General features: G+C 64.2%; 46 protein-coding genes, 1 tRNA gene and 1 pseudogene (1 of these 48 only partly in view). 24 read left to right on the top strand and 24 right to left on the bottom strand.

The genetic code is table 11. The features are described 5' to 3' along the window. The 3 genes from G7044_RS02520 to G7044_RS02510 form a co-directional block, all read left to right on the top strand. Positions 1-711 carry the 3' portion of a LysR substrate-binding domain-containing protein gene (locus G7044_RS02520; protein ID WP_166325465.1) on the top strand. The gene continues 228 nt to the left of window position 1, outside the view, so the window shows 711 of its 939 coding nt (coding positions 229-939); the start codon falls outside the window, past its left edge; it ends in the stop codon at positions 709-711. A gap of 52 nt (positions 712-763) precedes the next feature. Continuing rightward, positions 764-1,675, top strand: a complete 912-nt coding sequence (locus G7044_RS02515; protein WP_166325462.1) for a LysR family transcriptional regulator — start codon at positions 764-766, stop codon at positions 1,673-1,675. Between the two features lie 88 nt (positions 1,676-1,763). Beyond that, entirely contained in the window at positions 1,764-2,927 is a 1,164-nt protein-coding gene (locus tag G7044_RS02510) for a mandelate racemase/muconate lactonizing enzyme family protein (RefSeq protein ID WP_166325459.1), read from the top strand. 36 nt (positions 2,928-2,963) lie between these two features. Here the strand turns inward: G7044_RS02510 and G7044_RS02505 are convergent, their stop codons facing one another. Then, positions 2,964-3,500, bottom strand: a complete 537-nt coding sequence (locus G7044_RS02505) for a cytochrome b (protein ID WP_328803820.1) — start codon at positions 3,498-3,500, stop codon at positions 2,964-2,966. A gap of 106 nt (positions 3,501-3,606) precedes the next feature. On the opposite strand from G7044_RS02505, the gene G7044_RS02500 reads away from it, so the two are divergent. From G7044_RS02500 to G7044_RS02475, 6 genes and pseudogenes are all read left to right on the top strand, one after another. After that, positions 3,607-4,359 (top strand): CDP-alcohol phosphatidyltransferase family protein, encoded by a 753-nt coding sequence (locus G7044_RS02500; protein WP_166325453.1) that lies wholly within the window; start codon positions 3,607-3,609, stop codon positions 4,357-4,359. Further along, the gene (locus G7044_RS02495; RefSeq protein WP_166325450.1) at positions 4,356-5,960 is read left to right on the top strand and encodes a sulfatase-like hydrolase/transferase; all 1,605 of its coding nucleotides are present in this window, start codon (positions 4,356-4,358) and stop codon (positions 5,958-5,960) included. The genes G7044_RS02500 and G7044_RS02495 overlap by 4 nt, the downstream gene beginning before the upstream one ends. 106 nt (positions 5,961-6,066) lie before the next feature. Continuing rightward, positions 6,067-7,065 (top strand): ABC transporter substrate-binding protein, encoded by a 999-nt coding sequence (locus G7044_RS02490; protein ID WP_166325447.1) that lies wholly within the window; start codon positions 6,067-6,069, stop codon positions 7,063-7,065. A gap of 100 nt (positions 7,066-7,165) precedes the next feature. Beyond that, positions 7,166-7,858: pseudogene (locus tag G7044_RS02485) on the top strand (ABC transporter ATP-binding protein); the annotation flags it as partial. Continuing rightward, positions 7,855-9,435, top strand: a complete 1,581-nt coding sequence (locus G7044_RS02480; RefSeq protein ID WP_166325444.1) for an ABC transporter permease — start codon at positions 7,855-7,857, stop codon at positions 9,433-9,435. The pseudogene G7044_RS02485 and the gene G7044_RS02480, both read left to right, overlap by 4 nt. Continuing rightward, positions 9,432-10,487 (top strand): glycosyltransferase family 4 protein, encoded by a 1,056-nt coding sequence (locus tag G7044_RS02475; RefSeq protein WP_166325441.1) that lies wholly within the window; start codon positions 9,432-9,434, stop codon positions 10,485-10,487. Before G7044_RS02480 ends, G7044_RS02475 begins: the two co-directional genes overlap by 4 nt. A 66-nt stretch (positions 10,488-10,553) precedes the next feature. Here the strand turns inward: G7044_RS02475 and G7044_RS02470 are convergent, their stop codons facing one another. Next, positions 10,554-13,379 carry a trypsin-like peptidase domain-containing protein gene (locus tag G7044_RS02470; protein WP_166325438.1) on the bottom strand — a complete coding sequence of 942 codons (2,826 nt, stop codon included), beginning with the start codon at positions 13,377-13,379 and terminating at the stop codon, positions 10,554-10,556. 106 nt (positions 13,380-13,485) lie between these two features. After that, positions 13,486-13,896, bottom strand: a complete 411-nt coding sequence (locus tag G7044_RS02465; protein WP_166325435.1) for a hypothetical protein — start codon at positions 13,894-13,896, stop codon at positions 13,486-13,488. Between the two features lie 33 nt (positions 13,897-13,929). Between G7044_RS02465 and G7044_RS02460 the strand changes: the two genes are divergently transcribed. The 4 genes from G7044_RS02460 to G7044_RS02445 are packed head-to-tail and all read left to right on the top strand — an operon-like array spanning position 13,930 to position 24,474. Continuing rightward, positions 13,930-21,072 (top strand): cupredoxin domain-containing protein, encoded by a 7,143-nt coding sequence (locus G7044_RS02460; protein ID WP_166325432.1) that lies wholly within the window; start codon positions 13,930-13,932, stop codon positions 21,070-21,072. Beyond that, positions 21,054-22,856, top strand: a complete 1,803-nt coding sequence (locus G7044_RS02455; protein WP_166325429.1) for a hypothetical protein — start codon at positions 21,054-21,056, stop codon at positions 22,854-22,856. Before G7044_RS02460 ends, G7044_RS02455 begins: the two co-directional genes overlap by 19 nt. After that, a complete protein-coding gene (locus G7044_RS02450; RefSeq protein ID WP_166325426.1) occupies positions 22,853-23,467 on the top strand; it encodes an SCO family protein in 615 nt (204 codons plus the stop codon). The genes G7044_RS02455 and G7044_RS02450 overlap by 4 nt, the downstream gene beginning before the upstream one ends. Further along, entirely contained in the window at positions 23,452-24,474 is a 1,023-nt protein-coding gene (locus G7044_RS02445) for a cytochrome c (protein WP_166325423.1), read from the top strand. The genes G7044_RS02450 and G7044_RS02445 overlap by 16 nt, the downstream gene beginning before the upstream one ends. Before the next feature lie 51 nt (positions 24,475-24,525). Here the strand turns inward: G7044_RS02445 and G7044_RS02440 are convergent, their stop codons facing one another. From G7044_RS02440 to G7044_RS02420, 5 genes are read right to left on the bottom strand one after another with little or no spacing between them, the layout of a single operon-like run. Continuing rightward, complete coding sequence (locus tag G7044_RS02440) at positions 24,526-26,121, bottom strand: FGGY-family carbohydrate kinase (protein ID WP_166325420.1); 1,596 nt, start codon at positions 26,119-26,121, stop codon at positions 24,526-24,528. Between the two features lie 21 nt (positions 26,122-26,142). Next, complete coding sequence (locus G7044_RS02435) at positions 26,143-26,871, bottom strand: SDR family oxidoreductase (protein WP_166325417.1); 729 nt, start codon at positions 26,869-26,871, stop codon at positions 26,143-26,145. Between the two features lie 18 nt (positions 26,872-26,889). Beyond that, positions 26,890-28,134: a sugar ABC transporter permease gene (locus G7044_RS02430; RefSeq protein WP_166325414.1), complete on the bottom strand. Its 1,245-nt coding sequence runs from the start codon at positions 28,132-28,134 to the stop codon at positions 26,890-26,892. Beyond that, positions 28,131-28,928 (bottom strand): ATP-binding cassette domain-containing protein, encoded by a 798-nt coding sequence (locus tag G7044_RS02425; protein WP_166325411.1) that lies wholly within the window; start codon positions 28,926-28,928, stop codon positions 28,131-28,133. Before G7044_RS02425 ends, G7044_RS02430 begins: the two co-directional genes overlap by 4 nt. Before the next feature lie 57 nt (positions 28,929-28,985). After that, positions 28,986-30,035 (bottom strand): ABC transporter substrate-binding protein, encoded by a 1,050-nt coding sequence (locus tag G7044_RS02420; RefSeq protein WP_166325408.1) that lies wholly within the window; start codon positions 30,033-30,035, stop codon positions 28,986-28,988. Between the two features lie 257 nt (positions 30,036-30,292). Here G7044_RS02420 and G7044_RS02415 point away from each other — a divergent pair, with 257 nt between their 5' ends. Together G7044_RS02415 and G7044_RS02410 are read left to right on the top strand one after the other, a co-directional pair. Continuing rightward, positions 30,293-31,306, top strand: a complete 1,014-nt coding sequence (locus G7044_RS02415) for a LacI family DNA-binding transcriptional regulator (protein ID WP_166325405.1) — start codon at positions 30,293-30,295, stop codon at positions 31,304-31,306. Positions 31,307-31,475: 169 nt separating this feature from the next. After that, positions 31,476-31,964, top strand: coding sequence for an ureidoglycolate lyase (locus G7044_RS02410; RefSeq protein WP_166325402.1), 489 nt, complete (start codon positions 31,476-31,478; stop codon positions 31,962-31,964). 4 nt (positions 31,965-31,968) lie between these two features. Here G7044_RS02410 and bhcR read toward each other — a convergent pair whose 3' ends face one another. After that, on the bottom strand, positions 31,969-32,805 hold the full coding sequence (gene bhcR / locus G7044_RS02405) for an HTH-type transcriptional regulator BhcR (protein WP_166325399.1): 837 nt from the start codon (positions 32,803-32,805) through the stop codon (positions 31,969-31,971). A 168-nt stretch (positions 32,806-32,973) separates the two neighbouring features. Here bhcR and bhcA point away from each other — a divergent pair, with 168 nt between their 5' ends. The 4 genes from bhcA (at position 32,974) to bhcD (ending at position 37,373) form a co-directional block, all read left to right on the top strand. Then, entirely contained in the window at positions 32,974-34,164 is a 1,191-nt protein-coding gene (gene bhcA, locus G7044_RS02400; protein WP_166325396.1) for an L-aspartate--glyoxylate aminotransferase BhcA, read from the top strand. Next, the gene (gene bhcB / locus G7044_RS02395; RefSeq protein WP_166325393.1) at positions 34,164-35,129 is read left to right on the top strand and encodes a beta-hydroxyaspartate dehydratase BhcB; all 966 of its coding nucleotides are present in this window, start codon (positions 34,164-34,166) and stop codon (positions 35,127-35,129) included. Before bhcA ends, bhcB begins: the two co-directional genes overlap by 1 nt. Positions 35,130-35,139: 10 nt before the next feature. Next, positions 35,140-36,303, top strand: coding sequence for a 3-hydroxy-D-aspartate aldolase BhcC (gene bhcC, locus G7044_RS02390; RefSeq protein WP_166325390.1), 1,164 nt, complete (start codon positions 35,140-35,142; stop codon positions 36,301-36,303). Between the two features lie 104 nt (positions 36,304-36,407). Continuing rightward, the gene (bhcD, locus tag G7044_RS02385; protein ID WP_166325387.1) at positions 36,408-37,373 is read left to right on the top strand and encodes an iminosuccinate reductase BhcD; all 966 of its coding nucleotides are present in this window, start codon (positions 36,408-36,410) and stop codon (positions 37,371-37,373) included. A gap of 73 nt (positions 37,374-37,446) precedes the next feature. Here bhcD and guaD read toward each other — a convergent pair whose 3' ends face one another. The 5 genes from guaD to xdhA all read right to left on the bottom strand — a co-directional run bounded on the left by guaD (position 37,447) and on the right by xdhA (position 45,074). Next, positions 37,447-38,748, bottom strand: a complete 1,302-nt coding sequence (gene guaD, locus G7044_RS02380) for a guanine deaminase (protein ID WP_166325384.1) — start codon at positions 38,746-38,748, stop codon at positions 37,447-37,449. Between the two features lie 101 nt (positions 38,749-38,849). Continuing rightward, positions 38,850-40,148 (bottom strand): NCS2 family permease, encoded by a 1,299-nt coding sequence (locus tag G7044_RS02375; RefSeq protein ID WP_166325381.1) that lies wholly within the window; start codon positions 40,146-40,148, stop codon positions 38,850-38,852. Between the two features lie 276 nt (positions 40,149-40,424). Further along, entirely contained in the window at positions 40,425-41,276 is an 852-nt protein-coding gene (xdhC, locus tag G7044_RS02370; RefSeq protein WP_166325378.1) for a xanthine dehydrogenase accessory protein XdhC, read from the bottom strand. Between the two features lie 4 nt (positions 41,277-41,280). Next, entirely contained in the window at positions 41,281-43,599 is a 2,319-nt protein-coding gene (xdhB, locus tag G7044_RS02365) for a xanthine dehydrogenase molybdopterin binding subunit (RefSeq protein ID WP_166325375.1), read from the bottom strand. A gap of 11 nt (positions 43,600-43,610) precedes the next feature. Next, positions 43,611-45,074, bottom strand: a complete 1,464-nt coding sequence (gene xdhA, locus G7044_RS02360) for a xanthine dehydrogenase small subunit (protein ID WP_166325372.1) — start codon at positions 45,072-45,074, stop codon at positions 43,611-43,613. A gap of 172 nt (positions 45,075-45,246) precedes the next feature. Here xdhA and G7044_RS02355 point away from each other — a divergent pair, with 172 nt between their 5' ends. Further along, complete coding sequence (locus tag G7044_RS02355) at positions 45,247-46,155, top strand: LysR family transcriptional regulator (protein WP_166325369.1); 909 nt, start codon at positions 45,247-45,249, stop codon at positions 46,153-46,155. A gap of 39 nt (positions 46,156-46,194) precedes the next feature. On the opposite strand, the gene dctP is transcribed toward G7044_RS02355, so the two are convergent. From dctP to G7044_RS02340, 3 genes are all read right to left on the bottom strand, one after another. Beyond that, positions 46,195-47,289 carry a TRAP transporter substrate-binding protein DctP gene (dctP, locus tag G7044_RS02350; protein WP_166325366.1) on the bottom strand — a complete coding sequence of 365 codons (1,095 nt, stop codon included), beginning with the start codon at positions 47,287-47,289 and terminating at the stop codon, positions 46,195-46,197. 26 nt (positions 47,290-47,315) lie between these two features. Further along, on the bottom strand, positions 47,316-48,614 hold the full coding sequence (locus tag G7044_RS02345) for a TRAP transporter large permease (protein ID WP_166327260.1): 1,299 nt from the start codon (positions 48,612-48,614) through the stop codon (positions 47,316-47,318). Between the two features lie 88 nt (positions 48,615-48,702). Continuing rightward, a complete protein-coding gene (locus tag G7044_RS02340; RefSeq protein WP_166325363.1) occupies positions 48,703-49,218 on the bottom strand; it encodes a TRAP transporter small permease subunit in 516 nt (171 codons plus the stop codon). Between the two features lie 177 nt (positions 49,219-49,395). Here G7044_RS02340 and G7044_RS02335 point away from each other — a divergent pair, with 177 nt between their 5' ends. After that, on the top strand, positions 49,396-51,078 hold the full coding sequence (locus G7044_RS02335) for an acyl-CoA synthetase (protein WP_166325360.1): 1,683 nt from the start codon (positions 49,396-49,398) through the stop codon (positions 51,076-51,078). Further along, positions 51,079-51,861 carry a crotonase/enoyl-CoA hydratase family protein gene (locus tag G7044_RS02330; RefSeq protein ID WP_166325357.1) on the top strand — a complete coding sequence of 261 codons (783 nt, stop codon included), beginning with the start codon at positions 51,079-51,081 and terminating at the stop codon, positions 51,859-51,861. A 114-nt stretch (positions 51,862-51,975) separates the two neighbouring features. Here G7044_RS02330 and G7044_RS02325 read toward each other — a convergent pair. The 3 genes from G7044_RS02325 to G7044_RS02315 all read right to left on the bottom strand — a co-directional run bounded on the left by G7044_RS02325 (position 51,976) and on the right by G7044_RS02315 (position 53,076). Continuing rightward, a tRNA-Arg gene (locus G7044_RS02325) sits at positions 51,976-52,052 on the bottom strand. Positions 52,053-52,284: 232 nt separating this feature from the next. Continuing rightward, a complete protein-coding gene (locus G7044_RS02320; protein ID WP_166325354.1) occupies positions 52,285-52,749 on the bottom strand; it encodes a GNAT family N-acetyltransferase in 465 nt (154 codons plus the stop codon). Positions 52,750-52,764: 15 nt separating this feature from the next. Then, positions 52,765-53,076, bottom strand: a complete 312-nt coding sequence (locus tag G7044_RS02315; RefSeq protein ID WP_166325351.1) for an ETC complex I subunit — start codon at positions 53,074-53,076, stop codon at positions 52,765-52,767. Between the two features lie 179 nt (positions 53,077-53,255). Here G7044_RS02315 and uvrB point away from each other — a divergent pair, with 179 nt between their 5' ends. Continuing rightward, positions 53,256-55,442, top strand: coding sequence for an excinuclease ABC subunit UvrB (uvrB, locus tag G7044_RS02310; protein WP_166325348.1), 2,187 nt, complete (start codon positions 53,256-53,258; stop codon positions 55,440-55,442). Between the two features lie 25 nt (positions 55,443-55,467). On the opposite strand, the gene G7044_RS02305 is transcribed toward uvrB, so the two are convergent. Continuing rightward, entirely contained in the window at positions 55,468-55,734 is a 267-nt protein-coding gene (locus tag G7044_RS02305) for an I78 family peptidase inhibitor (RefSeq protein WP_166325345.1), read from the bottom strand. A gap of 121 nt (positions 55,735-55,855) precedes the next feature. Between G7044_RS02305 and G7044_RS02300 the strand changes: the two genes are divergently transcribed. Next, complete coding sequence (locus G7044_RS02300) at positions 55,856-56,173, top strand: hypothetical protein (protein ID WP_166325342.1); 318 nt, start codon at positions 55,856-55,858, stop codon at positions 56,171-56,173. A 31-nt stretch (positions 56,174-56,204) separates the two neighbouring features. On the opposite strand, the gene G7044_RS02295 is transcribed toward G7044_RS02300, so the two are convergent. The 3 genes from G7044_RS02295 to G7044_RS02285 form a co-directional block, all read right to left on the bottom strand. After that, on the bottom strand, positions 56,205-56,510 hold the full coding sequence (locus G7044_RS02295) for an I78 family peptidase inhibitor (RefSeq protein ID WP_166325339.1): 306 nt from the start codon (positions 56,508-56,510) through the stop codon (positions 56,205-56,207). Between the two features lie 111 nt (positions 56,511-56,621). After that, on the bottom strand, positions 56,622-57,257 hold the full coding sequence (gene parA / locus G7044_RS02290; RefSeq protein ID WP_166325336.1) for a ParA family partition ATPase: 636 nt from the start codon (positions 57,255-57,257) through the stop codon (positions 56,622-56,624). 80 nt (positions 57,258-57,337) lie between these two features. After that, on the bottom strand, positions 57,338-57,661 hold the full coding sequence (locus G7044_RS02285) for an antibiotic biosynthesis monooxygenase family protein (protein WP_166325333.1): 324 nt from the start codon (positions 57,659-57,661) through the stop codon (positions 57,338-57,340). Positions 57,662-57,671 lie beyond the last annotated feature (10 nt).

Genomic DNA, 57,671 nt, shown 5'->3' with positions numbered 1-57,671 from the left:
GAGCTGGAAGGCAGCCTGCGCGCCGGGCGCGACACGCCCACCGGGCTTCTGCGCGTCAACGCCACCTTCGGCTTCAGCCGCCTGCACATCGCGCCCGCCATTTCGGAATTCTGCACCCGCTACCCCGGTATCGACGTGCAGATGGTGGTCACCGATGCGCCGATGAACATTGTTGAACAGGGCTTCGATCTGAACATCCGCTTCGGCGATCCGCCCTCCAGCAACATGGTCCAGCGGCTTTTGCAGCGGAACCGCCGCTTCATGTGCGCGGCACCGGCCTATCTGGACCGCTGCGGCGCGCCCACCAGTCTGCAGGAACTGGGCCGGCACGACTGCATCGTCCTGCGTCAGGAACACGACCTGTATGATGTCTGGCGCTTTGACGTTCCGGGCAAGGACAGCCCCTCGGCTCGCGTCGGCGGGCGGCTCAGCACCAATGACGGCGACATCGCGCGCGAATGGATGCTGGGCGGGCATGGCATCATGCTGCGGTCGGAATGGGACATCGCGCGCCATGTCCGCGAGGGGCGGTTGCGTGTCGTGCTGCCGGATCATTTTCAGACCGCGAATATCGCCGCGATCTATCCGGAACGAAATCATCTGGCGGCCAAGGTGCGCGTCTTCGTCGACCTGCTGGCCGAACGGATCCGCGCCACCAATGCCCGCGATCCGATGCAACTGACCGAGGCCCAGCGATACAGCCAGACCTAGGGCGATTGCGCCGCGCTTCCATGCCAATTAAGCATGGATAAAGGAGGCGGCGATGGAACTGGCCCTGCTGGAAGATTTCCTTGAACTGGCGCGAGAGCTGAACTTCTCGCGCGCGGCGGCGAACCGCAACATGACCCAGCCCGCCTTCAGCCGCCGGATCCGCACGCTGGAGGACGCGGTCCAGACCCCGCTTGTCACCCGCACCACGCGGCAGGTCGCGCTGACCCCGGCCGGCATCGCCTTTCAGCCCCGCGCCGCCACCATGGTCCGGCTGCTGGCCGACGCACGGGCCGAGATACTGGAAATCGCCGGCCGGGCCGAACGCAGCCTCAACCTCGCCGCCACGCATGCGCTGTCCTATACGTTCATTCCGCGCTGGCTGATGGGGATCGCCGATCCGGCAGAGTTCGGCGCGCTGAACATGGTGTCCGACACCCAGCGCCAATGCCTGCACCTGATTCAGCGGGCCGAGGCGAATTTCTTCATCTGCCATCGCGGCCAGTCCAGCCTGCCAGTGCTGCCCGAACGCCAGTTCCGCTCGCAGGTGATCGGGCGCGACCTGCTGGCGCCGCTTTGCGCGCCCGACCAGAAGGGCCAGCCGCGCTGGCGCATCGGAGATGCCGCCGCGCCGGTGATCGCCTATGGCCCTGCCTCGGGTCTTCACGCCATTATCGAGGCGCATTGGTCCACGCATGGCCGCCCTGACATGGCCCCGGCGATGAGCTCGGTTCTGGCGGCGACGAACATGGAAATGGCAAAGGCTGGTCAGGGCATCGCCTTCCTGCCGCTGTCGCTGGCCGAGGCCGATCTGCAAGCCGGCAGGCTGATCCGCGCCGGGGCGCCCGTGGACGACATCCCGGTCGAAATCGCCATCTATCGCCCCCGGTCGCGCCTGTCGCCCCATTGCGAGGCGTTCTGGCGGAAGATCACCCAGCGCGCGGATATTGATGCCAAACCAGCATGAATTAACGCGGGAACGGCATTGGCTATGCCGGGGGTGATTGCACTATTGTCTGGGCAAATCCGGCTTTCAGCAACAGAAAGGGCCGCCCATGCGTATCGTTGATATTGTCGAGGTCACCAAGCCGATCTCCTCGCCCATCCGCAACGCCTATATCGACTTCAGCAAGATGACCGCGAGCCTTGTCGCCGTGGTCACGGATGTTGTCCGCGACGGGCGTCGCGTGGTCGGTTACGGCTTCAATTCGAACGGCCGCTACGGTCAGGGCGGGCTGATCCGCGAACGCTTCCGCGACCGTATTCTGGAGGCAGACCCGGCCTCGTTGCTGAACGACGAAGGCACCAATCTGGACGGTCACAAGATCTGGGCCGCGATGATGCAGAACGAAAAACCGGGCGGGCATGGCGAACGCTCGGTCGCGGTCGGCACCATCGACATGGCGGTCTGGGATGCCATCGCCAAGATCGAGGAAAAGCCCCTGTTCCGCCTGCTGGCCGAACGCAAAGGGGTCGAGGCGAACCCCCGCGTCTTCGTTTATGCCGCCGGGGGCTATTACTATCCGGGCAAGGATGACAGCGCCCTGCGCAAAGAGATGCGCGGCTATCTGGATCGCGGATATAACGTGGTCAAGATGAAGATCGGCGGCGCATCGCTGGCCGAAGATCAGCGCCGGATCGAGGCGGTTCTGACCGAAATCGGCGATCAGGCGCAACTGGCCGTCGACGCCAATGGCCGGTTCGATCTGGAAACCGCCATCGCCTATGCCAAGATGCTGCGCCAATATCCGCTGTTCTGGTACGAAGAAATCGGCGATCCGCTGGATTATCAGCTGCAGGCCGCGATGGCAGAGTTCTATCCCGGCCCGATGGCCACGGGCGAGAACCTGTTCTCGCATCAGGACGCGCGGAACCTGCTGCGTTATGGCGGCATGCGCCCCGACCGCGACTGGCTGCAATTCGACTGTGCGCTGTCTTACGGGTTGGTCGAATATCTGCGTACGCTGGACGTGCTGGAACAGCTGGGCTGGTCGCCGTCGCGCTGCATCCCCCATGGCGGCCATCAGATGTCGCTGAACATCGCGGCGGGTCTGGGTCTGGGGGGCAATGAAAGCTATCCCGACCTGTTCCAGCCCTATGGCGGCTTCCCCGATGGGGTCCGGGTCGAGGACGGGCATATCACCATGCCCGAACTGCCCGGCATCGGTTTTGAGGGCAAATCGGACCTGATCAAGGTGATGCGCGATCTGGCCGAATAGCAGTCCGTGTTGCGCCTGCCGGTGCGTCGTTCAGGATCACGGCGGCCATATGCGCGACCAAATACCGTCGCGGCGGATCAGTGCGTGCTGCAGCGCCGCCGCGACATGCAGACCGATCAGCGCCATCAGCAGAAAGGCGCAGGTGATGTGAACGGATTGGGCAGCTGTCGCCAGCGCCTCGGATTTCGGCAGCAGCGTGCCGATGCCCAGGGCGTCGAGCCCCTCGATCGGGAAGCCGCCCGCCCGGACCCGGACATAGCCGCTGATGGGCATCACGATCAGCAGCACATACAGCCCGATATGGGTGACATGCGCCGCCAGCCTTTGCCAGCCGGGCACGCTGCCGGGCAAGGGCGGCGGCGGATAACGCCAGCGATAGGCCAGCCGCAGCACCATCAGCAGAAACAGGATCACGCCGGTATTCTTGTGAAAGATGAACAGCGTGTCCTGAACCGGACGCGGCAAGCCCTTCTGCACCATGATCAGCCCGGCAGGGATCATCAGCAGGACCAGCACCGCGATAAGCCAGTGCATCCATCTTGCGGGCCGTCGGTAACCTTCGGTGCCTGGCATCATCCGGTCAGGCCTCCCTCGCCCTCAGGTTAGCCGGATCGGCCCCGCTTTCAAACATCTATCGAGGATGCTTGACGCCTGCCGCCATATTCCGCACGCTGCGGGGATGAGCGATCTGGACGGGCATGCACGGACAGGCGCGAACGGTTCAATCCGGCGCCCCCGTGCCGATGACTTGCAGGCTGGTTTGAACCTTGCCGGGCTGGCCGGGCTGGGTGTCTTTCTTTGCGCAGGCGCGGTGCTGCCGTCTGGCTGGCTCTGGGGCAAAATCCTTGCACTGGTGGCGTTCCTGCTGCTTTGGCTGGTGGTCCGGGTCCGGCTGCGGCCTTACCATCCCCATGATCGCTTCGGCCCCGCCAACACGGTGACGCTGATCCGCGGCGCGCTGGTTTGCGCCCTGCTGGCGCCGCTGCTGTCGGGGGCGCCCGGCGGGTGGACCGTCGCAGTGGTTGCAGGCGCGGCACTGTGCCTTGACGGGGTCGACGGCTGGCTTGCCCGGCGCAGCGCTCTGGCGTCGGATTTTGGCGCCAGGTTCGATATCGAGATCGACGCGCTTACGGCGCTGATCCTGTCAATCCACGCCTATTCCGGCACCGCCGCAGGGGCCGAGGTGCTGGCGCTGGGGCTTGTCCGCTATGTCTTTGTCGCGGCCTCGGTGCTTTGGCCATGGCTGGCAGGGCCGCTGCCGCCACGTTGGCGGCGCAAGGCGATCTGCGTGGTGCAGCTGGCAACGCTGACCTTGCTGCAAATCCCGGACCTGCCTGCGGATTCGGCGATCATCGCCGCGCGGCTCGCGCTGGCACTGCTCCTGTGGTCCTTCGCTACCGACATCCTGTGGCTGCGGTCACATCGAAGATGAGCCCCGCCTACACGCGCGTCCGGCCGGCTCAGGTGGTCCTGGCAGCGCTGGTGATCTGGCTTGTGCTGGTTTTGCCCAACCATCCCGGCAAGATGACACCGGCGACCCTACTGACTTTCCCGCTTGAGCTGCCGGCTTTGCTGCTGGTGATGATCGCATTGGGACAGCGCCCTGCCGCCCGGCTGATCCTCACGCTGCTTCTGGTGCTGCTGACGGCGCTGAAGCTGGCCGATCTGGTCACATATCAGGTTCTCGATCGCCCCTTCAATCCGGTGGCCGACCTGCCGCTGCTGGATGCGGCGCTTCGGATCGTCGCGGGGACATTCGGGGTCGCGGCAGCGGCGTTTTCGGTGCTAGCGGCTGGGGCGCTGCTGCTGGGGCTGGCGGCGGCGATCTGGTGGGCGTTGGGCATCTGGTCCCACCTTGATCGGCCCGGTCCTCTGCCAGCCCTTGCCGCGCTGGCGTCCATGGCGATCCTGGCTGCGTATGCAAACGCGCCGACAGGGGCGTGGGGTCTGCCCATCGCGACGGATTCCATCCGCCTCGCGGCCCAGCGGACGGCACTGGCGCAGCGGACCTATGCCGATTTGCGGCAGTTCCGGCGGATGGCGCGCGGCGACCCCTTCGCCGACAGGCCAGAGCTGCTGAACGCGATTGACAGCGACGTGCTGGTTATCTTTCTGGAAAGCTATGGCCGGACCAGTTTCGACACTCCTTTCTACGCCGAAACCCACCTGCCGATCCTGCGCAGGGCCGAGGCCGATCTGGCCCGCGCGGGCCTTGCCATGCGGTCGGGATTTCTGACCTCGCCCACGCAGGGCGGGCAAAGCTGGCTGGCCCATGCCAGCTTTGCCAACGGGTTGGCCGTCAGCGACCAGTCGCGCTATCTTGCCGCGCTGGCAAGCGGGCGGCAGACGCTGTTTCACCACGCGCAGCGGGCTGGGTTTCGGACGGCAGCGGTGATGCCCGCAATAACCCGACCGTGGCCAGAGGCGCGGCGCATGGGCTTTGACCGCGTGCTGGCGGCGGACGATCTGGGCTATCGCGGCAAGCCCTTCAACTGGGTCACCATGCCCGATCAGTTCACGCTTGCGGCCAGCGACAGGCTGCTTGGCGGCGACCATGACCGCCGCCTGTTTGCGCAGATCGCGCTGATCTCTTCTCATGCGCCTTGGGTTCCGGTGCCTGAAATGGTCGATTGGGACGCCGTCGGCGACGGCCGCGTCTTTGACGCCATGGCCGAGGCAGGCGATCCGCCGCGCGTGGTCTGGCGCGACCCCGAGCGGGTGCGCCAGCAATACCGCAAGGCAATCAGCTATACCCTGCAAGCCGTCGCGGAATATGCGCTGCGCCATGCTGATGACCCGCCGCTGCTGATCGTGCTGGGCGATCATCAGGCCGCCGCCAGCATTGCGCAGGACGCGCGCCGCGATGTGCCCATCCATATCATCGGCCCGAAGGCTCTGGTCGAACGCAGCACCGATTGGGGGTTCACGCCGGGACTGGTTCCGCCCGCGGGGACAGCCGCCATCCCGATGGAGGCGATGCGCGATCTGATCCTTCACGGCTTTTCCGGTTCCCTGCAGACACCCCCCGCCTGAATATCGCCTGCCCGCCGCCAACAGGCCGTCATTGCGCACCTGACATTTGTCTGCTTGCCCCAAGGGCCTCAGCCGCTAGTCTGGCCAAAATGACAGGAGGTTTGTGATGCCCTCGATCCGTTGGACCCGGCGCCGGATGCTGGCCATGGGCGGCGCCGGATTGGCCGCGCTGCCGCTTGGCCTTGCCACGAGACGCGCGCGCGCGCAGACGCCGGTCAGCCTGCAACTGTCATGGCTGCATTCGACCCAATTCGCCGGCAGCTATATCGCGCAGGATCGCGGCTTCTGGCGTGATGCGGGGCTGGAGGTCGCGCTGCTGCAAGGCGGTCCCAACGCCCCGGTCGAGCCGCCGGTCGTGTCGGGCACAGCCCTGATCGGCATTTCCGCCGCCGATTACACCGCCGCCGCCGTGGCCGAAGGCGCGCCCTTTCGGATCATCGGCGTGGCCATGCAGAAAAACCCCTTCGCCATCGCCTCTCTGCCGCAAAACCCGGTCGCGACACCCGCCGATCTGGCGGGCAAGCGCATCGGCATGGCGGTCGCCAATACCCCGGTTCTGCAGGCGCTCTGCACGCTGAACAACCTCGATATCGGCACGATCGAGATTGTACCGACGCAATATTCGGCGCAGCCGCTGGTCGCGGGCGAGGTCGATTGCCTGCTGTGCTGGGAAACCGACCTGCCGGTCGCCATGGCGATTCAGGGTGTTGAATCCCAGACCATGCTATTGGCCGATCACGGCTATGCGCTTCATTCGCAGACCTATATCGCCACCGAAGACAGCCTGACCAATCGCCGGGCCGAGCTGGTCGCGCTGATGGCGGGCGAGGTGCGCGGCTGGGATGCCTGCCGCGCCGATCCGGGCGCCGCGGCGGAACTGACGCTGGCCATGTTCCCCGATGCCGGGCTGGACCTGCCGACGCAGGAACTGCAACTGCAACGCCAGTTACCGCTGATGTTTTCCGACCTGACCGACCGAAACGGCTTCGGTTCATGGAGCGATGAGGCGGTCGCCGCCAATATCGAGACGCTCGGCCTGCTAGGGCGCGAGGTGACAGCGGATCTCTGGGATCGGTCGATCCTGGACGAGGTTCATGCAGGCTGACACAGCTTCTGCCATGCCGCCAGAGATCGTCTGCGCCGGGCTGTCGAAATCCTTCCCCGGGGGTTTGCGGGTTTTGCCACCACTGGACCTGACCCTGACCGGCGGCCAGACGACGGCGCTGGTTGGCCCGTCGGGATGCGGCAAATCTACATTGCTGCGCCTGATTGCGGGGTTGGAGGCCCCCGATACCGGCCGCGTCACCATCGGCGGCGAAAGCCCCGCCACCATGCAAAAGCGCGGTGCAATCTCGATGGCGTTTCAGGATCCGTCCCTGCTGCCGTGGCGGACGGTCCGGGGCAATCTGGCGCTGGCGCTGAAGCTGGCGCACCAACCAGCAGATCCGGGCGCGGTGGACCGGATGATCGCGCTTGTCGGTCTTGCGGGTTTTGAAGATGCCCGCCCCGCCGCATTGTCGGGCGGGATGCGTCAGCGCGCCGCTGTCGCCCGCGCAATGGTCACCCGCCCGCGTCTGTTGTTGCTGGACGAACCATTTGGCGCGGTCGATGAACTGACCCGCCGGCAGCTGGCCTTCGATCTTCCCCGTCTGTGGGAGACGCGCGGCACCACCACTCTGCTGGTCACCCATTCCGTCGCGGAGGCTGTCCTGCTTGCCGACCGGGTGCTGGTCCTGTCGCCGCGCCCGGCGCGGGTCGTGGCCGATATTCCGGTGACGCTGCCACATCCGCGCCGTCCCGCCATCACGCAGGAAGCAGCATTTCACGATCTGGCCGACGGCATCTTTTCGGCGCTGATGGCGGGCGCCGGTCAAGTGCCCGCGCAGACCGCGCCATGACGCGCGCGGACAGGCTTGGCGGCGGGCGTTTCCGTGCCGGGATTACCGCCGGGGTCGGCCTGCTGATCCTGCTGCTTCTGTGGGAGGTCTTGGCCCGCGCGCTGTCCGGGCAGTTCCTTCTGGCCGCGCCGGCAGAGGTGCTGTCATGGCTGAACGCGCAACGCGGCCTGATGACCCGCGCCCTGATCCAGACGCTTGCCAATGCTGCGGCGGGCTTTCTGGCGGGAAACCTGGTGGCCATCGCTCTGGCCGGCATCGCATTCGTCTGGCCCCGCACGGAAAGGCCCGTCACCGGGCTGGCGCTGCTGATCTTCTGCCTGCCGCTGGTCGCGACCGGGCCGATCCTTCGGGTGCTGTTGGGGCCGGGTAACGGGCCGCAGATCTGGCTGGCGGCGCTGGCGGTCTATTACACCACGCTGATCCCGCTGCTGGTCGGGCTGCGCGCGGCACCGGCAAGCTGGCTGGATCTGGTCCGCAGCCATGGGCGGGGTCGCTGGGCCGAGTTGATCCATATCCGCGCCCGCGCCGCCCTGCCCTATCTGTTCGCCGGTTTGCAGATCGCCGCGCCAGCCGCATTTCTGGGCGCCATGGTCGGTGAGTTTACCGGCGCAGAACGCGGCATGGGGGTGCTGACCATTCGCTTTATCCGCGCCATGGATGTGCCTGCCATCTGGGCGCTGGCAAGCGTCGCGGCCGCCGTTTCCATCCTTGCCTATGCTTCGATCGGCTGGCTGGCCCGTGCCGTCCTGACAGAGCCGCCACCGGTAATCCTCGCCCCGCCCCGCGCAGCCCGAGCGCGCCGCTGGTCCGGGCTGCGGCAAATGCTGATGACGGGCGGGCTGGCGCTTCTGCTGTGGTGGGCGGCCATGCAGGCGCTCGACCTCAACCGGTTCTTTGCCAAGCGTCCGGGCGATGTGTTCGACGCGCTGTTCCTTGCCCCCGATGCCGGGGCGATGCGGGCCACATTGGGCAGCGCGCTGTTGGAAACGGCGGTTTACCTGCTGCCCGGCTATCTGGCCGGGCTGGCGCTTGGGGCGGGGCTTGCTGCGCTGATCGTGCTGGTCCCGCCGCTGGCCGCGCTGGCAATGCCGCTGGCCGTGGCATTGCGATCGGTCCCCATCGTCACCACCGCGCCGCTGATCGTGCTGGCCCTTGGCCGAGGTGCCGCCGGCACCACCGCCCTGGTCGCCGTCATGGTGTTCTTTCCGACCTTCGTCGCCTGCCTGCACGGGCTGCGACAGGCCCCGGGGCAGATCATGGATGTGTTCGACAGCCACGCCGCTGGCCGCCTTTCCCGCCTGATCCATGTCCGCATCCCCGCCATGCTGCCGGCCTTTTTCGCCGCTGCGAGGGTCAGCGTGCCCGCCGCCATTCTGGCCGTCACCGTGGTCGAGTGGCTGGCGACAGGGCGCGGCATCGGCAGCCTGATGGCACTGTCGGCCTCGATTTCGGATTATGACATGCTGTGGGCATCGGTGGTGGTGGTGGCCGTGCTGTCAGTGCTGTGCCACGCCGGGGTCGCGGCGCTGGAACGGCGCGTCCTGCGGCGCTATGCGCCCGAACAGGAGGAACCATGACCGCACCGCGCCCCGCCACCTTCGCCATCCCCGGCGATATAGAGACGCTGACCGGCGGCTATATCTATGAACGCCGCCTGTTGCAGGGGCTGCGCGAACAGGGCCGCGACGTTCAGCACATGGAGCTGCCCGCCAGCTTCCCCGCGCCCTCGCCCGCCGAGATGGCGCAGGCCGTCCGGCGGTTGCAATCGGTGCCCGCCGACCGCGTCCTGATCCTTGACGGGCTGGTTTTCGGCGCAATCGCCTCGGCCGGGCTGGCAACGGTCCGCGCACCGATTTTGGCAATGGTGCATCACCCGCTGGCCATGGAAACCGGCCTCGACCCCGATCAGCGCGCATATCTGTACCGAACAGAGCGCGACAACCTTCGCCTGGCCCGCCATGTGCTTGTCCCCAGTCCCCATACCCGCGCCGTTCTGATCGACCGTTACGGCCTCAGCCCGGAGCGGATCAGCATCGCCCGACCGGGCGTCGAGCGTCCCGCCGCCAAAGCCGTGCCCACCCAACCGCCCCTGATTCTGTCGGTCGGCATCCTGCACCCGCGCAAGGGCCATGACGTCCTGATCGACAGCCTGACGCGGATCGCCGATCTGGACTGGCAGGCGGTGATCGTCGGGAATGCCTGGCACAAGCAGCACGCGGCCGATTTGGCCAACATGGCGGCGGGCAGCGGGCTGGGCCCCCGGCTGCGACTTGCGGGGCAGGTCCCGGCAGAAACCTTGCAGCGGCTGTACAGCCAGGCCTCGATCTTTGCGCTGGCGACACGGTTCGAAGGTTACGGCATCGTCTTTGACGAAGCGCTGAGCCACGGCCTGCCCATCGTCAGCTGCGCGACCGGCGCCGTCCCCGACACCGTACCGGCCGGCGCAGGGATTCTGGTCCCCCCCGACGACAGCGCCAGCTTTGCCGCCGCCCTGCGCGATCTGCTGGAGAACCCGGACAAGCGCGCGCGGCTTGCGGCTGCTGCGTCGGCTGTGTCCGGCCAGCTTCCCAGCTGGTCAGATACCGCCCAGGCGGCCGGATTGGTGCTGGATGGCCCGGAGTTCGCCTGACGCCTTTTTCGCGGCAAGATTGCCCACCATTGCGTTGTCCCTTACCGCGCCGAAGACACCCTGCCCCTACACTGTTCGAAAGCAGCTTTGCGCCGATGGCGCCCGGCCCTTTACCGCCTTTATCACCGCATTCAGCAGCACCGGATCGACACAACAGGCGGCAATCGTGCCGGGCAGTTCGGAAACCGCCGTGGCATCGACGCGCGGGCGGCTCTCTCCGCCTTGGACGGCCTGCACAAGGTCGTTCCAGTCGCCGGCATAGGCGGGGACGGCACCGATTTCCACGGCAGAGGGCAATTGCCATTCGTGAACGCGTGTCGGCCCAAGCTCTGCCTCTGTCGGACGGGCCCCGATACCGCCCACCAGCAGCAGCCTGTTCAGCGCGGGATTGCGCGCCGCCCGCGACAGACGGGCCTGGGTCAGCGCCGCGATGCTGCCAGCGCCGAATGACAGGGCTGACACCTGCAGATCCTTCGCGGTCTCCAGGCACAGCGCCGCGCGTGCCTGCCAAAGCGGCCCGCCAGGGGCAGAGGCCTGCGCCACGCCGTCGCCGTAATCCCGCACCAACCGGCCACACAGACGTCCCGCGCGCCGCTCCAGATAGCCGCTGGCCTCGGAAAGCGAGGCCCCAAAGCGGTCCTGCACGATTCCGGCCTCGTACAGCATCCGGGAACTGATCGTCGCCACCTCGTCCACGCCATATGCGATATGCAGGGGAAAGATGCCGTTCTGAAGAAATGTCTCGGTCTGGAAGGCGGCAATGCGCGTGATCGCGTCCGCGCCAAGGAAAGGATCGTGATAGATCAGCAGGATGTGGCGAATATCGCCCAGCTCTTTGGCCCGCAACAGCTCTGCTGCCTCGCGCAGTGGCGCCAACCCAAGGCCAAGCCGGCCGCGCACCACCACCTCGTCGCGTTCAACATGCACGATATGGCCCAGCAGCGCGAAACGATGCGGCCTTGGAAGGCGGCGCAAGGGTTTGGGCATGCTGAGATCTTCGCCCTGTGACAGGACCGGCTGCAGGCCAAAGGTCTTTGGCGTCGACGGTGCCAGCCGCAGCACCCATGCGTCGATCACATTCTGGGCCCAGTCGTCATAGGTCCAGCGCGCAAAGCCCGCGCGCTTGCCCCAATTGCCCCAGTTCTTGCCCCAGGAATTCTGGATGATGAACCCGGTTTCGTCATAGCCGACGGCAATGAAGGCATGGGCCGCGCGATCTGCCAGACTGCTCTGCCGCAGCTGGATCGTGCGGATGCGGTTTTCGCCCGAAGCAAACCAGCCATCGTGAATATAGGCAGAGATGATGATCCCACCGGCTTCCTGAATGGCGGCCTGAAAATCGACCAGATTGTGGCGCAGCCGGTAATAGGTGCCGGGCATCACCTTCTTGGCATCCTCGGCGATTGTCCGGTTCAGGCGCCAATCGGTTTGCGGCGCGAAATAGGGCGCTTCATCATCGCTGCAGACGCCACTGTACACGAACCCCTTGATCGCGGCGCGCAGGCTGGTGCCGCCCACCGCCTCATCAAGCCATTCGTCGTGATTGAGCGCCATCTCGTACAGCATCCGGGGGCTGACCAGCAAAGCCTTCTGATCGGCCAGACGACGCTGCAAATTGATCAGCGCAGCCAGTGCGAACCCGACACAGGCCGGATCGGCACCCTGATTGAGGATCTTCGCCCTGTCGAAGACCGTCATGTCCCGGTCACGGGGGATCTTATCGCGGGGCGCGCTAAGCGGCGGGGTATAGAAGTAATCACGGTTGTCCGGCCGGTCCGGAGCGACCGCGCGTAACAGATCCGCGGGCAGCTCCTTCGGGGCGTTGGTCACGAATATCGATTCGGATTCGTCCAGCTTATTCAGGTTGCTGGCTTTCCACAGACCCTTGAAATTTTCCTTGACCGCCATGCCCGCCGGCATCGGACCGCCTTGCATTTCGATCGCCAACAGCGGCTCGGCCATCATCGCCCGCATCAGGGGAACCGTCAGGTTGGCATAGCGGGCGGGCGTCGGAACGCCCGGGTTGTCATCATTGTAATAGCCGCCACCGCGAAAATGCAGACCGACAATATTGCCGCTTTGCAGGCAGAAGACGGGCGAGCCGGAACTGCCGGCAAGCGTCGATGCGTCATGGCACAAGCTTACTGCCGCCGCCGCTACGTCGCTGTCGACATTGATCCCCGACGTCTCGGTATCGACGAACAGGCCAGGCGACAGGCGCCTGGTCTTCAGATCGCCCTCGAATATCTGGGCAAAGCCGCTGTCATCAAGGGCCGGGTCAATCGTCCCTTGGGTCATTGGATAGCCAAAGACGGCCATTTCGGTGCTTGGCTTATCTTGCGCACCGGCCAATGGCGGCACTGCCAGCCCCGGCAACTCGGCGTCGAGTTCGCAAATCACCAGATCCCAGTACCAATGCGCCCAGATGACCGCCGTCACGCGCAGATCGCCGGGATTGTCTTCGGGGTTATCGGCAAGAGTGACCCGCGTTTCTCGCATCGGCGCAGCGTCGAAGGCTGTCCGCACGCGCCCGCGGGCAAAGCTGTTGCCGGGCTTCGTCATCGCACATAGCAGATGCCCGGCGGTGATGATGCGGGCATTGGCGCCGTTGCCGCCGGCGCTGGTGACCCAGCAGCTTCCAACCGGCAACCAGCTACCATCCTTTTGCATGACATCAATGCGGCCGATGGCCCCGGACCATTGCCGCACAATATCGACCGCCTTCTGTCGTGCGGCACAGCCAAGCCATGGCAATTTGGTATCCGCATCGACAACCGAGCCGTCCAGATCGACCAGATCGCCATCCAGCGTCAAGATGCCGGGGCGGATCCGGCGGATGACGCGGCCAACCCGGGACGGGTGTCTGGCATCGACCCCGCGGTCCTCTGCCACCAAAGGTCGCAGATGAATAGCTGAATCAATGTTAATCAACGAAATATAACCTCACTTTCGATGACTTCTTTGAACGAATCGAAAATTATGATACATTAATTGGCAACTATCTTATTAAAAAATCGATGCCTAAATCCGTTGAATCACTAACCAAGTGGTTGAGGGTGGAGTCATGCCCAGAGTCAGTTTCCTGTTTCCCGCAGTTGTCGCGGGCGTTTTCCTCGCGTTGGTTCCCTTGGGACTTTACGCGCAAGCCGCGAAACCGGCAGATCCCCCGACAATACGCAAGGAAATGGCCGATATCTGCCGAGAGGCAAAAGATACCGGCAGGGTAATCTGTGCCGATATAGGGGCGCTGGATCAGACATTGGTTTATAACCGTTTTGGATCGTTCAATCCATTCGGCATGATTTTCGCGCTTGATCGCGACCTGTCGCCCATAAACCAAAAAACCGCTGACGCATTGCCGCTGACGGCATCCGATTGCACCACTCAGACCGGCGCGGAACATGGCCATCCGGGGCAAACCTTATCGCCCGGTCAGGTCAGGTTGCGCGATTGTAAGCGGCCGCGGCCGCTGGTTCTGCGCGCTAATGTCGATGATACGCTGATCATTCGTGTCACGAATTGGCTGGCGCAGCCGGAATCGCCCGATTTTTCACGCGATTTCTGCCCGCCGCAATCGACGCAGGACAGCAATGCCGAAGCCGTCAGGCCGGATCTGTCCGTGGGTTCCGCAAGCCTTGAACGCCATGGCGAGGTTCTTTGCACCACTGACGGCTCCCCCGGCAACGCAAGCGCGGCAAGCACGCTGACCGATGCCCCCAACTGGCCCAATACGCGCGGTGTCAACCTGCTGATCCAGGGGCTGACCCCGCTGCCGATTGATGGAGCGATCAACGATGCCTGCATCGGCGCCGGCTATGCCGCACCGGGCGCGGAGAACAGCTTTCTGTGCAAATACCGCCTGGAACGCGAGGGCACCTATTTCTTCGCCTCTCAGGCCGCGCCCGCCGGTGGCGAAGGCGAAGGCGGCTCTATCGTGCATGGGCTTTTTGGCGCACTGATGGTCGAACGCGAAGGCGCGCGCGCCTATCGCAGCCAGACCTCGGCCAAGACATTCGACGCCGTCTGGCCGCGCGCGGAAAACGGGCGCCGCCATGCCCGGACCCAGATCATCGACTATGAAAAAACCCAGTTCGAATATCTGCAGGATCAGGGCGATGATGCCCCCCAACCGGCCGATGCGAATGATCCGCTGCAACGCACCCCGCTGCTGAACATGGCCATGGTACTGGACCAGCCGGATGGTGGCGGGATGCCGGTACAGGATGAGTTTGCCGGCGCAAAGCGTCTGGAGATTGTCCATTCCGACCTGAACGCGATCATCTATTGCGATCCCGCGATCGAGGGCGACGATTGCCGGCAGGATCAGGCACCGGCGCCAGCAACAACCTCAGAGCCGATCTATAGCGCTTTCCGCGAGTTCTCGGTCTTCTTCCATGACGAATTGAAAACCTTCTACACCAAGAACTTCGAAGAACTCGGAAAACTTGGCCAGCTTGCCGGGGTCAAGGACGGCTTCGCGATCAATTACGGCGCCTCGGGGATGGGCTCGCTGCTATTGGCGAACCGCAAGGGGATGGGCCCGGCATCCGAATGCAAGGAATGCCTTTACGAGGAGTTTTTCCTGACCTCATGGGCCAATGGCGATCCGGCCTTGCTGGAATGGTATGCCGATGATCCGTCGAACGTCCACCATTCCTATCTGAACGATCCGGTGGTCTTCCGCAATTTCCACGCCGGACCGAAGGAAACCCATGTGTTCCACCTGCATGCGCATCAGTGGTTTGCCGGCAATGACCCCAGCCGAGGCTCTTATCTGGACAGTCAGACCGTCGCGCCACAGCAGGGCTTTACCTATAACATCTATCACGGCGGCATGAACAACCTGAACGGTGCGCCAAAGGGCTGGTGGGATACGCAAGGGTCGGGCAACCGGAACCGCACCATCGGGGATTCCATCTTTCACTGTCACCTTTACCCGCATTTCGCGCAGGGCATGTGGGCCTTGTGGCGCGTCCATGATGTGCTGGAAGACGGCACCCGCAAGATGCCCGACGGACAGGTCGATCCCGGGCTTTCGACCGAGTTTCCCGAAGCCGCAGATCGCGGCCACAGCCGGCCGGGCACGGTCGAGCGGCTGACCGGGCGCTGGATCGGGCCGACGAATGGCGCTGACCCGGATGAAAGCTATGGCACACCGATCCCGGCGCTGATCCCGCTGCCGGGCGAACCGCTGCCGCTGCTGCCGACCTATGCCAGCGAGGATGATGTGGACACCAGCGGGCCCGTCCCGCGGTTGGCCGACGAGGCGAAGACGCCTATGCCCGGCTTTCCCTTCTATATCGCCGGCCAGCCGGGCCACCGCCCGCCGCAGGCACCGCTGGATATAGCCCGTAAGCTGGCCCCGACCGATCCGAGTGACGAGGACGGCATCGTCGATCTGGATGCCGGTCAGACCATCCTGACCGAGGTCGACACCCGCAGCATCGCCGATGGCTGGCTGGATGGCGGGCTGGGGCGGCATGTCGTGACCGACGGATCGGATCGCGAGCTGGGCTTTTACCTGCCCGACGCGGTCGCCAACATGCTGGAGCCAGATGAATTCGATACGTTGGATCAGGCCGAGCGCGGCATGCTGACGTCGCAGGTGGTGGCCAAGGCTTTTGCGCTTGGCGATCTCAGCGGGCACCTGACGCGGGCGAATATCGAAACGCTGCCCAATGACGGCACCCGGCTGGAACGCGGGGCGATGGGGTTCCATTACAATGGACTGCTTTATCGGGCGGACGGACTGAATGACCAGCTGGCCCTGTCGAATGCGAACGGCACCGATCTGACTGTCCCGGCAAGCGGCGCCGGGTTCGGCGGGAATTATCCCACCTCGCACGCGGAATTGCCGAATGGAGATGATCCCCAAGACACCAGCCGCGGGATCTATGTGAACGGCTCACCCCCGAAACCCGGCGCGCCCTTCGCCGATCCCTGCGGCACCTCGCCCGCCGGACGCGAAAGCGCAAATGCAGGCATCGACCCGCTGTATCTGGCGGATCAGAACTTCTGGCGCGATCCGCTGCTGATCGGCTATCGGCGTTACGAGGTATCGGCGGTGCAGCTGGACATGGTGGTCAATCGCGCTGGCTGGCACGATCCGCAGGCCCGCATCAATGTCCGCACCTCGGAATCGGAACGCTTCAAGGATCGGGTTCTGACGACCGGGCCGAAACCCATTTCGCCCACGGTCAGCGATACCGAGGAACCCTTCTTCTTCCGGGCGCTGTCCGGCGAATGCATCGAATTCCGCCACACCAACGAATTGCCCAAGGAGCTGGAGCTTGACGATTTCCAGGTCAAGACCCCGACCGACACGATTGGCCAGCATATCCATCTGGTGAAATTCGACGTTACCTCTTCGGACGGGTCGGGCAATGGCTGGAACTACGAAGACGGCACCTTCGCCGCCGATGAGCTGTCGGCCCGCCGCTGCGCATCCACGGCGGGCACGGTCACCCAGGTCGAAGACGCGGCCGGCATCACCCAGATTGCCGGTGAATGTACCGGCAACAGCGTCAGCGAGGCCGCCAAGGAGATCTGGCGACGTCCGCTTGGCGAAAACCGTGACCGGTTCCAGACGACCGTGCAACGCTGGTTTGCCGATCCGATCCTGACCTTTAACGGCAACGATGCTGCGCCGACACTGCGCGACAGAACGATGCGCACTGTCTTTACGCATGACCATTTCGGCCCCTCCTCGATCCAGCAGCATGGCTTCTACTCGGCGCTGGTGATCGAGCCGGGGGTGAATGCGAGCGAGGTCGACTTTGCCGATCTGGCCGATCTTCCCGCCGGTCAGCCGAAGCCTGAACTGGACCGGATCTGCACCGAGGACGGGGCGAGTTGCGTGACTCCGCTGTCAGAGGATCGGCGCGAAGGCAGCGTCGCATGGGGCGGCGAGGTCTGGGACGGCACCAAACGCAAGGTCAGCCTGAAGGGCAAGAACCCCGCCCATCCGGATTATCGCGAATTTGCGATCTCGATTGCAGATTTCGCACTTCTCTACGACCCGCGCGACCGCACCAGCGAGGCGGAACTGCGCCGTACCTCGCGCCTTGGCCCGAATAACGCACTGGACCCCAGCGATCCGCCCTATGCCGAACAGTTCGGGATGGGTCAGATCTATTGCGAGGCGAAATGGCGCCAAAGCCCGCTGATCCTGAAACAGCTTTGCGGGGTGAATGTCGAACCGGATAACGCGGTTAGCCCGCGCAGCTGGTACATGGCCGGCGAAACCATCCCGCCGGCATGGATTGCGGGCGGGGCATATCGCGACGATGTCCACAAGGCCCGCTATGTCGGCGGCGACCTGTTCACCAATCCGGCCGCACCCGGTCGCGAGGTGCGCGACCTGTTCGCGCATATGGTTTCCTATCGCGCCCGCGCGGCTGGCCATCTGGTGCCGCCCGCGAATACCTCGATCGCGGCTTTGGCCAAGCCGGTTGCCCCGCCCGCGCGGCCGGAATCGATCTCGGTCGACCACCATGACCCCTATCTGGTCAGCTACCGCAACGCGCCGCTGCCGCTGCGCATCGGTAACAAGGAACAAACCAATCCCGACGGGCCGGGTCACAGCAATGATTGCCGGCTTTTGGGCATGGGCGTTCAGGGCGTGCATTTCACTGATGCCAAGGGCAATCCGCTGCTGAACCCGGATGGAAGCCATACAAACCCCGAAAGCCCGGTCGTCAGGGCACTGAAAGCCGCTGCCTTCGGCGAATGTTCGATCGACTGGCAGATGGCGGGCGAATATGGGGACATGGGCGGCGCGCTGATGTCAGGACTGCATGGCGATCCCGAAACCCCGGTGCTGGAAGCCTATCAGAACGAACGGCTGGTCATCCGCCTGATACAGGGCGCGCAAGAGGTGCAGCACACCTTCAACGTCGCCGGGCTGGCCTTCAAGCGCAATATCGACCAGACCTATCCCGCCGGCCGGCAATTGCTGGGCATGTCGGATGACCGCAACAACAACCCTTCACTGCGCGAGCGCTGCATGCGTGCCGGCATCGGCCTGCGGGGCCGACCGGACGACTATGTGCAATGGCGCGACGATGAGCCGGATCACGCCGGCCACGGCTCCGATTGGGAGGAATATGAGACCGCGCTGGCGGGTTGCGACAACCTGGAAGGGCTGACCTTCGCGCAGGAGATCGGCATTTCGGAACATTTCGAAATGACCGGGTCGCTGCGCGCGGACCTTCCGCACAGCGCGGAATGGGCGCAACCCGAAGCTGATGCGGCGACGACCAATTCTGATGAAGATATCAGCATCGCGCAGGATTCTTCGGATTACCTGTACAATTTCGGCTCGGTCGATGCGCTGTGGAACGGGGCATGGGGGTTGCTGCGTATCTATGGCAATCAGGACACGCCAGATCCGGCCACGCTGGCATCGCTAAACACCCGCAATACAAGCGCCGACCCCGCCAAGCTGTCACCGGCAGGCACGCAGATATTCGACCGCCTCGGCTCCATGCCGTTCGGTGCGGCGCGCGAAACATCCGTTGAGGGTGAGGAGCAGGTTCTGCCCATGGGGACGGGCGGGCTGTCCTGCCCCTATCTGCCTGAGGGCCAAACATCCGAAAATGGCCCGAAACAGCGAGTCATCGAAGCCGTTCTGGCCGCCGTGGAAACGGACGACATCTGGCCCATAGGTGACGGTCGCCCCGGCGGAACCGATTACGGGCGCGGGCGCTATGACCCGGACGGGCTGATGCTGGCGCTGCTGTCGCCCACAGTGCTTGTAGAAGATGGACTGGATGGCGGGAATTGGGACACGCTGACGCGTACCACGCTGAATAAAGCGATCAGTGATGCCTATCCGCACGGCCCGCGTCCGATGACTCTGCGTGTTCAGGCCGGCGATTGTGTGCGGCTGCGCTTTGTCAACGCGCTGAAGGACAGCAATGACGGGCTGCGTGATGAGCTGGGCGATGCCCGCTTGCCGCCGATCACACCGCTGAACACCGATCCGGTTCCCACAAAGCCGGAATCTGGCAAGCGCATCGGCGCGCTGGAACCCGCCAGCGGCCCCTTGGGCGGGCTGCGCCCCTCGGCACAGCTGGGGCTGAGCGTCGCCCTGCCGGGCATGGACATGAACCGCGACCTGCCGCTGGCCTATGGCTACGGCGCACCCGCCCTGCCCGCCGCTGAGGGTGATGCGGTCGGTGTCAGCAATCCGTTCATGTTCTATGCCGGGCGGATGCGCGTGAATCTGGGGGCGGGTGTCACGACCCCCAATCTGAACGAGCAGGATCTGCTGAACTTGCTGATTGCGGATATCGTAAAGTCGATCGCCGATGAACTCGCGGCCGGTCCGCAGCCCTGGCTGACCGATGGCACCAGCAACGTTCCCGCACCGGGCGAAACCGGGTTCCTGACGCATCAGGCGCTCGACCGCGACGATGGTCCGGGCGTGTTCAGCCTGCTGGGCGTGGAATATGGGATCGCGGTTCAGCCGCAGGACCTGACTGGCGCGCTTGCGCAAAGCCTGTCTGTCATGAACCCGCCCATCATCGACGCCTCGGCCGAAAGCATGGCCGGGCTGACCAGTTTGGCCTGCACGGGTCAGGCCAATTGCGCGTTTAATGCCGCTGCCGCGCATCAGCGCCTGATGGAAGTGGCGGGTCCGATCGCACGCGCGAAACTGAACGAGAAGGTGCACTGGATTCCCTATGCCTTCGGTGCGGTGCCGATCCGCTCGACCTCGGACGTGATCGGTCATGCGCCGCATGGGTTGTTCGGTGCCATCGACGTGGTGCCCAGCAGCTGGGGCGGCGGTGCAGACGACGTCCCGATCTCGGCCCCGCAAGCCGCCGAATGCGAGGAGCGCGGCCCCTACAACTATTGCCAGGTCACACATGCCGAAAATGCACCCGATGGCGCAGGCGATGGCAGCCCGGCACTGTATACGGCGGAACCGCTGGACGACGCACCGGAAGGGACAGAGGCCGAGCAGGTGCGCGAATTTGTCCTGTACTATCAGGATGGTCTGAACCTGTGGGACAACAACAGCAACATCACCTGGAAATGGGACACGAACGACGACGGGGTCGGCGACGGCAGCGAGGTCGAGGGCATCCGCGGCCTGCCGCTGAAAATGGTGCCCGAGTGTATCCATTGCGATGACAGCTATGACCTTGGCGACCTCGGCGTCAGCTATCGCTCTCCGGCTTTCGTGCAGGGCTTGTCATTTGGCGGCCAGTCCGTGGAAAACAGCGACGATCTGAACGCCCTGAAATTCCCGGCGCGTTTCTGGGTCGATCATCCCAATGCGATCAGGCTGAAGGCCTGCGCGGGCGAACAGGTGGTCATTCGCGTCATCCATCCCGGCGGCCGCGCCCGTCAACGCGCCTTCGTGATGAACGGCGCCGATTATGACGACCTGTTCCCGGGCTTCGGCTTCCCGCGTTCGGCCTTGGTGGCGCCGGGCAAGACCATCTCGGCCTGGCTGTCGCCCCGGATCAAGGCGGGCACCTATCTGTGGCATGACGGCCCGACCACCACCCGCGCGGGCGGAACCTGGGGGCTGCTGGAAGTGGCAGCGAAGGATCAATGCGCCTATCCGTTCTGATCGCCGCATCGACCGTGGCGCTTGCCCCCGCCGCGCATGGCCAGCAATCGCGAGAGCTGCGCCCGGCGCTGCATGCCTCGGTCGCATTTACGGGTGCTGATGGTCAAAGCCTGGGCCGGATAGATCCGGGCGTCCCCTTCGACATCACCGTCACGGTGACAAACAGCCTTGGCCGCGATCCCCCGGCCGGGCTGACGCTTGCCGGCTGGCTGCGGCCGGTTTCGGACAGCAACCTGGACTGCACAGAGGCCGCGCGCAGCTTTCTGGCGACGGCGCGGCTGCCCACCGGCGCGATCAAGCTGAACGGGCCGGTGATCGGGGTTGCCAGCCGCGACGGCGCTTTCGTCATCGCCGACCCGGAACTGAACCTTGCCACGGCCAATCTGATGGGGGCGGCACGTTTCGACAGCCCACCGGCCAGTCTGGTGGCAGATATCGATAACCGCCGCTTCCTTGCGGCCTTCCCTGACCGGGGCGAGGTGCAGGCCATCGACGTACCCACCGCCGCCAGCAGGGCGGTCGTCGGGGAGCTTTCGCAGCCCGTCGCGGCGTTTCCGGGCCCCGGTGGCGCGGTCTGGGTGCTGGACCGGGCCGAGGGCAAGGGCGAGGGCGCAGTCCTGCATGTGCAGCCACCCCTGCCCCCTGAAACCATTGTTCAAGATGCGCTGACCCTGACCCCCGGCATCCGCGGCGACACGCTTGCGGTGGCCGGCACCTCCAGCAGCATCCTGCTGGATGCCGCCAGTGCCGAAGTTCTGCTGCGCATCGATCAGGGGGCCGTCGATGCGCTGCCGCTGGACGACGATACCGGCAGCTTCGCCCTTGCCCGACTGCGCGGACAAGAGGTGCTGATCCATTACCTCGATACGCCGGACCACCCGGTGCGCGTCGCCCTGCCCGATCCGGCAACGCGGATCGTGTCCAGCATCTACGGCCGGTGGATCCTGGCTTTTGACCCGACCAGCCTGCAGCCCGCCGCGCTGATCGACGTGGCCAGCGGTACCGCCGTTCAGCGCATCACCACCGGCGTTCCTGTGTCCGAGATCGCCTTTACCGACCGCGCGGCTTACCTGATGTTGGCCGATCAGTCGCGCGTCGGCGTACTGGACCTGACGACGGTGTCCCCCGACAAGCCATCACTGCTGCGCGACGTGATGCTGGGCCAGCCGCAAAGCCCGCTGCGTCAGGGTCCGGGAATGCTGGCGGCCCTTTGGCCGCAACCGGGCATGCTGGCGGTTCACGCGCAGAACTATACCGGCTTCCTGATCCACGATTCCAGCGTGATGGGAGATTCCCCGCCGATGAGCGCGCTGCGCCTGCGCGGCGGCGTCCCGGCCGTGGTGGCAACCTTTGATCGCAGCTTCCGCGAGGTCTCTCGCGGGCAGTTCCACACAACCGCCGTGCTGCCAGCACCCGGCCTGTACGAACTGGTCACCACGACCGGCATCGGTGCGCTATCCTTCTGCGCAGCCCTGCCCGAAACATCGGGCGAGGCACCGCCCGAAGAACAGCCCGGCAGGCTCAGCGCGCTGCGTGACGCGGCCGATCCGACACAGGTCTATCTGCGCTTTCAGACCGAAAGCGGCGCGCCCGCCCCCGCTGGCCACCTGACCGTGCTGGTCAGCGGTTTGCGCAGCCCGTGGCGCAAGCTGTCACAGCTGCAGCTGGATACGGACGGCCGCGCAATCCAGCCCGTCTCGGTGCCGGTCCACGACCTGACTGTCATCGCCGTCACCGCGTCCGACGGTCCGGGCTTTCACCCCTTTGTATTGGAGCCACCATGAAACATCCCCTGATCCCGATCGCCGCCCTTGCGTCCCTTGCCGCCTTTTCCGTCCACGCTCATGGCACCATGCAGCATGCGGACGGATCGCAGATGCAGATGCAGATGCAGATGCAAAGCAATACGCAGGAACAGTTGGCCCCGCCCGACATTCCGGTCACCGACGCCGCCGGCCGCACCGAGGGTTTTACGACCCGAATGCGCAACACCGGGCCGGTGATCGTCAGCTTCATGTACACGAATTGCGAAACCGTCTGCGACATCACCAACGGCATCCTTTACGGCGTCGATCAGGATCTGGCCGGACAGGACGACCGGATCACCCTGGTCAGCGTTGCCATCGACCCCGCGAATGACACCCCCGAGGCCTTGCGCAAGACCGCGGCGGAATTTTCCGCCTCTGATCGCTGGCTGTGGCTGACGGCGGGCATGCGGGGAACCTCGCCGCTGCTGGACAGTCTGGGCGTCGCTTTTGACAGCATCGAAACGCATGACCCGATGTTCCTTGTCGGCGATTTCTGTTCGGGCGCATTCACCCGCATCATCGGCATCCCGGAACCCAAGGCGCTGATCGCGATGGCGCGTGACGTGCCTGAATGCGTCTCGTCCTGATCTTGCTGCTGGCGGGAACGGCTGCGACGGCAGAAACGCCGGGCGAGGCGCTGTTTCTGCGCGGTGAAGGGGCGCAAGCGATCATCGGTGGCGGTGCGGTGCGACTGCCTGCCAGCCGCTTTGCCTGCGCGGGCTGTCACGGCGCGGATGGCGATGGCCGGGCGGAAGGCGGCACCGCGTTTCCGCCGATCCATTGGTCGGCGCTGACGCAGCGACCCACGCCCTATGACGCCGAGGCGGTGTTGCGCGTGCTGCGTGACGGGCGGGCACCGGATGGGCGGATGCTGAATGCCGCGATGCCGCGCTATGACGCCCAGCCCGAGGTGATGGATTCGCTTATCGCCTATCTTCAGGGGTTGGAGGCCGCGCGCGACGCGATCCTGCCTGATCGGATCCAAGTGCTGAGAAGCGGCAACGATGCGCTCGATCAGGGCTTTGCCGCCGCCGCCGAACGCTTCAATGCCAGCGGCGGCGCCTATGGTCGCCAGATGGTCCTGACAGAAACCGGGCCGGGCGTCCCCCTTTCCCGGCTGGCCGACGAAGCCGCGCCCGCGATCACCGAGGCCTGCCTGAATGCCAGCATGAACGCGCTGAAACAGGCCGGAGCATCGCAATTCGCGCTGCTGGGTGGATCGCCTGCCGACATCGCCTATCGCGCGGAAGCCACCGGCCTGACCCTTGCGAAGACAGCGCCGTCGATCCTGGCGCTTGAACCACCCGGCAACGTCGCGGCCGGACAGCATTTTTACGGCTGCATCGACATCCTTGGACCCGCGGCGGCGGATCTGGTGACCCAAGGCGCGCAGCTGACGATCGCCCTGCCCGACCGCGCGGCTTTCGACTGGGCGCGCGCGGGCGGTCATGACTGGCAGGCGATGCGTGGCTTTACGCTCGGCGGGCTACTGGGTCAGGCCGCGCGTGATGCCGGCCGTCGCACAACGCAGGATCGGCTGATCGAGGCCGCACGCAGCCTGCACGTCGCGGTCGAGACAGTCAGCTTGCCGTGACGATCAGGGACCTGATTGCGCGGCAAACGGCCGGCATGATTTCGGAACCTCTCATCCGGTTCTGGCCGCAGCTTGCAGCGCAGAAAACACCTCGAACCGGGCCTGATGGCGGGCGGCGGCAGGCTTGGACGGGTGGTATTCATCGGCCTTCGCGGTCATCGCATCCATCGCCTCGGGAAGGCCCGCATAGGCCCCGGCGGCGACCGCGCCAATCATGGCCGACCCGGCCAGCACCGGTTCTTCGGCCTGAACAGAAATGACGGGCTTACCCGTTGCATCTGCAAACAGCTGCCGGATCAGCGGCAGATTGCCAGCCCCGCCCGATATGACCACCCGGTCGACTGAAACGCCTTCGCGGTCCTGCGCCTCGATGATCTGGCGCAGGCCGTAACCAATGCCGCAGATGCCGGCGATATACAGCGCGATCAGGCTGGGCAGGTCGCGCTCCATCCCCAGCCCGGCGACGATGGCGCGGGCGTTCGGATCGGCGAATGGGGCGCGGTTGCCCAGAAACTCGGGCACCACATGCAGCTTGCCGGCCAGTTCCACCGCCGATGACAGATCTTCAATGGATGCGGCGGCCTGCGCCGCAAGCCAGACCGGCAGCGGCTGGCCGGCGGCGCGGGCGGCATCGGCAGCCTCTGCCGCGGCGGGGTGGAAGGACAGAAGCTGGTCAATTGCCGCGCCCGCTGCGGATTGGCCGCCCTCGTTCAGCCACATGCCCGGCATCATCGCCTGATAATACGGCCCCCAGACCCCCGGCACAAAAGCGGGTTCCGCCGTGGTGGTCATGGTACAGGACGAGGTGCCGAAGACATAGGCGAGGTTGTCCTGCGGCTGGCCTTCCACGCCCACAGTCCCGATGCCGCCTGCGTGGGCGTCGATCAGCCCCGCCGCAACCGGCGTGCCGGGCATCAGGCCCAGATCGGCCGCCGCCTGATCGGTCAGCCCGGCGCCAAGCGGCGTTCCGGGCGCCACCACCTGCTGGCCGATCCGCGCAAAATCCTGATCGGCCAGATCGCCCAGCCCGACCTTGCGGAAGTAATCCGGATCCCAGCGGCCTTCATGGGCCAGATAGGTCCATTTGCAGGTGACGGTGCAGGTCGAACGCGCCAGCTCTCCCGTCGCGCGCCAGCTGAGGAAATCCGCCAGATCAAGGAACTGCCATGCCGAGGCATATGTCTGCGGCAGGTTTTCCTTCAGCCACAGCAGTTTGGGCGTCTCCATCTCGGGCGAGATCACCCCGCCGACATAGCGCAGCACATCATGGCCGGTGGCGTTGATCCGCGCCGCCTGTTCCAGCGCCCGATGATCCATCCAGACGATGATGTTACGCGCATTATCGCCCGAAGGACTGACCGTCAGCGGCTGGCCCTGATCGTCCAGCACAACCAGCGAACAGGTCGCGTCAAAGCCGATGCCCGCCACGCGCGCCGGGTCTATTCCAGCCTTCTCGATGGCCTCACGCGTCGCGGCACAAACCGCCTGCCAGATATCATCGCTGGACTGTTCCACGAAATCGGGACCGTCGCGCCACATGGCGATGTCGCGCTTGGCCGCAGCCAGCATCTTGCCCTGCATATCGAACAGGCCGGCCCGCGCGCTGCCGGTGCCGACATCCACGCCAAGGAAAACGGCATCGCTCATGTTCTTCTCCTTAACCGGTGCTCACAGATCGACGCTGTTGGGCAGGATGACCAGATCGCGGATGACGACATTGCGCGGGCGCGACAGCATGAACAGCACCGCCGCGGCCACTTCGTCCGGCTGCATCAGGGAACCGTTCGCCAGCGCCTCCTCCATCTTCTCCTTGGGCCAGTCGTCCAGCAGGGCGGTGACCACAGGGCCGGGCAGCACCGCGCCCATGCGGATGCCGTGTTGGCTGACCTGCCGCCGGGTGGCGTGCAGAAAGGCCTGAACGGCGAATTTCGACGCGGTATAAATCGGCTCCCACACCACCGGCACGACGCCCGCGACGGAAGAGGTGAAGATCACATCGCCGGTTTTTCGTTCGATCATGCCGGGCAGGACGGCGCGGACGCAGCGGAAGGCGGCGTTGATGTTCAGATGCAGCATCCGGTCCCAGGCGTCCGGGTCGCCCTCTGCCGCCGGTCCGCCGATATAGGCGCCGGCATTGGCGTGCAGGATGTCCAGCGGCCCGGCAAGCGCCTCGATCCCGGCCGCCATGCCGTCAACCTGCGCGCCGTCCATCAGGTCGATAACCAGCGGCTTCGCATTCGGGCCAAGCTCGGCGCATAGCGCGTCCAGCTTGTCCCCGGCGCGGTCGATCAGCACCACCGTCGCGCCTTCGGCCAGCAGGGTCTTTGCGCATGCAAGCCCGATCCCCGAGGCCGCGCCGGTTACGGCCGCGACCTTGCCCTTCATCAGTTCCGTCATGTTTCTGTCCTTTGTCTATCAGCCGCGGCCATGGCTGGCGCGGGACTGGCGGGCCAGCGAGTCGACGATCACGGCAATCGCCAGCACAGCCCCGGTAATCATGTAGCGCAGCGAGGAGCTGAGGTTCAGCAGCGTCAGCCCGTTTGAAATCGCCTGAATGACCAGAATCCCCAGCAGCGCCGACCATGCGGACCCACGCCCGCCGAACAGAGAGGTCCCCCCGATCACCGCCGCCGCAATGGCGTTCAGGTTCACGTCACCGGTCCCCGCCTGCTGGCTGGACGTGGCCAGCCGGGCCGAGGCGAACACGCCCCCCAGTGCGGCCAGCGACGAACACAGCATAAAGGCCGTCATGCGGATCCGCCCGACATTGATGCCAGCACGGCGCGCGGCCTCGCGGTTGCCGCCGACGGCGAACATCGAGCGGCCCCATTTGGTGCGCGTCAGCATATAGTTCATCCCGACCACCAGCGCCACAAACACCCCGAACATATAGGGCACACCCCGACCGCGGTTGAGGTAAAAGACTGCGATCAGCAGCGCGACCGTCAGCAGCGCGGCCTTGGCCACCAGCACCGACAGGCCGGGGCTGGACAGGTTCGCCTCGGCCCGGCGGCGCATCGTGCCAAGCCCCAGCACCACCATCACCACGCCCGGCAGGATCGCCAGCAGATAGCTGAGCCAATGCGGCATGATCAGGATCTGCCCGAACTTCACCAGCGCCGAGTTATAGCTGAGGTTGATCGAACCCGTGGGCCCGAGGATGTAAAGCTGCATCCCCAGCAGCGCCAGCAGCCCCGACAGCGTCGACACGAAGCTGGGCATGCCGAACTTGTTCAACAGCATCGCATAGATCATGCCCATGACGGCCCCGGCCAGCAGCGCCGCCGCGATGGCGACCAGCACCGGAAAGCCCATATTCGCCCAGATGACGCCCACCAGCGCCGACGCGAGACCGCTCATCGAGCCGACGGAAAGGTCGATCTCGCCCAGGATCAGAACGCAAACGACCCCCAGCGAGATGCAGCCCACGGCAGCGGCGTCAAACAGTAGATTCACAAGGTTGTTCGGCGCCAGAAACACCGGGTTGAGCGAGGCGAAGACGACCGAGATCAGCACCAGCCCCACGGCGACGGGCAGCATGCCCAGATCGCCCGAACGGACCCGGTCGATAAAGGCGCGGATGGCGCCGGCGATGCCTTCGTCATGGCGGACACGGCTGTCGGACCGGTCAAGCGCGGTTTGCGGGTTCTGATCGCTCATGCCTGCGGCTCCATCTGTTCGTCCTTGCGCGCGCGGCGGCGCGATACTGCGTTTTCGGTCGCGCCGGTGATGGCGGCCACCAGTTCGGCATTCGAGGTTTCGGCGGTGAAGACGCCATTGTTGCGGCCAAGGCGCAGCACCACGATGCGGTCTGCGACGGCACGCACGTCCTCCATGTTATGCGAGATCAGGACGACGCCATGACCGCGGTCGCGCACCCGCTCGATCAGGTTCAGCACCTCGGCGGTCTGGGCCACGCCAAGCGCGGCGGTGGGTTCGTCCAGCATGATGATCTTGGGGTCCAGCAGCAGCGAACGCGCGATGGCGACGGTCTGGCGCTGCCCGCCCGAAAGCGAGGCGATGGGTTCGCGAACCGACGGGATGCGCGCGGCAAGTTCGCGCAGCAAGGTCCAGGCCCGGACCTCCATCTGCACCTCGTCAAGCGCCCAAGGGTTCAGTTCGTGGCCGAGGAACAGGTTGGCCACCACGTCGAGGTTCTCGCACAGGGCAAGATCCTGGAACACTGTGGCGATGCCCATTTCCAGCGCCTTGCCGGGACTGTCCAGATCGACCGGCTTGCCCATGAATTCGATGGCCCCGGCGGTCGGCTGATGCACGCCTGCCAGCACCTTGACCAGCGTGGACTTGCCCGCGCCGTTATCGCCGACAAGGGCCACGACTTCGCCCGCGTGAATATCCAGATCAATATCCGTCAGCGCGGAAACGGCACCGAACTGCTTGGACACGCCGCGTAATTTCAGGATCGGCTCGGCCGAAATATGGCTGCTGGCCATCTGATCTCCCCCATTTTCGATATGGGCGCGCGGGGATGCCGCGCGCCCGGGCTGGTGTTACTGGGTAATGCCCAGTTCCTTGCAGCCTTCTGCGTAATCGGCGGTGCAGATCTCCTCGGGGGTCTGAATACCCTTGTCGAAGATCTCTGCCTTGATGTTTTCGCGCGTCACCACGGCTGGCACGAACAGCTCCGAAGGCGTGTCGTACAGCGTGGTTTTCGCCTCGGGCGTCTCACCTTTCAGGAAGGTCACGGCGACCTCGGCGGCGGCGCGGGCCACGATCTCGGACGGTTTCGAGATGGTGTTGTACTGGTCCCCCGCGATGATCAGCTGCAATGCCGCGATGGTGGCGTCATTGCCGGTCACCGGCGGCACCGGATCAACGCCCGCGGCCTTCAGCGCGGCGATGGCACCGCCCGCCGTCCCGTCATTCGCGGCGACGATGCCCTTGATGTCACTGCCAAAACGGGTGATCTGGCCGGCGGTCCATTCCTGCGCGCGCGGCGGCGCCCAATCGGGCGTATCGAATTCGGACAGGGTCTTGTATTCCGACCCATCAAGCGAGGAATCGATGCCGTCGCGGATCAGACCGGCCGCCGCGTCGGTGGGCGAGCCGTTGATCTGCAGCACCCCTGCCCCGGCCTCGACGCCTTCGGCCATCAGGTGATCGACCAGCGATTGCGCGATGGCCGCACCGATGCCTTCATTGTCGAACGAGACATAGTAGTCTGCCGGCTTGTCCGGGATCGGCCGGTCATAGGCGATGACCTTGATGCCCTGACTTTGCGCCATCTGCACCAGCCCGGCGGCTGCCGCACTGTCCACCGGATCCAGCACGATGACCTTGGCCCCTTGGGCGATGACCGAGTTCACCTGCTGCTGTTGCAGCGACACATCGGCATTCGCGTTCTGGTAAATCACCGTGCAATCGGCGCACAGCTCTTTCATCGCGGCCTCGAAGCCCGGAAAGTCGTGTTCTTCGTAGCGGGTCGATGCCTGGTCGGGCATCAGAAAGGCGACCGTCGCCGCCTCTTGCGCCAGCGACGCACCCGCCGACAGCGCCATGATCGCGGCAGAGGCCGCAGCAATCGCATATTTCGTGGTCATTCGAATTTTCCTCCCCTTATGACCGATCAGCGGCGGGACGGTCGGGCGGTGGCCGGTCGATATGGTCGCGGCGCGCGGGCATGGCAAAGCCCCGGCGCAGCGCCTTGATCGGATCGATACCACCAGCCGCTCCTCCGACTGCTCAACCGATACAGCTTCCATGCTCAATCGGTTGAGCAACATTGTCCAGCTTATCTGATTCTGTCAAGATGCCGCGAAGCAGGCAGCATGTTGACGGATCGAATGGACGGGTGCGGATGACCAGAAAAGGCGGAGTTTCGTCAAAACGTCCGACGATTTACGACCTGGCCCGGATCGCCGGCGCCAGCCCCAGCGCGGTCAGCTCGATCCTGAACGGAAGCTGGGAAAAGCGCCGGATCAGCGCGGCCACCGCCAAACGGGTGATCCGGATCGCGCAGGAACAGGGCTATGCGGTGAACCGGCAGGCCAGCCTGCTGCGCCGCGACCGCTCGCACATCATCGGGATGATCGTGCCGAAATACGACAACCGATATTTCGGCGCCATCGCCGAGCAGTTCGAAACGATGGCCCGCGCCAAGGGTCTTTTCCCGGTCATCACCTGCACCCAGCGCGACCCCGAGCTTGAATTCGAGGCGGCGCGCGAATTGCTGTCCTATCAGGCCGAAACACTGGTCGTGACCGGGGCGACCGACCCGGATCGAATTTCCGAACTTTGCGCAGCTTCGGGCGTCCGCACGATCAACCTGGACCTGCCGGGCAGCAAGGCGCCGTCAATCCTATCAGACAATTTTGGCGGTGCGAAGGATCTGACCCGGCTGATCCTGAAACGCGCGACCGAAGCATTCGGCGCCGCCCCGCCCCTTTGGTTCGTCGGCGGCCGTCAACACGATCACAACAGCATGGAGCGCCTGCGCGGCTTTCGCGCCGCCTGCGATGAATCCGGCCAGCCGTTCGCGCCCCAGCGCGTGCTGATGCCCGGCTACTCGCCACAAAAGGCATTCGCCGCAATGGAAGGCGCAGAAATCCCGCAGCAAGCGGCGATTTTCGTCAATTCAACCATCGCACTGGAGGGCGTGGTCCGATGGCTGAACCAGCACCCCAGCCTGAAAGCGGTACGGTTCGGCTGCTTTGACTGGGACCCCTTCGCCGCGCTTCTTCCGCAGAATGTCGGCATGACCGAGCAGGACGTGACGGGAATGCTGGCCGAACTTTTCCGGGTCATCGACGCCGGCGGCCAGTCGTCGACAGCCGCGATCAAGCTGCCCTGCATCCTGCGACCTCTGCCCTAAGCCGAAGGCCTGTCGAAGCAGTTTCTTGGATATTTTGATAATATATCCCGTTCTTCCGATTTATCAGACAGACAGATCAGGAGGAGCGCAACATGAATAACCATCCCTGCCACATCACCCTTTGCGACAGCGGGCTGCGGACGGCCGGCCGGAACGAAGGGCAGCAAGCATGACCCAGACAATCAGCATTCAACCGCTGACCGCGGAAGCCTTTTCCGCCTTTGGCGACGTATTGGAAACCAGCGGTGAACCGGATCGCATGCTGAATCAGGGTATGTGCGGGCGTTACCACAATCGCGCCAGCCTTGATTTCGTGGATGGTCACGCGGGGATGAGCCTGTTCAACGCCGCACCCCGCAGCCTGCCGCTGAAGCTGGACATGGTCGAACGCCACCCCGAGGGCAGTCAGGCTTTTGTCCCGATGAGCCAGGAACCCTTTCTGGTCGTCGTCGCCCCGGATGAGGGCGGCAAGCCCGGACAGCCGCTGGCATTCCTGACCCAGCCGGGGCAGGCCGTAAACTATCACCGCGGGGTCTGGCATGGGGCGCTGGCACCGCTTAGCGCGCCCGGCCTGTTCATGGTCGTCGACCGCATCGGCACCGGCCCGAACCTTGAGGAACATTGGTTCGACCGCGAAATCGTCATCGTCGAAGGCTGACCGGTCAGCCCCCGGCCGGTCCGCCGACTGCCTGTGTCAAATGCCGGGCCGCCTCGATCACGGGGCGGCTCAGCCATTCGGTGCTTGCCTCGGTGATGCGGTTGGTGGGGCCCGAAACGGATATGCCGGCCACCGCCTCGCCGTTCATGTCGAAGACCGGCGCCGCGATGCAGCGCATGCCGACATTCTTTTCCTCGTCATCGACCGAATATCCCCGCGCGCGGATCTCGCCAAGCGCGGATCTGAGCCGCTGGGGATCGGTGATCGTCTTCGGGGTGAAGGACTGCATGCCCGAGCGCATAACCCGGTCCAGCCGCGCCCCGTCCATGAAGGCCAGAAGCGCCTTGCCGATGCCCGAACAATGCATCGGCGACAGCGTCCCCGGCGGAAAGAAAGCGCGGATGCTGGCATGGGTCTCGACCTGGCTGACGAACAGGACCGAGGCGTCGCGTTCTATGCCGAGGTTCGCGGTCTCGCCCGTCTCCTCCATCAGCTTGCGCAGGAAGGGGCGCGCACGGTCGACAAGGCTGGTTCGGCGCAGGAAGCGCGATCCGATGACGAAGGCGCGCGGGCCGATATGCCAAAGCTGTTCGGCCGGATCGAACTCCACCAGCTCGCGCAGGGCAAGCGTCGTCAGCACCCGGTAGACCGTCGCCGGCGACTGCCCCATTTCCTGCGAGATCGCGGTCAGGGTCTTGCCCTGCGTCTCGCTGAGATATTCGAAGACCTGCATCGCCCGGTCTAGCGATTTGATGGTGTTCTGATCGCTCTTGTCGTCCCAGCCGCGCGGCCGTCCGCGGGCCTTTCTGACCTCGGCGGGGTCATTATCTTGGGATTCCATGAGAACCTTTCCGTCATCAATGAAATTGCATTTCAAGATATGAAAAATACAACCATCTGACAACTCTAAATAATTTTGAGACCAGCGTCTTTCCGCGACGCGGCTCAAAAAAATTGGCTGATCCGGGCACTGGTCCTAACCTGCTGGGAAACGAGGAAGGAAACCGCCATGAGCTTTCAGAACCCAGTCTTCATTCCGGGCCCGACGAATATCCCGGAAAACCTGCGCAAGGCCTGCGACATGCCGACGATCGACCATCGTTCGCCGCTGTTCGGCCAGATCCTGCACCCCGCCCGCGAGGGCGTGAAGAAGGTGCTGAAAAGCGACAAGGCCGAGATCTTCATCTTCCCGTCGACCGGGACCGGCGGTTGGGAAACCGCGCTCAGCAACACGCTGTCGGCAGGTGACAAGGTTCTGGCGGCGCGCAACGGCATGTTCAGCCATCGCTGGATCGACATGTGCCAGCGCCACGGGCTGGAGGTTCAGGTCGTCGAAACGCCCTGGGGCGAAGGTCTGCCGGCGGATCGCTATGAAGACATCCTGACCGCCGACAAGAACCATGAGATCAAGGTCGTTCTGGCCACGCATAACGAAACCGCAACCGGCGTGAAGTCGGACATTGCCGCCGTCCGCCGCGCACTGGATGCGGCAGGCCACCCGGCGCTGCTGTTTGTCGATGGCGTCAGCTCGATCGCGTCGATGGATTTCCGTTTTGACGACTGGGGCGTCGATATCGCCGTCGCCGGTTCGCAGAAGGGCTTCATGCTGCCGCCCGGCCTTGCCATCCTTGGCTTCAGCCAGAAGGCGATGGAGGCCACGAAATCGGCCACCCTGCCCCGGACCTTCTTCGATGTCCGCGACATGGAAAAAAGCTATGCCAACAACGCCTATCCCTACACCCCGGCGGTTGGCCTGCTGAACGGGCTGAACACCGCCTGCGGGATGCTGCTGAACGAAGGGCTGGAGAACGTCTTTGCCCGTCACCACCGCATCGCCGAGGGCGTTCGTGCCGCGACCGAAGCCTGGGGGCTGAAGCTGTGTGCCGCCAATCCGTCGGTCTATTCCGACACGGTCAGCGCGGTCCGCACGCCGGAAGGCTTCAACGCGACCGATATCGTCACCCATGCCGCCAAGACCTACGGCGTCGCCTTCGGGGTGGGCTTGGGTGAAGTCGCGGGCAAGGTCTTCCGCATCGGCCATCTGGGCAGCCTGACCGACGTCATGATGCTGTCGGGTCTGGCCACGGCGGAAATGTGCATGGCCGATCTGGGGCTTGAGATCCGGCTGGGTTCGGGGGTTGCGGCAGCGCAGGAATATTACCGCGCAAATCCGGCGACGGCCCACAAGGCCGCCGCGTGATGAAGGACGCGGCGATGCAGATCCCCAGCTATCAGGACATGCTGGACGCGCATGACCGGATCAGGCCGCATATCCGCCTGACCCCGGTTCGCGTGTCGGACTACCTGAACGAGTTGACCGGCGCGCAGCTGTTCTTCAAATGCGAAAACTTTCAGGAACCGGGGGCCTTCAAGGTCCGCGGCGCCAGCAACGCGGTTTTCGGGCTGAGCGAGGAACAGGCGAAGCTGGGTGTTGCCACGCATTCGTCGGGCAACCACGCCTCCTGCCTGTCCTATGCCGCGATGCTGCGGGGCATTCCCTGCAATGTCGTGATGCCACGCACAGCACCGCAGGCGAAGAAGGACACCGTGCGCCGCTATGGCGGCAGGATCACCGAATGCGAGCCGTCGACCTCGTCGCGTGAGGAGACATTCGCGCGCGTGCAGGCCGAAACCGGGGGCGATTTCGTCCATCCCTATAACGATCCGCGCGTGATCGCGGGTCAGGGAACATGTTCCAAGGAACTGATCGAGCAGACGGGCGGGCTCGATATGGTCGTGGCGCCCATCGGCGGCGGCGGGATGATTTCGGGCACCTGCCTGACGCTGTCGACGCTGGCGCCCGAGACGCAGGTGATCGCGGCAGAACCCGAAACCGCCGACGATGCCTATCGCAGCTTCAAGGCCGGCCGGATCATCGCTGACGACGCGCCGAAATCGGTCGCCGACGGGCTGCTGGTGCCGCTGAAGGACCTGACATGGCATTTCGTTTCGAACCATGTCGCGCAGATCTATACGGCCTCCGAACAGGAGATCGTCGAGGCGATGAAGCTGATCTGGAAGCACCTGCGGGTGGTGGCAGAGCCGTCAAGCTCGGTCCCGCTGGCGACGATCCTGAAGAACCCCGACGCCTTCAGGGGCAAGCGCGTCGGTATCATCATCACGGGCGGCAATGTCGATCTGGACCGCCTGCCCTGGAATAACTGAGGACAAAGCCATGAACGCACCTGTCAACCTCGAAACGCTGGATGTCGGCTTCGACGTCCCCGCCCTGCCCGGCATGGATGCGGCGGATATCCAGACGCCTTGCCTGATCCTTGATCTGGACGCGCTGGAACGCAACATCAAGAAGATGGGCGATTACGCCAAGGCGCACGGGATGCGCCACCGCGTCCACGGCAAGATGCACAAGTCGGTCGATGTGGCCAAGCTGCAGGAACGTCTGGGCGGCGCTGTCGGCGTCTGCTGCCAGAAGGTGTCCGAAGCCGAGGTCTTTGCCCGTGGCGGCATCAAGGACGTGCTGGTGTCGAACCAGGTCCGCGATCTGGCGAAGATAGACCGTCTTGCCCGTCTGCCGAAACTGGGCGCACGCATCATCGTCTGCGTCGATGATGTCGCCAATGTCGCCGATCTGTCGGCCGCGGCGCAGAAGCACGGGACCGAGATCGAATGCTTCGTCGAAATCGACTGCGGCGCCGGTCGCTGCGGTGTGACCTCGACCGAGGCGGTGGTGAAGATCGCGATGGCGATTGATGCGGCACCGGGGCTGAAATTCACCGGCATTCAGGCCTATCAGGGCGCGATGCAGCATCTGGACAGCTATGAGGCCCGCAAGGAAAAGCTGGATATCGCGATTGCGATGGTCAAGGACGCCGTGGCCGGTCTGGAAGCGGTCGGGCTGAAGCCGGAACTGGTCTCCGGTGGCGGCACCGGGTCTTACTACTTCGAATCCAACTCGGGCGTGTTCAACGAATTGCAATGCGGTTCCTACGCCTTCATGGACGCGGATTATGGCCGCATTCTGGACAAGGACGGCAACCGGATCGATCAGGGCGAATGGGAAAACGCCTTCTTCATCCTGACCCAGGTGATGAGCCACGCGAAAGCCGACAAGGCGATCTGCGATGCCGGGCTGAAGGCGCAATCGGTCGATAGCGGCCTGCCCTTCATCTATGGCCGCAATGATGTCGAATACGTCAAATGCTCGGACGAGCATGGCGTCATCGCCGACCCGCAAGGGGTGCTGAAAGTGGGCGAAAAGCTGCGGCTGGTTCCCGGCCATTGCGACCCGACGGCCAATGTCCATGACTGGTATGTCGGCGTGCGCGGCGACAAGGTCGAGGTGGTCTGGCCGGTCTCGGCCCGCGGCAAGGCGTATTAAGGCCATCATCACAGGCGTTCCGGGTCCTCCGGCCCGAAACACGCCCGTGCGCCGGCCCTCCAGCAGCCGGCGCACGGGCAATTTCTTTGAGAGGGAGTGACACTATGCTGATCGTGCCAGAGCGCGAAATTGCAGATCTGATGACGCGCGAGGCCGCTTTCGACGCGGTCGAGAAGGTGTTTGCCGCCATGGCTGCGGGCGACGCCTACAACTTCCCCGTCGTGCGCGAGGCCATCGGGCATGAGGATGCGCTTTACGGCTTCAAGGGCGGGTTCGACCGGGCCGGCCTGACGCTGGGGCTGAAGGCGGGCGGCTACTGGCCGAACAACCTGGAAAAGCGCGGCCTTATCAACCACCAGTCGACGGTTTTCCTGTTCGATCCCGATACCGGCAAGGCGATTGCCATGGTCGGCGGCAACCTGTTGACGGCTTTGCGGACCGCCGCCGCATCCTCGGTGTCGATCCGGCATCTGGCGCGCAAGGATGCGAAGGTGATCGGCATGGTCGGCGCGGGGCATCAGGCGAAATTCCAGCTGCGCGCCGCAATGGAGCAGCGCGATTTCGAAAAGGTGATCGGCTGGAACCTGCATCCCGAGATGCTGAAAAACCTGGAAGAGGTCGCAGCCGAGGCCGGCCTGCCGTTCGAGGCGGTCGAACTGGACGGGATGCGTGATGCCGACGTGATCGTCACCATCACCTCGTCCTTCGCGCCGATCCTGATGAAGGATCATGTCAGCCCCGGCACGCATATCGCCTGCATGGGCACCGACACCAAGGGCAAGCAGGAAGTCGACGCCCAGCTTCTGGCCGCTGCCCGCGTCTTCACCGATGAGGTCGCGCAATCCGTCACCATTGGCGAGGCGCAGCACGCGATTGCATCGGGGCTGATCGCAGAGGCGGATATCGCGCAGCTTGGCGCGGTCATCAACGGCACCGATCCGGGCCGCGCCTCGGACGATCAGATCACGCTGTTTGACGGCACTGGCGTCGGGTTGCAGGATCTTGCGGTTGCGGCTTCGGTGGTCGAACTGGCCGCCGAAAAAGGCGTCGCCATCGAGGTCGATTTCTGACGCCAGCCGCATGCCTGAAAAGCAAAGGCCGCCCAAACCGGGCGGCCTTTTTTCGTATTGGAGCCACGCCGGCTCAGCTCGTCTTCATCGCCTGCCCGGCAACATAGGTCTGCGCAATGGCGCGGTCGTCGCCAAGGGTCTGCAGGATGAACAATTCTTCTGACAGCGTCTCTGCCCGCTCCATCCGCAGGGCCATGGCCGGGGTCGCGTTGGCGTTCAGGACGACCACGTCCGCCTCGGTCCCCTCGGCCAGCGTGCCGATCTGATTCTGCAGGCCAAGCGCCACGGCATTGCCGCGCGTGATCCAGTGGAAGGCGCGCAGGGGGTGCAGCTTCTGGTTCTGCAATTGCAGGATCTTGTAGCCCTCGCGCAGGGTCGGCAGCATCGAATAGCTGGTGCCGGCACCGACATCGGTCGCAATCGCGTTGGTGATGCCGCGCCCGCGCAGACCCGCATCGTCGAACAGCCCGCTGCCCAGGAACAGGTTCGAGGTCGGGCAGAAGACAGGCTTCGCGCCGGTTTCCGCCAGCACGTCGATTTCGCGCGGCGTCAGGTGGATCGAATGCCCCAGCAGCGCCCTGGCCGTCAGCAAGCCGTAGCGTTCATAGATGCCCAGATAGTCCGGCGCATCGGGATAAAGCGAGCGGGTGAAGGCGATTTCGTCGTGGTTCTCGCTCAGGTGGGTCTGGACGAAGCAATCGGGATGCTCGGCCACCAGCGCCCCCGCCATGTCCAGCTGTTCGGGGGTCGAGGTGATCGCGAAGCGCGGCGTGATCGCATAAAGGCCGCGCCCCTTGCCGTGCCATCTCTCGATCAGCGCCTTGCTTTCGTCGTAACCCGTCTGCGGCGTGTCCAGCAGCCCGTCGGGCGCGTTGCGGTCCATCATCACCTTTCCGCCGATCATGCGCATGTTGCGGCGCGCGGCCTCACCGAAATAGGCCTCGGCAGAGGTCGGATGGACCGAACAGAAGGCCACGGCCGAGGTCGTGCCATGCGACAGCAGCAGGTCATAGAAACGCGCCGCCATTGCCGCAGAATGGCCCGGATCGGCAAAGCGGGTTTCTTCGGGGAAGGTGTAATTGTTCAGCCAGTCCAGCAGTTGCGAACCCCAGCTGGCGATCACCTGCACCTGCGGGAAATGGATATGGGTGTCGATGAAGCCAGCCATCAGCAGATGCGGGCGGTGGTCGATCACCTGCGCGTCGGGGGCCTGTGCCGCTACAGTCGCGAAATCGCCCGACGCCTTGATCATGCCGTTCGCGATCAGGATCGCGCCGTCTTCGACATAGCGATAGGCGTCGGTATCGTCCGCGTCCTGCGGCTCTGCGCGGAAATCAAGGATCCGCCCGCGCAGCAAGGTTTTGCTGGCTGTCATTGTCATCGTCCTAAGCTTTGTTTGCGATAAGTGAAAATTGCCAAACAAATCGCGCGGGCCACCGGCCGGGCGGCCCGCGCGTACTGTGGTGCTTCAGCCGGTTATTCGGCGAAGAAGGCGAAGCGGATGACGAACAGCCCCGCGACGACCCAGGTCGCCATATGCACTTCTTTCGCGCGGCCGGTCAGCAGCTTGATCAGCGCATAGCTGACAAAGCCGAAGGCAAGGCCGTTGGCGATGGAATAGGTGAAGGGCATCATCAGCGCGGTCAGCACGGCGGGCGCGGCCTCGGTTACGTCGTCCCAGGTGATTTCCGAAAACTCGCGCACCATCAGGCAGGCGACATACAGAAGCGCCGGCGCGGTGGCATAGCCCGGAACCGATCCGGCCAGCGGCGCGAAGAACATCGCCAGCAGGAACAGAACCGCCACGGTCAGCGCGGTCAGACCCGTGCGACCACCCGCCTGCACGCCCGAGGCGCTTTCGACGTAAGCCGTGGTCGAGCTGGTGCCCAGAACCGAACCGGCAAGGATCGCGGTCGAATCCGCCATCAGCGCGCGGCTGAGGCCCTTGTTCGTATGCGCAGGCCCTTCGGTCAGCAGCCCTGCCCGCTTGGCGACGCCGATCAGCGTGCCGGTGGCGTCAAAGACCTCGACCAACACCATGACTAGGATGACATGGAAGATGCCGACGCTCAGCGCGCCCATCAGGTCAAGCTGCATAAAGGTCGGCGCGATCGAAGGCGGCATGGACATGACGCCGCCGAACTGGCTGGCACCCAGCAGGATCGACAGGACGGTGATGACCAGAATGCCGATCAGGATCGACCCGCGCACCTTCAACGCATCCAGTGCCGCGATGATGAAGAAGCCCAGTATCGCCAGCAGCGTGCCGACCTGCGTCAGATCGCCAAGGCCAACCAGCGTCGCCGGATTGTCCACCACGATGCCCGAGGTTTTCAGCGCGATCAGTCCAAGGAACATCCCGATGCCCGCAGCGATGGCGCTGCGCATCGAATGCGGAATGCCCGCGATCAGCCAGCGCCGGATGCCGGTGACGGACAGGATCAGGAAGATGATGCCGGAAATGAAGACCGCGCCAAGCGCCTGCTGCCAGGTAAAGCCAAGCGCGCCGACGACGGTAAAGGCGAAAAACGCGTTCAGCCCCATGCCCGGCGCCATGCCGATGGGCCAGTTCGCCCAGATCGCCATGATCGCCGATCCAAGCGCCGCCGCCAGACAGGTGGCGACAAAGACCGCATCCCGGTCCATGCCCGTCGTCGACAGGATTTCGGGGTTGACGAAGATGATATAGGCCATGGTCAGGAAGGTCGTGATCCCTGCGATCACCTCTGTCCTGACGCTTGTTTTATGGGCCGCCAGCCCAAAGAATTTTTCCATGAAGTCCCCTCCCACGGGTCCCGGCCGCTTTGTCATCGACCGTTTCATCATATTGACGTGAATGATTTCGTCCCAGACAGCTTGCGTCAGACGCCCGTCATGTCGGGGGATTTCGCAGTGTGTTCAATCGGCGTCGTGGCCGATTGCCAAAAGCAGCGCATCGGCGCCGGTTTGGCTGCGCGTGGGCGGCGGTGGTTCCTCTCCCCTCCCTCATCGGGATCTCCTTATGTTTGGGCCGCGTCAGTTTCCTCGGACATTCGGCAGCCCATCCTCGTTTCACTCGGCCGCGAAAAGCGGCCAAGCAGTTCTGTTCGTCGAATTGTCGGCAACGGCACTGGTCAGCCGCGCCATCACCTCGGCCACCACGAAGGCGGCGATGACGGCGGGTCGCTTGTCACGGGTCCCGCCCGCGCCAATCGGGCAGACCAGATGCTCGGCCAGCTGCGCGTCGCATTGGTGACGGGACCAGCTTTCGAACTTGGCCCGCTTGGTCGCCGATCCGATCATGCCGACATAGCACGCATCGGTCCGCGCAAGTGCGGCCTGCGCCAACAGGAAATCCAGCCCGTGATCGTGGGTGACGACGATGAAGGCGCTGCCCGGCCCGGCGATCGAGATGTCCAGCTCTGGCAGGACCGAGTTGCGCGCCTCGACCATCGCCCGGTTCAACGACAGCTCCTCCAGTCGCGGGTCGATCAGGATGGTGCGAACCGGCATGTGCTGGAACAGATCGGCCAAGGCCCGACCGACATGGCCTGCACCAAGGATGTAGACCTCTGGCCACGCTGCCTCATCAGCTGCCGCGCGATCAAGCGCCTGTTCGATGTCGCCCGCAGTCATCCGTTTCAGATCGACGGTGATCCGGCCACCGCAGCACTGCCCGATCTCGGGGCCAAGGGCCACGTCCAGCTGCGTCGCGATCTCGTCACCTGACAGCATCCGGCGCGCGGTCTCGATTGCCATATGTTCCAGCCGACCACCGCCGATGGTGCCGTGCAGGCCGCGTTCGCGCACGAACATCTCTGCCCCGACTTCGCGGGGGGACGATCCGCGCACATTCGCGATGCAAAGCCGGATCAACGGGCCCGGCCGTGCAAGAAATTCGGTCAGGTTGGCGCGGTGCAACATGGCCCTAGCCGCCCGACTGCAGGCGCTGAATGGCCATCAGCACCCGTTCCGGCGTCGCCGGCGCGTCCAGACGTGGGCAGATCCGGTAATCCGCCGTACTGGCGACAGCCATGGAAATCGCCTCGAAGACCGAGATGCCCAGCATGAAGGGCGGCTCGCCCACGGCCTTGGACCGTTTGATGGTCATCTCGCGGTTTTCCGACCAATCGGCCAGTTCCGTGTTGAAGATGCGGGGCCGGTCACTGGCAAGCGGGATCTTGTAGGTCGAGGGCGCATGTGTGCGAAGCCGCCCCTTGTCGTCCCACCAAAGCTCTTCGGTGGTCAGCCAGCCCATACCCTGAATGAAGGCGCCTTCGACCTGTCCCTTGTCGATGATCGGGTTCAGCGAGCGGCCGACGTCGTGCAGAATGTCGGTGCGTTCCACCCGGTATTCGCCGGTCAGCGTGTCGACCGAAACCTCTGAACAGGCCGCGCCATAGGCGTAGTAGTAGAACGGGCGTCCCTTGCCCGCCGCGCGGTCCCAGTGAATATCGGGGGTCTTGTAGAAGCCCGCCGCCGACAGATGCACCCGCGCCTCATAGGCGTGATTGATGAAACTGGCGAAGGGCATCACCTCGTCACCGACCCTGACCGCGTTGGGCAGGAACGCCACCTGTTCGGGTGTGACCTGCCACTTATCGGCAGCAAAGGCGGTCAGCCGGTCTTTCAGCTGCTCGGCCGCGTTCAGCGCCGCCATCCCGTTCAGGTCCGAGCCGCTGGATGCGGCGGTGGCAGAGGTGTTGGGCACCTTTTCGGTCGTGGTCTTGGTGATCTTGATGCGGTCGAAATCCACCTGGAACGCGTCAGCCACAACCTGCGCGACCTTGGTATTCAGGCCCTGCCCCATCTCGGTCCCGCCATGGTTCAGCTGGATCGAGCCGTCGGTGTAGATATGGATCAGCGATCCGGCCTGATTGTAATTCGTCTTGGTAAACGAAATCCCGAACTTCACCGGCGTCAGCGCGATCCCGCGCCGGATGATGCCGCCTTGCGCATTGTGGTCCAGCACCGCCCGACGCCGCGCCTGATAATCCGAACTGACCTCCAGCTGATCGACGATGCGCCCGATGATATTGTCCTGCACCTGCTGGTGATAGGGCGTCATGTCGCGACCGTCGTCGCCGTAGAAATTGGTGCGCCGCACCTCCAGCGTGTCGCGCCCAAGCGCATAGGCGATTTCTTCGATCATCCGCTCGGCCGCGACCACGCCCTGCGGGCCGCCAAAGCCGCGAAAGGCGGTGTTCGACACCGTGTTCGTCTTTTGCGGGTTCGAGGTCAGCCGGACATGCGGGTAATAATAGGCGTTGTCGGCATGAAACAGCGCGCGGTCGGTCACCGGCCCCGACAGGTCCGAGGAATAGCCGCAACGCGCCGCGAAATGGCCCTCGACCGCCTGAATGCGGCCACTGTCATCAAAGGCCAGGTCATAATCGATGACGAAATCGTGCCGCTTGCCGGTCGCACTCATGTCCTGGTCGCGGTCGGGCCGGATCTTCACCGGACGGTTCAGCCGCTTGGCCGCCAATGCGGCAACCACGGCGAAGATGTTCATCTGGCTTTCCTTGCCGCCAAACCCGCCGCCCATGCGGCGCACATTCACCGTCACCGCGTTCGAGGGCACACCCAACACCTGCGCCACCATATGCTGCGCCTCGCTGGGATGCTGGGTCGAGCAGTGGACGACCACCTCGTCATCCTCACCCGGAATGGCGAAAGAGACCTGCCCTTCCAGATACATGTGGTCCTGCCCGCCAACGACCATGCGCCCCTTGACGCGATGGGTGGCATCGGCCTGCCCGCCCGACACATCGCCGCGCTGAAGCAAAAGCGGCTCTGTCACCATCGGCAGCCCGGCTGCGACGGCCGCAATCGGATCGAGCGCATGCGGCAAGACCTCGTATTTCACATCAGCCAGTTCAGCCGCGCGCCGGGCCGCGTCGCGGGTTTCGGCGATCACGGCGAACAGGGGCTGGCCGTGATATTCCACCTTCTCGGTCGGAAAGACCGGCTCATCATGGCGGTGGGTCGGGCTGATGTCGTTGACGCCGGGAATATCCGCAGCCGTCAATACATCGACCACGCCGGGGGCATTACGGACCCGCGCAAGATCCATCGACAGGATGCGCGCATGGGTGACGTTCCCGACGCCCAGATAGGCGTGCAGCGTGCCGCGCGGCTCGGCAATGTCGTCAGTGTAATCGGCCGTGCCGCTTACCTGTTTGATGGCGCTGTCATGCTGCAGGTCGTGATGCACCGCGCCGTTGATGGTCGTATGATCCTTCATCTTGCCCCCCCTTACGCGATGGCCAGCCGCGCCGGCGCGGCGCTGTTGGCGTCATGTTCCAGGAAAAACCGCTTCAGCAAATTGCCCGCGACCAGCAGCCGGTAATCGGCACTGGCGCGCCAGTCGGTCAGCGGCTTGAAATCCATGCCGATCCGCGCCGCTGCCGCGTCGAACGTGGCCTTGTCCCAAGGCTGCCCGATCAGCGCCGCTTCGACAGTCGCGGCGCGTTTCGGCGTCGCCGCCATGCCGCCAAAGGCAATGCGCGCGTCGGTGATGGCACCATCCGTCACGGTCACGCTGATCCCCGCCGCGACCGAAGAAATATCCTCGTCCCGGCGCTTGGAGATCTTATAGGCCGCGTCGATCTGGCCCGGCGCAGGGCGCGGGATGCGGATGGCGGCCACGAAATCGCCCGGCTCGCGATCCTGCTTGCCGTAATCGATGAAGAACTTTTCAAGCGGCAATACCCGCTTGCCGCCCGCCTTTTGCAAGGTCACCTCTGCCCCCAGCGAGATCAGCACCGGCGGCGTATCCCCGATGGGCGAGCCATTGGCGATATTGCCGCCGATCGTGCCCATATTGCGCACCTGCCAGCCGGCAATCCGGTCCCAGTATTCGCCAAGATGGGGAAAGCCTGCACGAATGGCGGTTTCGGATTCGGAATAGGTCACGCCGGCACCGATGGTCAGGGCGTCATCCGTCATCTCGATCCGCTTCAGCTCCTCCAGATGGCCGACGAACACCACGGGCGAGATCGGGCGCAGGAATTTCGTCACCCAAAGCCCGACATCGGTCGATCCGGCGACAATCGTGGCCTTGGGATATTCGGCCAGCACGACGGCCAGATCGTCCAGATCGGCGGGCAGGATGGCGCGGTCATCCGCCGGTCCCGTCTCGATCCGGCCCTCGGGTTGCAGCGCCCGAAGCTGCGCGGTCACGTTTGCGCGTTCGCGGTTCAGATGGTCATTGGCGGGCGAGCCATAGCTGTTGACGGCATGGGCCGCCTTGATGATCGGCTCGTACCCCGTGCAGCGGCACAGATTGCCCTGCAGCGCCGTTTCGATTTCGGTCACCGTCGGGGTTGGATTGCCCATCCACAGCGCATAAAGCGACATCACGAAACCCGGCGTGCAAAAGCCGCATTGGGTGCCGTGCTGGGCGACCATGGCCTGCTGCACCGGATGCAGGCGACCACGCGGCCCGGCCAGATGTTCCACCGTGACGATGTGGCAGCCGTTCAGCGAGGCGAGAAAGCGGATGCAGGCGTTCACCGCCTCATATCGCAGGGCACCTTCGTGCAGCCGCCCCACCAGCACGGTGCAGGCCCCGCAATCGCCCTCGGCGCAGCCTTCCTTGGTGCCGGTCAGACTGCGGTCGATGCGCAGATAATCCAGCAGCGTCTGCGTGGCGCGCGTCTCTGCCAGCACAACCGTTTTGCCGTTCAGAAGGAACCGAATTTCGCCTTGATAAGCCATCCCCACCCCAATGATGCCTGTCTTGGTCTATCCGGCTACTCTACCTCTTGTGACTAATTCGAAAAACGGAGGCATTCGGGAAACTCTTTCAACAGCCTGTTGAGAATACTAGACTGAACATCTGCCGCCCCGCAGGCTAGCGTCGGGCCGGAAATGATGAAGGAAAGTCCAGATGCTTTATATCGACTGCCTGCGCGTTTTCGTTCGCACCGTCGAACTTGGCAGCATTACCTCGGGCGGGCGCGATCTGCGCATGACGCCGGCGGTCGCCAGCAAGCGCATCAAGGAACTGGAACAGAAGCTGGGTGTGCGGCTGTTCAATCGCACCACGCGTTCATTGACACCGACCGAGGCCGGCAGCCGCTTTTATGACGAGGCGCGGCATGTTCTGGAATCCATCGCACATGCCGAATCCGTGGCCGCGCAGTTTTCGGGCGGTCCGCGCGGCGTGATCCGGCTTGCCGCGCCACTTGCCGCAGGCCGTCGCCTGATCGCGCCGCTGATCCCCGCATTTTCCGATAACTACCCCCACACGGAAATCCGCATGCGCATGTCGGACCGCAAGATCGACATTCTTGCCGACGGGATTGATCTGGCCTTTTTCGTCGGCACCCCCCACGATTCCAGCCTGAAAATGCGCAAGATCGCGGATTGTCAGCGCGTTCTGTGCGCCACACCCGCCTATCTCGAGCGCTACGGCACCCCCGAAAGGCCAGAGGATCTGCTGCGAAACCACAACTGCCTGCTGCTGCGCTATCCGCGTTCGCCCGAATATTACTGGCTGCTGGAAACGCCCAAGGGACCGCGCAAACTGGAAGTTTCCGGCAAATTCGACGCCGATGACAGCGATGTCCTGACGGATTGGGTGCTGGCCGGCGCCGGGATCGCAAACAAGCCCGTCTTCGAGGTCAAGGACCACCTAGCCAGTGGCGCCCTGGTCGAGGTTCTGCCCGCCTTTCGACCCGTGCCATCCATATTCGGCTGCCTTTATCCGCATCGCAAATTGCAGGATCTGAAGATCCGGCTGCTGATCGAGTTTCTCGCCGAAAAGGCGGTGGAGAAACTGGCAAAGGCGAGTTGAAGGCCCCGACGTGATCGCCGGGGCCAACCTGTTATCGGATCAGGCGCCGCCCGCGCATTCCTGGATTTTCGCCAGATCCGGCCCGGCGGGCGTGCGACCCAGGTTATAGGGCGCCGAGGCATCACGCCATTTGGCGTAGTCCTGCAGATAGGTCAGCATCGAAGCATAGACCTTGGCCGAGCTGGGATTTTCGCAGGCCACTTCGGTGATGGTCTCGTTCGCCATGGTCTGGATATTCTCCAGCGTGGCGTCGTCCAGACGGCTGATCTCGGTCCCGGCTTCCTGGAAGGCCTGATAGGCCTCGGTCGCGCGCTTTTCGGTGTTGGCCAGCGACCACAGCAGCGTCGCATCCGCCGCGACCTTCAGCTTTTCCTGGGTTTCCGGCGACAGCGCATCCCAGGACGCCTTGTTGATCATCACCCCGAAGACGGACGAGGACTGGTGCCAGCCCGGCGTCGACCAGTGTTTCGTCACCTGATCGAAGCCACCCGACAGGTCGACGTTCGGAGTCGAGAATTCGGCCCCGTCGATCACGCCGCGCTCCAGCGACTGATAGATCTCACCCCCGGCCATGCTGACCTGGCTGCCGCCCAGCTTGCCCAGCAGTTTCCCCTGTTCGAGACCGGAAAGGCGCAGACGCAGACCCTGCAGGTCCTCGGTCGTCTTGATCGGCTTGTCGACGGTGCGGAAGCCGGATTCGTTGTTGGTCACGCCGTAAGGCAGATAGACCATGCCGAACTTGCCATAGACCTCGTTATACATCTCGGCCCCGCCCCAGCCCTTGATCCAGTTGATGTAATCAACCGCATTGAACAGGCTGGTGGTGGTCGACAGCGGCGAAAACGCCGCATCGCGTCCGGCCCAGTAACCCGGCCAGTCGCCGCCGGCCTGAATGGTGCCGGATTCGACGGCCCCGAAAACCTCGCCCGCCGGAACCAGTGCGCCGCCTTCGAAGAACTCGATGGTCAGGTCTTCGTCATCAACCAGCGCATTGGCGATCTCGACGAATTTCTTGTCGATCTCGATCAGTTCAAGCGAGGCGGGCCAGGTCGTGGTCATGGTCCAGTTTTCGGCCAGTGCCGGCCCCGCCAGCAACGCGGCTGTGGCCGCCCCGATCAGAAATTTCGAATACATTGACTTCCTCCTTGTCAGTTTCTTCTTCAGCTTCGGTAAAGGGTATCGGGCAACCAGGTGACCAGTTGCGGGAACAGCACGATCAACCCGCACATGATCAGCACCATCATGATGAACGGCACCACGCCGCGAATGATGTCGCCGGTGCTGATATCGGGCGGAGAGATCGCGCGCATATAGAACAGCGCATAGCCGAATGGCGGCGACAGGAAGCTGGTCTGCAGAACCACCGCCATCAGGACCACGAACCACAGCGGGCTGACGCCCATTTCGTTCACGATGGGCAGGAAGATCGGGAAGCACAGCAGCACGATGCCCGTCCAGTCAAGGAACATGCCCAGAATGAACACTGTCACCAGCATCACCACCAGCAGCGTGCTGGGGTTTTCGGCCAGCCCCCGGATCAGGTCCTGCGTCGCCGTCAGACCGCCAGTGATGTTGAAGACGCCGGTGAAGGCCGTCGCACCGACCACGATGAACAGGATCATCGCCGAGGTGCGGCCGGTTTCCAGAAACGCGCTGTAGAAATTCGCCCATGTGAACCGGCCCCGGAAGATTACGATCAGCAGGGCCAGCAAGGCCCCGATGGCCGAGGCCTCGGTCGCCGTTGCAATCCCCATCAGCATCGAGCCGAGGATACCAAGGATCAGGATCAGCGGCGGCACCGCCTCGACGATCAGCATCTTCCACATCTCGCCGCGCGAGATCTGTTCGTGTTCTGCCACGCGCGGCGCCAGATCGGGCCGGATCACCGCCAGCAGATAGACATAGATCGCATACATCAGCCCCAGCAACACGCCGGGCAGCATTGCACCTGCGAACAGCTCGCCCACCGACAGGCCGGGCGCATAGGACGCCATCAGGATCAGCATGATGGACGGCGGGATAAGAATGCCAAGGCAACCCGAGGCCCCGATCAGCCCCGTCGTCAGCCGCTTGTCATAGCCGTATTGCAGCATCGGCTTCAGCGCCATGACGCCCATCACGGTGATGGAAGCGCCGATGATCCCCGTGGTCGCCGCCAGCAGGATCGAGATAAACACGACCGCCAGCCCCAGCCCACCGCGCACATTGGCCATAAGGTGACGCAGCGCCTCGAACATCTTGTCGGTGACGCCGCTATCGGACAGAAACCGCGCCATCAGGACGAAAAGCGGGATGGCGATCAGGGTGAAGTTGTCCAGCACATCGCCAAAGATGCGGTTGATGGTGATGCCCAACACCATGGGCTTGCCAGCGATGAATGCGCCCAGCACCGCAGTGCCGCCCAGCACGAAGGCCAGCGGATGCCCCATGAACAGACCCAGCACCAGCAGGCCCGCCATGATCAGCGCAATGCTTCCGCCGTCGATTCCCGGAATCGCCATCCAACCCAGCAGATTGGGCAGGAAGGCGATGGCGCCGTCGATGAAATCAGCGAACATCGTTCGGCTCCATCGGGGTCAGATCATCGGTGCGGTGCAGCAGCAGTTTCAGCAGCTCTGACAGGCCCTGTATCAGCAGCAGCACAGCGGCGACCCCCATCGCCAGCTTGATCGGATAGACCGGCAGTTGCACCGCGCCATAGGTCTTTTCCCCCTGCGCCAGCGAGCGCAGCCCGAATTGCCAGCTATACAGCGCAAAGATGATCGCGAAGGGGAAGAAGAAGATCACATAGCCCGCAATTTCCACCCAGCGGCGCAGCGCGGGCCGCATGGTCGCGGTCAGCAGATCGACCCGGACATGCGACTGGTGGCGCAGCGCATATCCGCCCAGCATGATGAAATAGAAGCCGAAAATCATCTTGGTCAGGTCGAATGCCCAAGCCGTCGGCTCTCGCATCACGTATCGCATGAACACGTCGTAGATGATGATTGCGGCGAACACGCCCGCCAGCAGCGAGACGACACGCCCCACCGCCTCGTTGATCCAGTCGATCACGGTTATCATTTTTGTCTGCTCTCTCCCTTATTGGGGCAGAGTGTTTCGGCTGACTCCTTTGTTGTCAACGATTTCGGGAGGTGCCTCCGACGCTGACGTAAGGGAAGGCCGCAGAATGACGGCCTTGACGCCTGCCCCGAAGCTGGCCGACTGTCTTGGTCGCAGGCAAGAACAAGGGGGGCCAACATGCTGCCGCAAAAGGCGACATTCAGCGAACTGCGTGACAGCTTTCGCTGGGACATTCCCGAATTCTACAATATCGGCATCGACACCTGCGACAAATGGGCCGACCGCGACCCTGACATGCTGGCCATCATCGACGTGGGCGCGGATGGCACGGCGCGCAAATACAGTTTCGGCGATCTGCGCGCGCGGTCGAATCAGCTGGCGAATGCGCTTGGCGCGCTTGGCATCGCGCGCCGCGACGGCATGGGCGACCGGGTCGGCGTGCTGCTGCCGCAAAGCTTTGAAACCGCCGTCTGCCATGTCGCCGTCACGCGCATGGGCTGCATCTCGATCCCGCTGTTTACCCTGTTCGGGGAAGAGGCCCTGCTGCACCGGTTGCGCGATTCCGGTGCGCGGGCAGTCATCACAAATTCGGAAGGCGCGCAAAAGCTGGCCCAGCTGCGCGACCGCCTGCCCAATCTGCAGGTCGTCTTGTCGGTCGACGGCCCGGCCGAAGGTGCCAGCAGCTTTCACGATGCCTGCGACGCGCAGCCGGACAGTTTTACGCCGGTTGCCACCCGCGCCGACGATCCGGCCATCCTGATCTATACCTCGGGCACGACCGGCAACCCGAAGGGCGCGCTGCATGCCCATCGCGTGCTGCTGGGCCACCTGCCGGGGGTCGAGATCAGCCATGATTTCCTGCCCCAGCCCGGCGACCGCATGTGGACGCCGGCCGACTGGGCGTGGATTGGCGGGCTGCTGGATGTGCTGATGCCGGCGCTGCATCACGGCATTCCGGTCGTCGCGCGCCGCTTTGCCAAGTTTTCCGCCGAAACCGCGTTCGAGCTGATCCGTGATTACCGGATCCGCAATGCCTTCCTGCCGCCCACCGCGCTGAAGATCATGCGCCAGCACCCTGACGCCGCCAGCTATGGCCTACAGATGCGATCCGTCGCCAGCGGTGGCGAGACCCTGGGCGCAGAGCTGCTGAATTGGGGCCGCGAGGTCTTCGGGACCACCATCAACGAATTCTACGGCCAGACCGAATGCAACATGATCGTCTCCAGCTGCGCCGCGCTGGAGGCACCCGTCCCCGGATGGATGGGCCGCCCGGTTCCGGGCCACGAGGTGGCCGTGATCGATGCCGCAAACGGACGCACTCTGGAACCCGGTGAAGAAGGCGATATCGCGGTACGCGCGCCCGATCCTGTTATGTTTCTGGGCTATTGGAACAATCCGCAGGCAACGGAAGAAAAGTTCGCGCAATCCGGCGCCGAACGCTGGCTTCTGACCGGGGATCGCGGCACTGCCGACCCCGATGGCCGGCTGCGCTTTGTCGGGCGCGATGACGATGTCATCGGCTCTGCCGGCTATCGGATCGGCCCGGCAGAGATCGAAAACAGCCTGATCTCTCATCCCGCCGTTCAGATGGCGGGCGTGGTTGGCAAGCCGGACCCGCTGCGCGGATCGGTGGTGGCCGCCTATCTGGTCCTGAACGAAGGCTATGACGGCAGCGACCAGCTTGCGCAGCAGATTGCCCAGCATGTGAAATCGCACCTTGCCGCCTATGAATACCCCCGCGTCGTCCGCTTCATCACCGAGATGCCGATGACGACCACCGGCAAGATCATCCGCGCCACGCTTCGCCGCATGGCAGAAGAAGAAGCTGCGGCGGAAAGCCAGACGGCACAGGAGGAATAGATGACCGCAAACGCCGAAGACGTGCTGTTCGAAACGCGTGGTGCCGTTGCCATCATCACGCTGAACCGGCCCCAACAGCGCAACGCCATGAATACCGAGATGACCGCAGCCCTTCATGCGGCGATTTCGCGCGTCGAAAGCGACCGCAATCTGCGCGTCACAATTCTGGCCGCGAACGGGCCGGTGTTCAGCGCCGGCATGGACCTGAAGGCGTTTCTGACCGGCGAAGCGGAACAGATCCTTTTCGGCGACGGCCGTTTCGGCGGCTTCGTCAGCCAGCCAAGATCGAAGCCTGTGATTGCCTGCGTGCAGGGACCGGCCCTTGCTGGCGGCTTTGAACTGGTGCTGGCCTGCGATCTGGTCGTGGCCGCGCGCGAGGCAGTGTTCGGCCTGCCGGAATCGCGGCTGGGGCTGGTCGCCGGCGGCGGCGGCGCGATCCGCGTCGGTCGACGACTGCCGCCCGTCATCGCCAACGAAATCCTGTTGCTGGGTGATCGTTTCGATGCCGAACAGGCGCTGCGTTGGGGGCTGATCAACCGGGTAACCGACGCGCCGCCGATGACCGAATGCCTGCAGATGGCTGAACGCATCGCTGCGAACGCGCCGCTTTCGATCGCGGCAAGCCTGGATCTGGTTCGTGCCTCTGATGAGGCCGACATGGACCGGCTGTGGCAGCAGAACGACCGCCAGCTACGCGATCTGATCGCCAGCGACGACGCCGCCGAGGGCGCACGCGCATTTGCCGAGAAGCGGCAGCCGGTTTGGCGGGCGCAGGAAGAATAGCGGCAATTCATCTGGCACGGCCCTTGCCGACATCGACAGCATGAACCGCACAGCGCGAAAACAGGCGGCAACCCGCCCTGCAATGATTTGTATTTATTGCGTTACTTTTGATTCTGGCGACCCCGGAAGGACTTGAACCCTCAACCCCAGACTTAGAAGGTCCGTGCTCTATCCAGTTGAGCTACGGGGCCGCACGGCGCGTTGATGGCCGAAAAGCGCGGCCCACGCAACGTAAAAGGCAACTCTAAGGCGACACCGCCATCCGAATAAGATGCGTAGAGAGAACCGGAAATATGCAGGCAACCGCGCCTACCGGTTTTTCCAGAATCCCTGCAAGATCGGCAGTGAGTGCTGCGCAAGCCCGGCATTTGCCGCACGGGTTAACGCCAAATCGCGCGGTTCAGCTGACCCGCACAACCTGGGTCACAGGTCGAGCCGCATGAAGGTGCTGTTTGGGTCAGGCACATAGCCCGCGAAGGGTGCGCATTCGATGAAACCTGCACGCGCGTAGAAGTTCCGCGCCGGGGTAAAGCTGGGCTGAGCCCCGGTTTCCAGCAAAATCGCCCGGTGCCCGGCAGAGCGTGCCGCCGCAATCAGCGCCTCAAGCATGCGCAGCGCCGCGCCAGAGCCGCGGCTCTCATCCAGAACATGCATTGATTTCAACTCGGCAGTGCCATCGCCCAAGTCCTTGATCGCCCCCATGGCAATGGCGCGTGCGCCGTCACGCAGGGCGAGGAACTTGATTCCCGGCACATCCAGCGCTGCCCGATCCATCATGTGCATGGATTCGGGCGGCGTGTCGGCCTGGCAAAAGGCGCGATGCCGCGCGAACAACAGATCGAGATCGGGGTGCAGCGGGCTTTCCGGCCCCAGCGTCAGCGCATCCATCGCCGTGCCGGCCCGTCAATGCGTCCAGGGCGCGTGGCGGTCGGTGGCGAAGTTCTCGCCATAACCGCGCGGGCGCACATTTGCGGCCCGTTTTTGCGGGTCGACCACCACGTAATCCAGCCCGTTTTCCTTGGCGTAATCTTCGGCCTCGGCGCGGGTGGCGAAGCGCAGGCGGACCTGCGACTGGGTGTCATCGGAACTGGTCCAGCCCATCAGCGGGTCGATGTCGCGCCGGTCCGCCTGCGGAAATTCCAGCACCCATAGCCGCGAGCGTGCGGTTCCGGATTGCATGGCATTGCGGGCGGGCTGGTAGATGCGGACGCGCATGGCGGATCGTTCCCAAAGATGGATCTTTGCAAACCTTATCAGCCATGCGCCCGTCAGGATCAAGTGCCGTGGTGCCGCAGCGCGCCACTGCCTGCCGGAACAATAACAGCGCCCGCAGGCACGCCCCTTGCATATGCGCCGCGAATGTCCAGATTGGGGTGCGGAACAAAGGTGAAACCATGGGCCATAACAACACCAACGCACCCGTCTCTCGCTTCCCCGAAGTGACCCGCCCCAAGCTGGAAGGCGGCCGGCGCTTCGTGATGAAGTCGGAATTCGCCCCGGCGGGTGACCAGCCGACGGCCATTGCCGAGCTGGCAGCCGGGATCCAGGCCGGCGACCGCGATCAGGTGCTGCTGGGCGCGACCGGGACCGGCAAGACCTATACCATGGCGAAGGTGATCGAACAGACCCAGCGCCCCGCCATCATCCTTGCACCGAACAAAACCCTCGCCGCGCAATTATACGGAGAATTCAAAGGGTTCTTTCCCGATAATGCGGTGGAATATTTCGTATCCTACTACGATTACTACCAGCCAGAGGCCTATGTCGCGCGCAGCGACACCTATATCGAGAAAGAATCCCAGATCAACGAGGCCATCGACCGGATGCGCCACTCGGCCACGCGGGCGCTGCTGGAACGCGACGATGTGATTATCGTCGCCTCGGTCAGCTGCATCTACGGCATCGGCTCGGTCGAGACCTATTCGGCAATGACCCAGGACATGGTCGTGGGCCAGATGTACGACCAGCGGGAGTTCATCGGCCAGCTTGTCGCCCAGCAATATCGCCGCCTTGATGCCAGCTTCCAGCGCGGGGGCTTCCGTGTGCGCGGCGACGTGGTCGAGGTCTGGCCCGCCCACCTTGAAGACCGCGCCTGGCGTTTCGACTTCTTCGGGCCGGAACTGGAAAAGATCACCGAATTCGACCCACTGACCGGGGCGAAGACCGATGATTTCAAGCAGATCCGCATCTATGCGAACAGCCACTATGTCACCCCGCGCCCGACAATGCAGCAGGCAATCAAGGGGATACGCGACGAACTTCGTGTAAGACTGGGGCAGTTGAACGACGAAGGCAAACTGCTGGAAGCGCAGCGGCTGGAACAGCGCACCAATTTCGATCTGGAGATGCTGGAAGCTACCGGCGTCTGCAATGGGATTGAAAACTATTCGCGCTACCTGACCGGCCGCGCACCGGGCGAGCCCCCGCCCACGCTTTTCGAATTTATTCCCGATAACGCCATTGTTTTTGCTGATGAATCTCATGTCAGCGTGCCGCAGATCGGCGGCATGTATCGGGGCGACTTCCGGCGCAAGATGGTACTGGCGGAACATGGGTTCCGGCTGCCCTCCTGCATGGACAACCGGCCGCTGAAATTCGAGGAATGGGACGCGATGCGAACCCAATCCGTCTTCGTCTCGGCCACGCCCAAGGAATGGGAACTGGACCAGACCGGCGGCGTGTTTACCGAACAGGTCATCCGCCCCACCGGCCTGCTGGACCCACAGGTCGAGATCCGCCCGGTCGAAATGCAGGTCGACGACCTGCTGGACGAAATCCGCCGCGTCACCGCCCAAGGGCTGCGCACGCTGGTGACCACCCTGACCAAGCGCATGGCCGAGGATCTGACCGAATATTTCCACGAACAGGGCATCAAGATCCGCTACATGCACAGCGACATCGACACGATAGAGCGGATCGAGATCCTGCGTGACCTGCGTCTGGGCGCTTTTGACGTGCTGGTTGGCATCAACTTGTTGCGCGAAGGCCTTGATATTCCTGAATGTGGTCTGGTCGCGATCCTCGACGCCGACAAGGAAGGGTTCCTGCGGTCCGAGACCTCGCTGATCCAGACCATCGGGCGCGCCGCGCGCAATGCCGACGGCCGCGTCATCATGTATGCCGACCACATCACCGGCAGCATGGAACGCGCCATGGCCGAAACCGAACGTCGCCGCACCAAGCAGATCGCCTATAACGAGGAACACGGCATCACGCCTCAGACCGTGCGCAAGAACGTCGATGACGTGCTGGCGGGACTTTGGCAGGGCGACACCGACCAGTCACGCATCACCGCCAAGGTCGACAAGCCGATGGTCGGCGCGAACCTGGCCGCGCATCTGGACGGGCTGCGCGCGCAGATGCGCAAGGCGGCCGAGAATCTGGAATTCGAGGAAGCCGCCCGCCTGCGCGACGAGGTCAAGCGACTGGAGGCCGTGGAACTGGCCGTGGCCGACGACCCGCTGGCGCGTCAATCCGCCATCGAGGCGGCGGCCGAGGACGCCGTCAACAGCCGGGGCCGATCCACCGCCGGACGCGCCGGGCAGCGCGGCGGCAACAAGCGGTCAAAGCGGCGCGGCTAGGAAGACTGGGGCGCAGGGGAAGGGACTACCAGCACTCGACCTTCTGCACCCACCCCTTGTCGTCGACAAAGATATTCAGGCGGGCCGGATTGTGATCCTCGGTCAGGGTGGCGCCCGGCTGGGCGACACGATGGGCAAGACCGGGCGGCAGGGTGAACTCGCCGATATTGCGACCGACCAGGATGTCATATTCCGGGCCGCAGCGATTGGGCAGTCCGGGCGTGGCAGTGGGTGCGGTCGGCGCGCAGGCGGCCAGCAGGGCCAGCGGCAGGAAGGGCAGAAGCAGGCGCATGTTGGATCCTTTTCCCTCAGCAGACAGGGCCTTGCGCCGCGCGTCAATCGGGCTTGCGAAAACGTGACGCATCCGTGAAGGCCGCACACGCGTTGGTCGCGGCATGACGCAGGAGGATCCCATGTTCCGCAACCCCATCATCGCCGCCCTTTCTGCAGCGCCATTGGCCCTTCTTGCGGCTGTGCCGGCGCAGTCCTCATCCGAGGATGCCTGGGCCGAGTTCCGCAGCGCAGTCGAGGTAGAATGTGCAAAGCTGATCGACGCGCCCGCCGATGCCACGACCGAAATCGAGGTTAATCCCTTCGGGTCACAGACCTACGGCGCGGCGCTGGTGACCGTCACCCTGGCCGATAGCAGCGCCGACCGGATGATCTGCATCTATGACAAACAGTCAAAGACCGCCGAATTGACCTCACCCTTCGCGGCCGGGTCTGACTGAAAAGGGGCGGCACGGTGCCGCCCCAATCCGCTTAGCCGCAGGTGACCTTCACCAGGGTGCCGCTGCGGTCATATTCAAAGTTGATCCGCGCGGGCGCCATATCCATGGTCACCGGATCGCCGGTGCGATAGTCGCGGACGACCGTCCCGGCCGGCAGAGAGATCGCGGGCGATTTCTGGCCCACATATTGCTGATAGGCCGCGGCGCCGCAGGTGTCGCCGGGATCGGTGACGACATCGGCATCAGGCAGCACGATCTCGGTTGTGTCGGCGCAGGCCATCAGCGCCAGCGGGGCCAGCAGTGCCATCGTCAGGCCGGATTTTCGGATCAGGGTCATGATTTCATCCTTCCTTCATCGGGTTATGCGATGACGGTCGCCCCGAACGGGACCGGCCGCCTGTGATGAGGAAAAGGCGCGGGACGCGGAAAAGTTCCTTGCCCGCAGCCATCAGCCCCAGCAGCGGATAACCTCGTCGGTGAGACTGTCGAATTCGTCACGCGCGGGACGGGCATCGTTGCGTTCGCAGACAGACAGGCCCTGCCCCAGCGTTTCGGCATAGGCCACGCGGTTGCCAATCTGAGTATCGGCCAGCGTCGCGCCCAGATCGGCCGCGCCTTGTGCAACCTCGACGCCCAGCCGGGTGTTCGGGCGGGCGCGGTTCATCACCACCAGAACCGGCGCCTTTTCGCGCCGGGCCAGATCCAGAACGCCCTCGGTCGCCCACAGGTCCACCTGGCTGGAGGCAACAGGCACCACCACCAGATCGGCCACCCGCAGCGCCGGGCGCAGATCGCTGTCGATCTTGGGCGGAGTGTCGATGATGACCACGTCAAAGCGTTTGACAAGCTTCTCGCTTTCATAGGACGCGCCCCAGGCCGAGGAGGTGGAAAATTCCAGCTCGTCATCCTCGCCCCGGCGACCCAGCCGTTCGATATACCAGCGGCCAAGGCTGCCTTGCGGGTCGGTGTCGATCAGCGCCACGCTTAACCCGCGCGCCCGCATCGCCACGGCCAGATTGGCCGCCAGCGTGGTCTTGCCCGATCCGCCCTTTTGTTGCGCGACGGTGATGATACGTCCGGCCATTGACTGCCCCCTGCCCCTGCTGCCTCAGGCCGACCTTAGCGAGGCGATTCTGGCATGGCGAGGGGTTTTCTGCGCCTGCATCATGGATCGAAGACGGATTGCACCTCGTACATCACCGGCTCGAAGCTGCGGCAGAGCGCGTTGATCTCTCGATTGCGGTCGCGCATTTCGGGCAGGCGCAGCATGGCCTGATAATCGCCGCGCTGCTGCCATTGCGAATAGGTCGCGATGCGGGTCTGGGCGTCGTTCAGATGCACCGCGCCGCCCAGAAACCCCGGCTGCTGGCGGATGACCTTGTCCCAGGCATCGGTCAACGCATCCAGATGGTCATGGGCGGTGCCCGGCGTGACATCGAAGGTGGTGATGACGGTCTGGCCGGTGAAATCCTGGCGAATCTGGGGCATGTTGTCCTCG

The sequence above is a fragment of the Paracoccus xiamenensis genome, from assembly GCF_011308835.1.
GTDB classification, from domain to species: Bacteria; Pseudomonadota; Alphaproteobacteria; order Rhodobacterales; family Rhodobacteraceae; genus Paracoccus; species Paracoccus xiamenensis.
Note: the sequence above shows the minus strand (reverse complement) of the source record. Positions and strands in the feature narration are given on the sequence as shown.

Excerpts from the sequence above, each read along its gene's own strand:
- G7044_RS02425 (WP_166325411.1), bottom strand. The coding sequence starts at position 28,928 with ATGGCCAGCAGCCATATTTCGGCCGAGCCGATCCTGAAATTACGCGGC.
- G7044_RS02475 (WP_166325441.1), top strand. The coding sequence starts at position 9,432 with ATGACCGCACCGCGCCCCGCCACCTTCGCCATCCCCGGCGATATAGAG.
- G7044_RS02335 (WP_166325360.1), top strand. The coding sequence starts at position 49,396 with ATGCTGCCGCAAAAGGCGACATTCAGCGAACTGCGTGACAGCTTTCGC.
- uvrB (WP_166325348.1), top strand. The coding sequence starts at position 53,256 with ATGGGCCATAACAACACCAACGCACCCGTCTCTCGCTTCCCCGAAGTG.
- G7044_RS02410 (WP_166325402.1), top strand. The coding sequence starts at position 31,476 with ATGACCCAGACAATCAGCATTCAACCGCTGACCGCGGAAGCCTTTTCC.
- G7044_RS02340 (WP_166325363.1), bottom strand. The coding sequence starts at position 49,218 with ATGATAACCGTGATCGACTGGATCAACGAGGCGGTGGGGCGTGTCGTC.
- G7044_RS02355 (WP_166325369.1), top strand. The coding sequence starts at position 45,247 with ATGCTTTATATCGACTGCCTGCGCGTTTTCGTTCGCACCGTCGAACTT.
- G7044_RS02300 (WP_166325342.1), top strand. The coding sequence starts at position 55,856 with ATGTTCCGCAACCCCATCATCGCCGCCCTTTCTGCAGCGCCATTGGCC.
- bhcR (WP_166325399.1), bottom strand. The coding sequence starts at position 32,805 with ATGGAATCCCAAGATAATGACCCCGCCGAGGTCAGAAAGGCCCGCGGA.
- G7044_RS02415 (WP_166325405.1), top strand. The coding sequence starts at position 30,293 with ATGACCAGAAAAGGCGGAGTTTCGTCAAAACGTCCGACGATTTACGAC.
- G7044_RS02285 (WP_166325333.1), bottom strand. The coding sequence starts at position 57,661 with ATGCCCCAGATTCGCCAGGATTTCACCGGCCAGACCGTCATCACCACC.
- G7044_RS02305 (WP_166325345.1), bottom strand. The coding sequence starts at position 55,734 with ATGCGCCTGCTTCTGCCCTTCCTGCCGCTGGCCCTGCTGGCCGCCTGC.
- guaD (WP_166325384.1), bottom strand. The coding sequence starts at position 38,748 with ATGACAGCCAGCAAAACCTTGCTGCGCGGGCGGATCCTTGATTTCCGC.
- xdhB (WP_166325375.1), bottom strand. The coding sequence starts at position 43,599 with ATGAAGGATCATACGACCATCAACGGCGCGGTGCATCACGACCTGCAG.
- bhcD (WP_166325387.1), top strand. The coding sequence starts at position 36,408 with ATGCTGATCGTGCCAGAGCGCGAAATTGCAGATCTGATGACGCGCGAG.
- G7044_RS02515 (WP_166325462.1), top strand. The coding sequence starts at position 764 with ATGGAACTGGCCCTGCTGGAAGATTTCCTTGAACTGGCGCGAGAGCTG.
- G7044_RS02430 (WP_166325414.1), bottom strand. The coding sequence starts at position 28,134 with ATGAGCGATCAGAACCCGCAAACCGCGCTTGACCGGTCCGACAGCCGT.
- G7044_RS02510 (WP_166325459.1), top strand. The coding sequence starts at position 1,764 with ATGCGTATCGTTGATATTGTCGAGGTCACCAAGCCGATCTCCTCGCCC.
- G7044_RS02450 (WP_166325426.1), top strand. The coding sequence starts at position 22,853 with ATGAAACATCCCCTGATCCCGATCGCCGCCCTTGCGTCCCTTGCCGCC.
- G7044_RS02375 (WP_166325381.1), bottom strand. The coding sequence starts at position 40,148 with ATGGAAAAATTCTTTGGGCTGGCGGCCCATAAAACAAGCGTCAGGACA.
- dctP (WP_166325366.1), bottom strand. The coding sequence starts at position 47,289 with ATGTATTCGAAATTTCTGATCGGGGCGGCCACAGCCGCGTTGCTGGCG.
- bhcA (WP_166325396.1), top strand. The coding sequence starts at position 32,974 with ATGAGCTTTCAGAACCCAGTCTTCATTCCGGGCCCGACGAATATCCCG.
- G7044_RS02435 (WP_166325417.1), bottom strand. The coding sequence starts at position 26,871 with ATGACGGAACTGATGAAGGGCAAGGTCGCGGCCGTAACCGGCGCGGCC.
- G7044_RS02490 (WP_166325447.1), top strand. The coding sequence starts at position 6,067 with ATGCCCTCGATCCGTTGGACCCGGCGCCGGATGCTGGCCATGGGCGGC.
- xdhC (WP_166325378.1), bottom strand. The coding sequence starts at position 41,276 with ATGTTGCACCGCGCCAACCTGACCGAATTTCTTGCACGGCCGGGCCCG.
- G7044_RS02495 (WP_166325450.1), top strand. The coding sequence starts at position 4,356 with ATGAGCCCCGCCTACACGCGCGTCCGGCCGGCTCAGGTGGTCCTGGCA.
- G7044_RS02445 (WP_166325423.1), top strand. The coding sequence starts at position 23,452 with ATGCGTCTCGTCCTGATCTTGCTGCTGGCGGGAACGGCTGCGACGGCA.
- G7044_RS02440 (WP_166325420.1), bottom strand. The coding sequence starts at position 26,121 with ATGAGCGATGCCGTTTTCCTTGGCGTGGATGTCGGCACCGGCAGCGCG.
- parA (WP_166325336.1), bottom strand. The coding sequence starts at position 57,257 with ATGGCCGGACGTATCATCACCGTCGCGCAACAAAAGGGCGGATCGGGC.
- G7044_RS02295 (WP_166325339.1), bottom strand. The coding sequence starts at position 56,510 with ATGACCCTGATCCGAAAATCCGGCCTGACGATGGCACTGCTGGCCCCG.
- G7044_RS02330 (WP_166325357.1), top strand. The coding sequence starts at position 51,079 with ATGACCGCAAACGCCGAAGACGTGCTGTTCGAAACGCGTGGTGCCGTT.
- G7044_RS02320 (WP_166325354.1), bottom strand. The coding sequence starts at position 52,749 with ATGGATGCGCTGACGCTGGGGCCGGAAAGCCCGCTGCACCCCGATCTC.
- G7044_RS02420 (WP_166325408.1), bottom strand. The coding sequence starts at position 30,035 with ATGACCACGAAATATGCGATTGCTGCGGCCTCTGCCGCGATCATGGCG.
- bhcC (WP_166325390.1), top strand. The coding sequence starts at position 35,140 with ATGAACGCACCTGTCAACCTCGAAACGCTGGATGTCGGCTTCGACGTC.
- G7044_RS02480 (WP_166325444.1), top strand. The coding sequence starts at position 7,855 with ATGACGCGCGCGGACAGGCTTGGCGGCGGGCGTTTCCGTGCCGGGATT.
- bhcB (WP_166325393.1), top strand. The coding sequence starts at position 34,164 with ATGAAGGACGCGGCGATGCAGATCCCCAGCTATCAGGACATGCTGGAC.
- xdhA (WP_166325372.1), bottom strand. The coding sequence starts at position 45,074 with ATGGCTTATCAAGGCGAAATTCGGTTCCTTCTGAACGGCAAAACGGTT.
- G7044_RS02505 (WP_328803820.1), bottom strand. The coding sequence starts at position 3,500 with ATGCCAGGCACCGAAGGTTACCGACGGCCCGCAAGATGGATGCACTGG.
- G7044_RS02315 (WP_166325351.1), bottom strand. The coding sequence starts at position 53,076 with ATGCGCGTCCGCATCTACCAGCCCGCCCGCAATGCCATGCAATCCGGA.
- G7044_RS02345 (WP_166327260.1), bottom strand. The coding sequence starts at position 48,614 with ATGGCGGGCCTGCTGGTGCTGGGTCTGTTCATGGGGCATCCGCTGGCC.
- G7044_RS02500 (WP_166325453.1), top strand. The coding sequence starts at position 3,607 with ATGAGCGATCTGGACGGGCATGCACGGACAGGCGCGAACGGTTCAATC.
- G7044_RS02455 (WP_166325429.1), top strand. The coding sequence starts at position 21,054 with ATGCGCCTATCCGTTCTGATCGCCGCATCGACCGTGGCGCTTGCCCCC.
- G7044_RS02465 (WP_166325435.1), bottom strand. The coding sequence starts at position 13,896 with ATGGCCATGTTCCGCGCCGGTCTGAGTGGTGCAATCGGATGCCGTCAG.